Source organism: Neoaquamicrobium sediminum, assembly GCF_040970315.1.
GTDB lineage: Bacteria > Pseudomonadota > Alphaproteobacteria > Rhizobiales > Rhizobiaceae > Aerobium > Aerobium sediminum.
Genome location: NZ_JAZHFV010000007.1, coordinates 1 through 57,272 on the forward strand (window position 1 = coordinate 1; position 57,272 = coordinate 57,272).

Annotated in this window: 52 protein-coding genes and 1 pseudogene (1 of these 53 running past the window's edge); 25 read left to right on the forward strand and 28 right to left on the reverse strand. The window is 63.6% G+C overall.

What is annotated here, in order from left to right:
- Positions 1–195 precede the first annotated feature (195 nt).
- Genes V1479_RS20460 through V1479_RS20515 form a run of 12 tightly spaced genes read right to left on the reverse strand, consistent with a single transcriptional unit; the run spans position 196 to position 14,532 of the window.
- The gene (locus V1479_RS20460) at positions 196–1,581 is read right to left on the reverse strand and encodes an MmgE/PrpD family protein (RefSeq protein WP_368804589.1); all 1,386 of its coding nucleotides are present in this window, start codon (positions 1,579–1,581) and stop codon (positions 196–198) included.
- A gap of 37 nt (positions 1,582–1,618) precedes the next feature.
- Entirely contained in the window at positions 1,619–2,458 is an 840-nt protein-coding gene (locus tag V1479_RS20465) for an HTD2 family dehydratase (protein WP_173194976.1), read from the reverse strand.
- Positions 2,459–2,502: 44 nt separating this feature from the next.
- Positions 2,503–3,666, reverse strand: a complete 1,164-nt coding sequence (locus V1479_RS20470) for an acyl-CoA dehydrogenase family protein (RefSeq protein ID WP_368804590.1) — start codon at positions 3,664–3,666, stop codon at positions 2,503–2,505.
- 3 nt (positions 3,667–3,669) lie between these two features.
- Positions 3,670–4,473, reverse strand: coding sequence for a citryl-CoA lyase (locus V1479_RS20475; protein WP_173194974.1), 804 nt, complete (start codon positions 4,471–4,473; stop codon positions 3,670–3,672).
- Entirely contained in the window at positions 4,473–5,387 is a 915-nt protein-coding gene (locus V1479_RS20480) for an SDR family NAD(P)-dependent oxidoreductase (RefSeq protein ID WP_173194973.1), read from the reverse strand. The genes V1479_RS20475 and V1479_RS20480 overlap by 1 nt, the downstream gene beginning before the upstream one ends.
- A 10-nt stretch (positions 5,388–5,397) precedes the next feature.
- Positions 5,398–6,357 (reverse strand): hydroxymethylglutaryl-CoA lyase, encoded by a 960-nt coding sequence (locus V1479_RS20485; protein WP_173194972.1) that lies wholly within the window; start codon positions 6,355–6,357, stop codon positions 5,398–5,400.
- Positions 6,354–8,369, reverse strand: coding sequence for an acetyl/propionyl/methylcrotonyl-CoA carboxylase subunit alpha (locus tag V1479_RS20490; RefSeq protein ID WP_368804591.1), 2,016 nt, complete (start codon positions 8,367–8,369; stop codon positions 6,354–6,356). Before V1479_RS20490 ends, V1479_RS20485 begins: the two co-directional genes overlap by 4 nt.
- 10 nt (positions 8,370–8,379) lie before the next feature.
- A complete protein-coding gene (locus tag V1479_RS20495) occupies positions 8,380–9,987 on the reverse strand; it encodes an acyl-CoA carboxylase subunit beta (RefSeq protein ID WP_173194971.1) in 1,608 nt (535 codons plus the stop codon).
- Complete coding sequence (locus V1479_RS20500) at positions 9,984–11,375, reverse strand: phenylacetate--CoA ligase family protein (protein WP_173194970.1); 1,392 nt, start codon at positions 11,373–11,375, stop codon at positions 9,984–9,986. Before V1479_RS20500 ends, V1479_RS20495 begins: the two co-directional genes overlap by 4 nt.
- Positions 11,376–11,399: 24 nt before the next feature.
- A complete protein-coding gene (locus V1479_RS20505) occupies positions 11,400–12,560 on the reverse strand; it encodes an acyl-CoA dehydrogenase family protein (RefSeq protein WP_173194969.1) in 1,161 nt (386 codons plus the stop codon).
- A 14-nt stretch (positions 12,561–12,574) separates the two neighbouring features.
- Entirely contained in the window at positions 12,575–13,354 is a 780-nt protein-coding gene (locus V1479_RS20510) for an enoyl-CoA hydratase/isomerase family protein (protein ID WP_368804592.1), read from the reverse strand.
- Positions 13,351–14,532: an acyl-CoA dehydrogenase family protein gene (locus V1479_RS20515; protein ID WP_173194968.1), complete on the reverse strand. Its 1,182-nt coding sequence runs from the start codon at positions 14,530–14,532 to the stop codon at positions 13,351–13,353. The genes V1479_RS20510 and V1479_RS20515 overlap by 4 nt, the downstream gene beginning before the upstream one ends.
- Positions 14,533–14,625: 93 nt before the next feature.
- On the opposite strand from V1479_RS20515, the gene V1479_RS20520 reads away from it, so the two are divergent.
- The 9 genes from V1479_RS20520 (at position 14,626) to V1479_RS20560 (ending at position 26,264) form a co-directional block, all read left to right on the forward strand.
- Positions 14,626–16,650: an FAD-dependent oxidoreductase gene (locus V1479_RS20520; RefSeq protein WP_368804593.1), complete on the forward strand. Its 2,025-nt coding sequence runs from the start codon at positions 14,626–14,628 to the stop codon at positions 16,648–16,650.
- 32 nt (positions 16,651–16,682) lie between these two features.
- On the forward strand, positions 16,683–18,212 hold the full coding sequence (locus V1479_RS20525) for a class I adenylate-forming enzyme family protein (protein ID WP_368804594.1): 1,530 nt from the start codon (positions 16,683–16,685) through the stop codon (positions 18,210–18,212).
- Between the two features lie 381 nt (positions 18,213–18,593).
- Positions 18,594–19,376, forward strand: coding sequence for an ABC transporter ATP-binding protein (locus tag V1479_RS20530; RefSeq protein ID WP_338532407.1), 783 nt, complete (start codon positions 18,594–18,596; stop codon positions 19,374–19,376).
- A gap of 46 nt (positions 19,377–19,422) precedes the next feature.
- A complete protein-coding gene (locus V1479_RS20535) occupies positions 19,423–21,378 on the forward strand; it encodes an AMP-dependent synthetase/ligase (RefSeq protein ID WP_368804595.1) in 1,956 nt (651 codons plus the stop codon).
- Positions 21,379–21,394: 16 nt separating this feature from the next.
- Complete coding sequence (locus V1479_RS20540; RefSeq protein WP_173194967.1) at positions 21,395–22,279, forward strand: branched-chain amino acid ABC transporter permease; 885 nt, start codon at positions 21,395–21,397, stop codon at positions 22,277–22,279.
- Between the two features lie 3 nt (positions 22,280–22,282).
- Entirely contained in the window at positions 22,283–23,335 is a 1,053-nt protein-coding gene (locus V1479_RS20545; protein ID WP_173194966.1) for a branched-chain amino acid ABC transporter permease, read from the forward strand.
- An 82-nt stretch (positions 23,336–23,417) separates the two neighbouring features.
- The gene (locus tag V1479_RS20550) at positions 23,418–24,605 is read left to right on the forward strand and encodes an ABC transporter substrate-binding protein (protein ID WP_173195037.1); all 1,188 of its coding nucleotides are present in this window, start codon (positions 23,418–23,420) and stop codon (positions 24,603–24,605) included.
- Positions 24,606–24,668: 63 nt separating this feature from the next.
- A complete protein-coding gene (locus V1479_RS20555) occupies positions 24,669–25,460 on the forward strand; it encodes an ABC transporter ATP-binding protein (RefSeq protein WP_173194965.1) in 792 nt (263 codons plus the stop codon).
- 15 nt (positions 25,461–25,475) lie between these two features.
- Positions 25,476–26,264: an SDR family NAD(P)-dependent oxidoreductase gene (locus V1479_RS20560; RefSeq protein WP_368804596.1), complete on the forward strand. Its 789-nt coding sequence runs from the start codon at positions 25,476–25,478 to the stop codon at positions 26,262–26,264.
- An 18-nt stretch (positions 26,265–26,282) separates the two neighbouring features.
- On the opposite strand, the gene V1479_RS20565 is transcribed toward V1479_RS20560, so the two are convergent.
- Positions 26,283–27,386, reverse strand: coding sequence for a CaiB/BaiF CoA transferase family protein (locus tag V1479_RS20565; protein ID WP_368804597.1), 1,104 nt, complete (start codon positions 27,384–27,386; stop codon positions 26,283–26,285).
- Between the two features lie 134 nt (positions 27,387–27,520).
- Between V1479_RS20565 and V1479_RS20570 the strand changes: the two genes are divergently transcribed.
- The 4 genes from V1479_RS20570 to V1479_RS20585 all read left to right on the forward strand — a co-directional run bounded on the left by V1479_RS20570 (position 27,521) and on the right by V1479_RS20585 (position 31,226).
- Positions 27,521–28,288: an enoyl-CoA hydratase/isomerase family protein gene (locus V1479_RS20570; RefSeq protein WP_368804598.1), complete on the forward strand. Its 768-nt coding sequence runs from the start codon at positions 27,521–27,523 to the stop codon at positions 28,286–28,288.
- A 17-nt stretch (positions 28,289–28,305) separates the two neighbouring features.
- The gene (locus V1479_RS20575; protein ID WP_173194963.1) at positions 28,306–29,544 is read left to right on the forward strand and encodes a thiolase family protein; all 1,239 of its coding nucleotides are present in this window, start codon (positions 28,306–28,308) and stop codon (positions 29,542–29,544) included.
- A 15-nt stretch (positions 29,545–29,559) separates the two neighbouring features.
- The gene (locus V1479_RS20580; protein WP_173194962.1) at positions 29,560–30,726 is read left to right on the forward strand and encodes an acyl-CoA dehydrogenase family protein; all 1,167 of its coding nucleotides are present in this window, start codon (positions 29,560–29,562) and stop codon (positions 30,724–30,726) included.
- Positions 30,727–31,076: 350 nt separating this feature from the next.
- Complete coding sequence (locus V1479_RS20585; protein ID WP_206680634.1) at positions 31,077–31,226, forward strand: AMP-binding enzyme; 150 nt, start codon at positions 31,077–31,079, stop codon at positions 31,224–31,226.
- A 175-nt stretch (positions 31,227–31,401) separates the two neighbouring features.
- Here the strand turns inward: V1479_RS20585 and V1479_RS20590 are convergent, their stop codons facing one another.
- The 5 genes from V1479_RS20590 to V1479_RS20610 all read right to left on the reverse strand — a co-directional run bounded on the left by V1479_RS20590 (position 31,402) and on the right by V1479_RS20610 (position 36,246).
- A complete protein-coding gene (locus V1479_RS20590) occupies positions 31,402–31,857 on the reverse strand; it encodes a PaaI family thioesterase (protein WP_173194961.1) in 456 nt (151 codons plus the stop codon).
- 17 nt (positions 31,858–31,874) lie between these two features.
- On the reverse strand, positions 31,875–32,615 hold the full coding sequence (locus V1479_RS20595) for a helix-turn-helix domain-containing protein (RefSeq protein WP_173194960.1): 741 nt from the start codon (positions 32,613–32,615) through the stop codon (positions 31,875–31,877).
- Positions 32,599–33,453, reverse strand: coding sequence for an SDR family oxidoreductase (locus V1479_RS20600; RefSeq protein WP_173194959.1), 855 nt, complete (start codon positions 33,451–33,453; stop codon positions 32,599–32,601). The genes V1479_RS20595 and V1479_RS20600 overlap by 17 nt, the downstream gene beginning before the upstream one ends.
- The gene (locus tag V1479_RS20605) at positions 33,450–35,387 is read right to left on the reverse strand and encodes an AMP-binding protein (RefSeq protein ID WP_173194958.1); all 1,938 of its coding nucleotides are present in this window, start codon (positions 35,385–35,387) and stop codon (positions 33,450–33,452) included. The genes V1479_RS20600 and V1479_RS20605 overlap by 4 nt, the downstream gene beginning before the upstream one ends.
- Positions 35,388–35,484: 97 nt before the next feature.
- Complete coding sequence (locus V1479_RS20610) at positions 35,485–36,246, reverse strand: glucose 1-dehydrogenase (RefSeq protein ID WP_173194957.1); 762 nt, start codon at positions 36,244–36,246, stop codon at positions 35,485–35,487.
- Positions 36,247–36,359: 113 nt separating this feature from the next.
- Between V1479_RS20610 and V1479_RS20615 the strand changes: the two genes are divergently transcribed.
- Positions 36,360–37,667 carry a TetR/AcrR family transcriptional regulator gene (locus tag V1479_RS20615; RefSeq protein ID WP_173194956.1) on the forward strand — a complete coding sequence of 436 codons (1,308 nt, stop codon included), beginning with the start codon at positions 36,360–36,362 and terminating at the stop codon, positions 37,665–37,667.
- A gap of 24 nt (positions 37,668–37,691) precedes the next feature.
- Here the strand turns inward: V1479_RS20615 and V1479_RS20620 are convergent, their stop codons facing one another.
- From V1479_RS20620 to V1479_RS20645, 6 genes are read right to left on the reverse strand one after another with little or no spacing between them, the layout of a single operon-like run.
- Positions 37,692–38,093 carry a PaaI family thioesterase gene (locus V1479_RS20620; RefSeq protein ID WP_173194955.1) on the reverse strand — a complete coding sequence of 134 codons (402 nt, stop codon included), beginning with the start codon at positions 38,091–38,093 and terminating at the stop codon, positions 37,692–37,694.
- Positions 38,090–38,575, reverse strand: a complete 486-nt coding sequence (locus V1479_RS20625) for a PaaI family thioesterase (protein ID WP_206680633.1) — start codon at positions 38,573–38,575, stop codon at positions 38,090–38,092. The genes V1479_RS20620 and V1479_RS20625 overlap by 4 nt, the downstream gene beginning before the upstream one ends.
- A 16-nt stretch (positions 38,576–38,591) precedes the next feature.
- Positions 38,592–39,395 (reverse strand): enoyl-CoA hydratase-related protein, encoded by an 804-nt coding sequence (locus tag V1479_RS20630; protein ID WP_173195034.1) that lies wholly within the window; start codon positions 39,393–39,395, stop codon positions 38,592–38,594.
- On the reverse strand, positions 39,388–40,245 hold the full coding sequence (locus V1479_RS20635; protein ID WP_308206265.1) for an SDR family NAD(P)-dependent oxidoreductase: 858 nt from the start codon (positions 40,243–40,245) through the stop codon (positions 39,388–39,390). The genes V1479_RS20630 and V1479_RS20635 overlap by 8 nt, the downstream gene beginning before the upstream one ends.
- A 10-nt stretch (positions 40,246–40,255) precedes the next feature.
- Entirely contained in the window at positions 40,256–41,455 is a 1,200-nt protein-coding gene (locus V1479_RS20640) for an acyl-CoA dehydrogenase family protein (protein WP_368804599.1), read from the reverse strand.
- 15 nt (positions 41,456–41,470) lie between these two features.
- Positions 41,471–42,823 (reverse strand): acyl-CoA dehydrogenase family protein, encoded by a 1,353-nt coding sequence (locus V1479_RS20645; protein ID WP_206680627.1) that lies wholly within the window; start codon positions 42,821–42,823, stop codon positions 41,471–41,473.
- A gap of 40 nt (positions 42,824–42,863) precedes the next feature.
- Between V1479_RS20645 and V1479_RS20650 the strand changes: the two genes are divergently transcribed.
- From V1479_RS20650 to V1479_RS20670, 5 genes and pseudogenes are all read left to right on the forward strand, one after another.
- Entirely contained in the window at positions 42,864–44,663 is a 1,800-nt protein-coding gene (locus V1479_RS20650; protein ID WP_173194954.1) for an acyclic terpene utilization AtuA family protein, read from the forward strand.
- A 12-nt stretch (positions 44,664–44,675) separates the two neighbouring features.
- On the forward strand, positions 44,676–46,145 hold the full coding sequence (locus V1479_RS20655; RefSeq protein WP_173194953.1) for an acetyl-CoA carboxylase biotin carboxylase subunit: 1,470 nt from the start codon (positions 44,676–44,678) through the stop codon (positions 46,143–46,145).
- On the forward strand, positions 46,133–46,648 hold the full coding sequence (locus tag V1479_RS20660; protein ID WP_368804600.1) for an acyl-CoA carboxylase biotin carboxyl carrier protein subunit: 516 nt from the start codon (positions 46,133–46,135) through the stop codon (positions 46,646–46,648). The genes V1479_RS20655 and V1479_RS20660 overlap by 13 nt, the downstream gene beginning before the upstream one ends.
- A gap of 2 nt (positions 46,649–46,650) precedes the next feature.
- Positions 46,651–48,258 (forward strand): acyl-CoA carboxylase subunit beta, encoded by a 1,608-nt coding sequence (locus V1479_RS20665; protein WP_252913168.1) that lies wholly within the window; start codon positions 46,651–46,653, stop codon positions 48,256–48,258.
- Between the two features lie 280 nt (positions 48,259–48,538).
- Positions 48,539–48,822 (forward strand): annotated as a pseudogene (locus V1479_RS20670) (transposase); the annotation flags it as partial.
- 346 nt (positions 48,823–49,168) lie between these two features.
- Here the strand turns inward: V1479_RS20670 and V1479_RS20675 are convergent.
- The 4 genes from V1479_RS20675 to V1479_RS20690 all read right to left on the reverse strand — a co-directional run bounded on the left by V1479_RS20675 (position 49,169) and on the right by V1479_RS20690 (position 51,782).
- Positions 49,169–49,657 carry a luciferase domain-containing protein gene (locus V1479_RS20675; RefSeq protein WP_173194952.1) on the reverse strand — a complete coding sequence of 163 codons (489 nt, stop codon included), beginning with the start codon at positions 49,655–49,657 and terminating at the stop codon, positions 49,169–49,171.
- A gap of 23 nt (positions 49,658–49,680) precedes the next feature.
- The gene (locus tag V1479_RS20680) at positions 49,681–50,544 is read right to left on the reverse strand and encodes an SDR family oxidoreductase (protein WP_368804601.1); all 864 of its coding nucleotides are present in this window, start codon (positions 50,542–50,544) and stop codon (positions 49,681–49,683) included.
- 56 nt (positions 50,545–50,600) lie between these two features.
- The gene (locus tag V1479_RS20685) at positions 50,601–51,413 is read right to left on the reverse strand and encodes a DODA-type extradiol aromatic ring-opening family dioxygenase (protein ID WP_252913169.1); all 813 of its coding nucleotides are present in this window, start codon (positions 51,411–51,413) and stop codon (positions 50,601–50,603) included.
- A 72-nt stretch (positions 51,414–51,485) separates the two neighbouring features.
- Positions 51,486–51,782, reverse strand: coding sequence for a hypothetical protein (locus V1479_RS20690; RefSeq protein ID WP_173194950.1), 297 nt, complete (start codon positions 51,780–51,782; stop codon positions 51,486–51,488).
- 233 nt (positions 51,783–52,015) lie between these two features.
- Between V1479_RS20690 and V1479_RS20695 the strand changes: the two genes are divergently transcribed.
- The 6 genes from V1479_RS20695 to V1479_RS20720 form a co-directional block, all read left to right on the forward strand.
- Positions 52,016–52,417 carry a winged helix-turn-helix transcriptional regulator gene (locus V1479_RS20695; protein WP_206680626.1) on the forward strand — a complete coding sequence of 134 codons (402 nt, stop codon included), beginning with the start codon at positions 52,016–52,018 and terminating at the stop codon, positions 52,415–52,417.
- 201 nt (positions 52,418–52,618) lie between these two features.
- Positions 52,619–53,803 (forward strand): lipid-transfer protein, encoded by a 1,185-nt coding sequence (locus V1479_RS20700; protein ID WP_173194949.1) that lies wholly within the window; start codon positions 52,619–52,621, stop codon positions 53,801–53,803.
- A 24-nt stretch (positions 53,804–53,827) separates the two neighbouring features.
- Positions 53,828–54,658 (forward strand): SDR family NAD(P)-dependent oxidoreductase, encoded by an 831-nt coding sequence (locus V1479_RS20705; protein ID WP_173194948.1) that lies wholly within the window; start codon positions 53,828–53,830, stop codon positions 54,656–54,658.
- A gap of 184 nt (positions 54,659–54,842) precedes the next feature.
- On the forward strand, positions 54,843–55,475 hold the full coding sequence (locus tag V1479_RS20710; RefSeq protein WP_206680625.1) for a TetR/AcrR family transcriptional regulator: 633 nt from the start codon (positions 54,843–54,845) through the stop codon (positions 55,473–55,475).
- A gap of 2 nt (positions 55,476–55,477) precedes the next feature.
- Positions 55,478–57,076, forward strand: coding sequence for an acyl-CoA carboxylase subunit beta (locus V1479_RS20715; RefSeq protein ID WP_173194947.1), 1,599 nt, complete (start codon positions 55,478–55,480; stop codon positions 57,074–57,076).
- 9 nt (positions 57,077–57,085) lie between these two features.
- Positions 57,086–57,272: the start of a crotonase/enoyl-CoA hydratase family protein gene (locus V1479_RS20720; RefSeq protein ID WP_252913172.1), read on the forward strand. Its footprint extends 611 nt past the window's final position; the window shows 187 of its 798 coding nt (coding positions 1–187); its start codon is at positions 57,086–57,088; the stop codon falls past the right edge of the window.

A 57,272-nucleotide genomic window follows, 5' to 3' on the forward strand; every position in this document is an offset into this window, starting at 1 on the left:
CCGCCTCAAGACACTCAAGCGCGCAATGTACGGCAGGGCAGGTCCTGAACTGCTGAGGGCACGAATGCTGCCACCGCTCCACACAAAGTGAGGAAGAACCTAATTAAGTGCCACGCGACACCAGACCTTCAACACAGTCTGATTGGGTTCGACATTCGTATCCAGTGGTGCCGAAGTAAGAAGAACAGCAGTCAATCAGCGAAGCAGCGATCCGATCACCTCGAGTGAAGCAACCGACCAAAGTTTGCGGGAGACGCGAGTCCACCCATCGCCATCGAGGGCGCCACCATACTGTGCTAGAGTACGCGCTTTTTTTTCGATCTCGTCGCGCGTCAAGGTGTTACCGGGGTCTCCTTTCGGCTCGTCGACACGGGCTGTCAAAACCGTCCCGCCTCGTATCGTTACCGATACTTTCCCCATCCAGGTGGCCGGGTAGTTCTGCTCCACTTCCGGGTCGAAGATCATGTCGACCCTTCGCATGAGCTCTCGGACCGCTTCATCCTCCAGGACCGTATCGAATTCGTCCAACCCGGCGCGCCGATGCACGGCAATGAGCCCCAGCGTAGCAGGCATCGAGAATTTCGCCTGATGCACAGTGGCGGGCCGCACGACCGACCCCAGCACGTCGATTGCCGCCTGGTGAACGTGAGCGGTGACATGCTGAATATCATCGGCGCGCAGATCGTGCTCATGCAGAATTTTTAGCAAAGCGTCGGCGGCAGGGTGCGTGTGGCGGCATGACGCATGAAACTTAAAGGAGGTCTCGGCGAGCGCCCATCTCACACCAAGACCAGCTGTGATTTTTGCGGGGTCGCAGTTTCGTGACATTCCTGCGCCCATGCCTTGTTCCCCCTCCAAGATGCGACGTGCGCCGGTAAACCCCCGTGCTGCGAGACTTGCTGCAGTCATCCCGTTGGCTGCAGCCTTCCCGGTGTGGAGCTGCTTGGAGTCGGCGGCGTCTCTGAGAAACTCCCATACACCCGCGGCCTGGGTTCCGGCCGAGCCGAAAGCATTGAGCATCTGCTCAGAGCCCAACCCAAGCAGCCGGCCAGCAGCAGCGGCCGCAGCGAGAGTGCCCGCGGTTCCCGTGGTGTGAAAGATCTTGTAGTGCGGAAGGCCCAGATATTCGCCGGCGCGAATGCCTGTCTCATAGCCGGCGACGCATGCCGTCAGGAAGTCGCGGCCACTTGCGCCGATATTCTGGGCCACGGCCAGTGCGGCGGGAAACACCACCGCCCCCGGATGGAACACTGAACCATTGTGCACATCGTCCTGCTCAGAGACGTGCGAAGCGGCAGCGTTAACCATCGCGGCGAATAGCGGTGAGGTCATGCGGCCCGAGATGAGCACTTCTGACCGGCCATGGTTGGGGCCCATTTCCTTGGCGAAATCGTCAACCGCAAGGATCGCCCGATGGCGTGCGCCTGAAAGCGCCGATCCGGCCCAATCGACAAAGAGGTCTACGCACCGTTCGACGGCATGTTCGGGAATATCCCGTATGGACAGCGCTGACGCGAATTCAGCCAGTTCGGCAGTGCCATGTTCGCCAGAACGCTTCCGGCTCGTCTCCGTTCCGCTCAACATCTTCTCCCGTGAATTCGATCGTTCGTTAAAGCGATCAGGACTGATATGTGCCTTGCATTGTTCTCAGTCCGTCGGCTGTCTCGCACCACACCGTGCCTTCGGTCGGCGTCCCCTGTTGGCACAGCATCAACATCTTGCCGCTATAGCATGGCGCCAAGCCCCGATAGCTGAAAACTGCCGGTATGCGGCCACATGCCTTCGCGGCCAGATTGATGAGTAATGTAGCCTGCAGCGGCCCATGAACAACCAGGTCTGGATAGCCCTCGATTTCGCAGGCATAGGGACGGTCGTAGTGGATACGATGGCCGTTGAACGTCATTGCTGAATAGCGGAACAGCAAAACGGGATCGGGCGTCAGGACCTCCTGCACGCGCTTCGCCGCCTCGGGCGGAACAGCGGGCGCGGGCCCGGGCACCGTGCTTGCCCGATAAACAATGTTCTGGGTCTCGACAACCGCGGTTTCGCCGTCAGCGACATATTTGTGCTTGACCGCAACCAACACCAGCGGGCCACTGCGCCCGTGTTTCAGCGTCACATCGGCGATGACCGACCGGCGCTTGACGGTTCCCAGCGCAGGCAGCGGCCTCAGATGCCGCAACTCGCCGCCGGCCCACATGCGCGAAGGCAGAGGCACAGGAGGCATAAAGCCGCCCCGGGCCGGGTGTCCGTCCGCTCCAAGCGTCTCGAGATCGGCCGGAGGCAGTGTGAGGCACCAGTGGAGGCCCACTGGTGCGTGCCCTGCCTCGGCGGGCGCGAGCCACCGGCCCAAGGTCGCGCGGTACCGTGCCAGCAGTACGTCGCTAATGGTTTCCGAAGCGCTCTCCTCAGTGCCGATCCAGCCTCGCAGATGATCGATGTCGACTTCGGTTGTCATCCGCGCTCTTCCCGTTCCAGATTGCCGCGCCAGCACGAGGCGCCTCAAAACGACCTTGGCATGCCGAGGATGTGTTCCGCGACATAGGACAGGATCAGGTTGGTCGATATCGGCGCCACCTGGTACAGACGGGTTTCGCGAAACTTGCGTTCCACATCGTACTCCCGGGCGAACCCGAACCCGCCATGGGTCTGGATGCATGCATTAGCCGCCTCCCAGGACGCATCGGCGGCAAGCAGCTTGGCCATATTGGCCTGCGCCCCGCAATCGCCGCCGGAATCGAAGCGGCGGCAGGCTTCGAAACGCATCAGATTGGCTGCCTCGAGGTTGACGAAAGCCTTGGCAATTGGGAACTGCACTCCCTGGTTCTGGCCGATGGGCCGGTCGAACACGATCCGCTCCCCCGCATAGGCGCGGGCTTTATTAATGAACCAGTAGCCGTCGCCGATACATTCCGCAGCGATCAGGGCGCGCTCAGCATTCAAGCCATCCAGGATATGATAAAAGCCGCGCCCTTCCTCACCGATCAGGTTCTCTTCTGGGATCTCGAGCTCATCGAAGAAAACCTCGTAGGTTTCGTGCCCCGGCATGTTCGCGATCGGGCTTACTCTCATGCCATTGCCAATCGCCTTTTTCAGATCGACCATGAAGATCGACAGGCCCTGCGCCTTGCGCTTGACCTCATTGATCGGCGTCGTGCGCGCCAGCAGGATCATTAGGTCGGAATGCCGGATTCGGCTGATCCAGACCTTCTGACCGTTGACCACATAGCGGTCGCCCGTCTTGACCGCGGTGGTCTTGAGCTTGGTAGTATCGGTGCCGGTGGTGGGTTCGGTCACGGCCATTGATTGCAGCCGCAGTTCGCCGCTGGCGATGCCGGGCAGGTATTTCCGCTTCTGCTCCTCCGATCCGTGCCGCAGGAGCGTGCCCATGTTGTACATCTGCCCGTGGCAATGGCCGGCATTGCCGCCCGAGCGGTTGATCTCCTCCATGATGATCGAGGCCTCGGTTAGCCCTAGCCCCGAGCCGCCATATTCCTCGGGGATCATCGCGGCAAGCCAGCCCGCGCGGGTCAGCGCCTCAACGAACTCTTCGGGGTAGGTCTCATCCGCACCATGCTGGCGGTGGTATTCGGGTGGGAATTGCGCGCAGAGCGCGCGCAGTGCCGCGCGCAGATCGTCATGGGCTTCGGGGGCAGAGGTCTGCATCCGTCACCTCGCCCTGTGCGCGCCAGGGCCGCTGGTCTCGAGGATCTCCTCTTCGGCGCGCTGCCATATTTCGTAGGAAATCGGATTTTCGCTCTCCTCGAGGATATGGCCCACCAGCCCGATCGCGCGCGCCATCACCCCGAAGCCACGCACGATCTTCCATGGGAAGCCGAACTCGCAGCAGATAGCGCCGATTGCGCCGGTGGCGTTGATCGGCAGCATCTTGCCTGATTTATCTTCGGCCACGGCCTGAATTTTCTGGATCAGCGCGACATACTCGCCGGACTTGCCGTTCTCGGCCGCAATCTGGAAAAGCCGCGGCGCGCGGGGATCGACCGGCTTGTGCACCGGATGGCCCAGCCCAGGAACGATCGCCCTGCGGGCGCGGAATTTTTCAACCGTTTCAGCGGCGACAGCATCCAGATCTGCGCCGGTGCCCAGCTTGTCCTGCGGCAGCGCCTCGTACAGCATCTTTGAGGCGCCTTCCATCGAGCCGACGAACACCGTGCCCAACCCGCAGAGCCCCGCCGCGACTGCGGCCTGAAGCGATTCCGGCGCGCCCATATAGGTCATGCGCGCGGCCAGGGCGGACGGCGTGATACCATGTTCGACCAGCGTGATGACGATGGCGTTGAACACGCGGCTTTCCTCGGGCATGGCCTTGCGGCCCGTCAACTGCAGAAACGCCAGATCGCCGAGGTTCATGTGGCCCAGGATCTCGTTCGGCAGGTCGAGACCGCGCACGCAAATCTTGTCGGGTGTGCTCCAGGCGATATTCGAAGCAATCTTCTGCTTGCGCTTGCTCATCAAACCGGATCCCAGGAAAAGACGTCCGCTGAAACTTCGAGCGGCGTGAAATGCGACTTGAGCGCGGGAATGGCATGCTCGGCGATCGTTTCGGCGGTCCAGCCGTCGCCGGAATGCACCGAACGCACCGGTCGCGGCTGGCTCATCAGGAAGATCTCGTTCATCCGAACGGCAAAGATCTGGCCCGAGATATCTGCGGCCTGATCGCTCATCAGATAGCAGGCCATCGGCGCGACCTTGGCGGGCGTCATCTTCTTGATCTTCTCGACCCGCGCCTCCTGTTCCGGCGTGTCGGTCTTGATCGAGGAAATCATCCGGCTCCAGGCGAAGGGCGCGATGCAGTTGGACCGCACGTTCCAGCGTTTGAGGTCGAGCGCGACGGATCTCGAAAAGGCCGCAATGCCCAGTTTGGCCGCCGAATAGTTCACCTGGGCGTAATTGCCAATCAGGCCCGAGGTCGAGGTCATGTGCACCAGCGCGCCGCCTTCCTGCTCGCGGAAATAATCAGTCGCGGCGCGCGAGGTATTGAAGGCGCCGTAGAGGTGTACTTTCACCACCGCATCGAAGTCCTCGTGGCTCATCTTGTGAAAGAAGCCGTCGCGCAGGATTCCGGCATTGTTCACGACTGCGTCGATGCGGCCGAATTCCTTCACGGCGGCCTCGACCATGGCCCGGGCCGCGTCCGGGTCGGTTACGCTGCCGCCATCGGCGATGGCGTCGCCACCGGCGGCCTTGATCTCGTCCACCACCGTTTGCGCAGCAGTGAGAGTGTGGCCAGTACCCTTCAGTGACGCGCCCAAATCGTTGACTACGACCGCCGCTCCCTCGGCTGCCGCCATCAGCGCGATCTCGCGGCCGATCCCGCCGCCCGCGCCAGTGACCAGCACGACCTTTCCGTCCAGCGTTTTTCCCATATCAATCTCCTCATTTCGCCTTGCGAAACTTGTCGAGTCCGCCGGAATGCATCACCCGGCCCATCAGGGGCGCGCCGATGATCTCTTCGGCCTTGACCGCGGCGGCGATCAGCTTGTCCAGGTCGATGCCCGTCTCGATGCCCAGCTCGTGGCACAGAAAAACCGCGTCCTCGGTGCAGACATTGCCCGCGGCGCGGGCGTTGCCGTGGCCGGCGAAGGGGCAGCCGCCAAGGCCGGCGACCGAGCTTTCGAACATGTCCACCCCCATTGACAACGCCGCATGGATGTTGGCGATGCCCAGCCCGCGCGTGTCGTGAAGATGCATTCCGATGCGCGCCCCGGGCGCAAGCTCGCGCAGGGCGCCGACCATGCGCTTGACCGCCTCGGGGTTGCCCCAGCCCATCGTGTCGGCGATCACGAGAATCGGTACGGGGATCTGCTCTTCCTCGCAAAGGCGTAGGACGAAACGGAAGTCCTCCAGCACCCGCTCCTGCGGGATGGGACCTTCGAGATTGCAGCCGAACGCGGTCATCACATAGGCCGCATCGACGGTGTAGCCCGCTTCCTTGTAGAGCCGCACCCACTCGCGTTGCCGCTCGCGCATCTCCGCTGAGGAGCAGTTGTTGTTTGCCTGTGCGAAAGCCTCAGACGGATAGAACAAAAGACGCGGGTCGATATCGACTTCATGCGCGGTCAACGCCTTGCGGAACCCCTTCTCGTTCAGCCAAAGCGAGGTGTATTTCACACCGGGCTTGCGCTTGATGTGCTGAAACAGCTCGCCCGTGTCGGCCATCTGCGGCACGTATCTGGGGCTGACGAAGCTACCCACCTGGATGCGCTTCAGCCCGGTATCGCTGAGCATGTCGATCAGCTCGATCCGCTGTTCGATCGGGTAGGTCTTGCTTTCGATCTGAAAGCCCTCGCGCGGGCCTTCTTCACGAAACTCTACGAACTTGGGAAAGTCGGTCATGCCTGTTCCTTTTCGGGTGGTATGATCTCGGCGATCGTCTGGCCGCGATCCACCATCATGCCTTTGGAGGCCGCAATATTCGCGGCGATGCCGGAGGCAGATGCCTTGATGGAGATCTCGAGCTTCATTGACTCCAGGACCGCTACGACATCGCCTTCCGCTACCGCATCGCCCTCGGACACTTTGACGTCGACGATCATTCCGGTTAGCGGCGAGGCAACGGTCCGTTCGGCAGCGCTTTCGCCAGCGGCCGAGGCCAAGGGTGGTGCCGGGCGGAAGACAAGCCGGCCCGGCCCGGCGTCGATCTCGATCACCCCGGCATGAAGGCGCGCGGTTGCCACGTCTACCGTCTCGCCCTGCGCCACGCGCCACCGGCCCGGCGCGATCTCACGGCAGGAGAAAGTGAGGGCGGCACCATCACTGCCATAGACCGTGTAGGTGTCGCCGGAGCGTACCGGGCCCACGCAGAGCTCCTCGACGCTTCCCGCTGCGTCGGTCAGCATCACGCGCTGGCCCGCCTCCATCGCGTCGCCGCCAAGGCCGAGCCGCCAGTTGGTGAAGAGGTCGCGGTTCGACCACGGTTCGGCGGCGTCGTCTGATCGCCCGCGGGTGACGAAGAGTACGGCTGCCATGGCCTTCCAGAGCCGGATGCCCGGCACTTTCGCCGCCGCAGTCAGATCGTCCAGCCGCTCGTCGATCCAGCGGGTATGGACGTTCATTTTCTCGAATTCGGCGTCGCGGGCGAGCGCGGCGAGGAAGGCGCGATTGGTCTCGACGCCTTCGACCGCGACATGATCCAGCGCCAGCGCGAGCCGCGCCAGCGCCGTCTCGCGGTCGGGCGCGTGGATGATCAGCTTGGCGATCATCGGATCGTAATAGGGGGTCACGGCATCGCCTGCCTCGACGCCGCTGTCGATGCGGAGACCATCGGGCAGGCTCAGCGTGGTCAGCGTGCCGGTGGAAGGAGCGAACTGCATCGCCGGGTCCTCGGCATAGAGCCGTGCCTCGATGGCGTGACCGTCAATCGTCAGATCGCCTTGCTTCAAGCCAAGCCCCGCACCCTCGGCAATACGCAGTTGCAGTGCCACGAGGTCGAGCCCGGTGATCGCCTCGGTCACGGGATGTTCCACCTGGATGCGCGGGTTCACCTCGAGGAAAAAGTATTCCTCGCCCGAGACCAGGAACTCCACCGTGCCGAGCCCGCGGTAGTCGAGCGTCTCCCCCAGCCGCACGGAGTCCTGGGCGATCCGTTCGAGCAGGTCGCGGGGCAGGCCCCAGGCGGGAGCTTCCTCGATCACCTTTTGGTGACGGCGCTGCAGCGTGCAGTCGCGCTCGAAAAGATGCACGACGAGACCCTTGCCATCGCCGGCGATCTGCACCTCCACATGGCGGGCCTCGGGCAGGAACCGTTCCAGCAGGAGACCTTCCGAGCCGAAGGTGGACTTCGCTTCGCGCAGCGCGCCCTCGATGTCGGCCATCAGGGTCTTTTCGTCTGCCACCAGCCGCTGTCCACGTCCGCCGCCGCCGCCCACAGCCTTGAGCAGCACGGGCAGGCCCATCCGGCGCACTTCGGCGGCGATTTGATCGGGATCGGACAGGGCGCCCGCGGCGCCCGAGATCACCGGCAGGCCGGCCGCGATGGCGGCATCCTTGGCGCTGGCCTTGTCGCCGAACCGTTCCAGGGTTTCCGGCGTCGGTCCCATGAAGATCAGACCGGCGGCCTCGACCGCGCGGGCGAATTCGGGGTTCTCGGCGAGGAAACCGTAGCCGGGATGGACGGCGTCGGCCCCGGCGGCCTTCGCCGCGGCCAGCACGGCATCGATGCGCAGATAGCTTTCCGAGGCCGGCCCGCCGCCGATGCAGATCGAGTGGCCGATCTCGCGCACGTGGAGCGCGTTGACGTCGGCTTCGGAATGTACGGCGACAGGCCGGACGCCCCGTGTCCGCGCCGTGCGGGCGATCCGGCAGGCGATTTCGCCGCGGTTGGCGATGAGAACCGTCTTGATCTTCACTGTGGCCGCCTCACATCCTGAACACGCCGAAATGGGTTTCGACCTTTGGTCGCCGTGAGGTGATGTCGAGCAGCAGCGCCATGACGTCACGGGTCTCGCAGGGCTCGATCACACTGTCGACCCAGAGGTTCGAGGCGAAGTTGTAGGCGCCCTGGAAATCCTCGTATTCCTTGCGGATAGGCGCCTTGAAGGCCTCTTCCTCCTCTTTCGTCCAGGTCTTGCCCTCGCGCCCGTTGATCTGGGCGCGCACCTGGGCCAGCACGCTCGCGGCCTGTTCCGGCCCCATGATGGCCGCGCGGCCGGTTGGCCAGGCAAACATCGCGTCGGGCTGGAAGGGGCGGCCCAGCATGGCCAGATATCCGGCTCCGTACGAACCACCGGTGATGATGGTGAACTTCGGCACCCGCGCCGAGGACATGGCGGTGATCATCTTGGCGCCCGCCTTGGCGATTCCCATCTGCTCGACCTCGCGCCCCACCATAAAGCCGTTGACATCGGCCAGGAACAGCAGCGGGATGTCGCGCTGCACGCAGAGATTGATGAAATGCGTGGCCTTCAGCGCCGCTTCGACGAACAGCACGCCGGTATTGGCGAGGATCCCCACCTCGTGCCCGTGAATGCGGCCCCAGCCGGTCATCAAGGTGTCGCCGTAGAGCGGCTTGAACTCGTGGAAATCGCTGCCGTCGACCAGCCGAGCGACGATCTCGCGGTTCTCGGTGGGTACTTTTGGGTCCCGGCTGACGATGCCGTAGATCTCTTCTACCGCGTAGGCCGGGGCGCGCGGCGGCGCCGGTGTCTTGCGCGGGGAGGGCCTCTCGCCCAGGTGCTTGACGATCTCTCGCGTGATGGCGAGCGCGTGGGCGTCGTCCTCGGCGAGATGGTCGGTCACGCCCGAGACCGAGCAGTGCATCTTGCCGCCGCCGAGGGTCTCGTTGTCGACCTTCTCGCCAGTGGCGGCGAAGGTGAGTTCCGGCCCGCCGAGATACATGAAGCCCTGGCCGCGCACGATGACCACCTCGTCGCAAAGCGCCGGGATATAGGCGCCGCCGGCGGTGCAGGGGCCCATGACCACGGCGATCTGCGGCACGCCGTCGCCCGACATCCCGACCTGCTGGTGGAAGATCGAGCCGAACTGGCCTTCGTCGGGAAAGATGTTCTCCTGGTCAGGCAGAAACGCGCCGCCGGAATCGACCAGTGTGACGACCGGCAGGCGATTGGCCCAGGCGATCCGCTGGGCGCGCACGTGCTTACGGCAGGTCATGCCGAAATAGGTGCCGCCCTTAACAGTGGCGTCGTTGGCGATGATCATGCAGTGGCGGCCCTCAATCACGCCGATGCCAGTGATGATGCCCGCGCCGGGCGGCACGCCGTCGTACTTGTCGAGCCCGGCGAGTTCGCCAAGTTCGAGGAACGGCGTGCCCGGGTCGATCAGCCGCTCGACGCGCTCGCGCGGCAGGATCTTGCCCTTCTTCACGTGGCGCGCCCGTGCGCTTTCCGGCCCGCCGACACGCTGGCTGCGCCGCAGCGCGTGCAGCTCGGCCACCTTGGCGCGGTAATGCGCGGTGTTGGCCCGGAAATCTTCCGACCCGGTGTCGAGCAGGGATTTCAGCTTTGTCATGGCAGGTCGGGGTACTTTCTCAACACGAAGGCCACCTTGGCCGCGCCCGGCTTTTCGAAGGTGTCGGCATCGACGATCCGGACATCGGCCCTGAACACCAGGGCGTCGCGCAGGCGCTGCTCGATCTTCTTCTTCAGGTCCGCGTCACCGTCTCGGTCGCGGTCGGGGCCGCGTTCGACGATGATCTTCAGTGCTTCCTGCGTGGTGTGGCCCTCGAAATCGGCCACCACACGCATGACGCCGTTCGTTTGCGGCACCATCTCGTTGACGATGCTGTTGATCGCCGAGGGAAACACGTTGGCCCCGCGCACGATCAGCATGTCGTCGGTGCGCCCTGTGCAGCGGATCTTGGGACCCGTCCGGCCGCAGGCGCAGGTCGTGTCCAGGACCTCGATGAAATCGCCCGAGCGGAAGCGCACCAGCGGGCTCGCCCGGCGGCCGAGGGCGGTGTAGATCATCTCGCCACTGGCGCCCTCCGCCCAAGGGATGATCTTGCCGGTCTCGGGGTCGAGCAGTTCGGTCAAAACGTAGTCCATGTTGACCATGTGCATGCCCGACTGCTGGTCACACTCGGCCCAGTAGGTCACGCCCAGGTCGGTACCGCCTAGCATCTCGGTGCACTTGGCGCCCCACAGTTTTTCGATCTTGGCGCGGATCGCCGGAATGCCGCCGCCCGGCTCCCCGCCGACGACGACTCGTTCCACGCCCAGTCTGCTCACTGGTGCGCCCAGCACCTCTTCGGCCTTTTCGGCCAGGTGGATCACGAAATTCGGCGCCCCGACGACGCAGCGCGGGCGCGTGTCGGCGCAGGCGCGCAGGAGCCGGTCGGCGCCGCCGTCGGCTCCCACCGGCACGTCGATGGCGCCCATATATTGCAGGCCCTGCATCACCGGGATGCCGCCCACGAAGCCCTTGGCGAGCGAGAAGGCGTGCAGCACCATGTCGCCGGGCCGCACGCCGTTGGCGAAGAAGCAGCGCGCCGTCATCTCGTGCCACATCTCGGCATCGGATTCTGTCAACGCCACGTAGGAGGGGCTGCCGGTCGTCCCCGAGGACGCCTGCATCTGGATGATGTCTTCCATCGGCGCGGCGCGGTGGCGGCCGAAAGGCGGCTCGGCCGACAGGCTTTCGCGTATCTCGGTCTTGTAGGTGAAGGGCAGCCTCTGCAGATCCTCAATGGTGCGGATCTCATCGAAATCGACGCCGGCCGCAGCGAACTTGTCTTGGTAGAAGGGCGAGTTGGCCTTGAGATAGGCCATTTGCTCGACCAGCCGCTCCTCCTGGATGCGGCGCACCTCGTCGAGCGGCATGCCCTCGATCTCGTGCCAGAACCGGTCGTTGGCCTTCGCGCCGGCATCGGCCCGCCGGAAGCGCATTCCGTGTTGCATGCTTTCCTCCCTGGGCTTTCGCGATCAATACGACCGCGGCAGACCCATTACCTTCTCGCCAATAAAGCTGAGGCACAGTTCACGGTTCACCGGCGCGGTGCGTAGCAGGCGCACCAACGGATAAAGCTCGTACAGCCCGGTATCTTCCGTGAAACCCGACCCGCCATGGGCCTGAAGGGCGGCGTCCACGGCTTCGATCCCGGCCTCGGCGGCGGCATATTTCGCCATGTTCGACGAGGCACCGGCCGAAAGCTTGTTGTCGAATTCCCAGGCCGCACGGCGGGTCATCAGGCTCGCCATCTCCACGGCCGTGTGGGCCTTGGCCAGCGGATGCTGCACGCCCTGGTGCGCGCCGATCGGCTGACCAAAGACGTTGCGCTCGCAAGCATAGACCACTGCCTTCCGTAAGGCGAACCGGCCGATCCCGCAGCAAAGCGCCGCCAGGATGATGCGTTCGGGATTGAGCGAATCGAACAGGATCGAAAAGCCATCGTCCACCTCGCCCACGATATCCTCGGGACCGAGATCCACCTCGTCGAAGAACAGCGTCCATTGTTCTTCCGGCAGTGGGATCGAGACCTTCACCCGCTGCATTTCTACGCCCTTCTTCTTCAGGTCCACGGCGAACAGCGTGAAGCCGTCGGTCTTGCGGGAGACCTCGGTGTGAGGCTTGGTGCGCGCCACCACAAGGCAGTAGTCGGAGACGTCAGCGCCGGTGATGAAGGTCTTTTCCCCTGTTAGCGCAAAACGGTTGCCCTTGCTCCTGGCGAGCGTCGTGGCCTTGATCGTGTTGGACCCGGCGCCCGGCTCGGTGATCGCGAAGCAGAACTGGATCTCGCCCCGGCAGGCGGCCGGCAAGAGCTCTCTGCGGTGGAACTCGGTCCCGTGGCTGGCGATATGTGCCAGCGACATGGTCGGTCCGACCACCATCATCAGGAGCGGGATGCCGTGGTTCGCCGTGCCCTCCATGAACAGCGCCATCTCGGTCATACCGAGACCGGCGCCGCCATATTCCTCGGGCACCATGATGCCGAGAAAGCCGTCCTCGGCGATCTGCTGGAACATCTCTTTGGGAAAGGTGTGCCGGCGGGCGTGATCCAGCCAGTAGGCGTTGTCGAATTTCTGCGCGAGCTGGGCGCCGTAATCGTAGATCTGGCGCTGCTCATCGTTGAGCGTGAAGTCCATTCCCGCACCTCTTGTCAGGCTTTGAAGGCCGGCATGCGCCGGCTTTCGAATGCGTCCAGCCCTTCGGCCACGTCCTCGCTTCGTAGCGCACGCACGGCAGCGTCGCGCTCCAGCCGCATCTGCTGGTCGAGGCCCATATCGGCGCCTTCACGTGCCAGGCGCTTCATCTCGGCAATGCCGGGGCGTGAGCGGGTGCCGATGGTCACGCAGTAGTTCAACGCCGCCTGGCGCAGCTCTTCGTCCGGCACGACGTAGTTCACCAGTCCGGCCTCCTTCGCCTCGTCCGCCTTCAGCCAGCGGGCCGAGAACATCAGATCGAGCGCCTGGCGCAGGCCCATCAGCCGGGTCAGCCGCTGGCTGCCGCCCCAGCCGGGGATCAGCCCGAACTGCGCATGCTGGTCGCCGAACTGAGCGCTTTCCGCGGCGAAACAGACATCGCAGGACAGCATCAGCTCAAGCCCGCCGGCCAGGCAAAGGCCCTGCACCGCGACGACCACGGGGAGACGGCTCTGTTCCAGCCTGCGAAGCCCTTCCATGCCAAAGGCGATGAAGTGGTCCAGCGTCTGCGAGTCCATTATCTTTGTTTTCACCTCGGTCAGGTCGGCGCCGGTGCAGAAGTGCTTTCCCTGTGCGCAGATCAGGATCGAGCGGATGTCGCGATCCGCCTCAAAACTTTCGCGGGCCCTGGAGATACACTCGTGGACCTCCAGCGACAGGCAGTTGAACTTGTCGGGGCGGGCGAGCTCGATAATGCCGACGCTGCCCTCGGCGCTGACATTGACGGGAACGCTCATTTCGCGCCTCCCTTGGCCTTCTTGTCGTATTGCAGCGCCATGCGGCCGACCTTCTCGCGCGCGATGACGAGCTTCTGGATTTGCGCGGTACCGTCGCCGATCTGCAGGCCCAGAACATCGTTGTAGCGCTGATGGTGAGGCAGGTCGGTGGTGTAGCCGTAGTGGCCATGCAGGATCAGGCACTGATGGATGATCTCGCACGCGGTTTTCGGCACGTACCACTTGCACATCGCCGCCTCCTTGGTGTGCGGCAGGCCACGGTCGCGCAGATCGAGCGTGTAGTAGCAAAGCTGTCGCATCATGGTAAGCTGCGTTTCGGCCTCGACCAGCGGGAAGCTGACCCCCTGATACTGCGCCAGCGGCGCACCGAAGGCTTCGCGTTCCTGCACATAGGTCCAGGTCTCGTCTACCGAGGCCCGCGCCGCGCCCAGACATTCCAGCCCGATCAGCGCTCGGGAATAGTCGAAGCCAGCCATGATCGTGCCGAAGGCACGGTCCTGCTCGGCCATCAGGCATTGGGAGGGGACGAAGACGTCGTCAAAGAAGACCGAACCGCGCCCCACGGGCTTGGTCCCGATGTCGTCGAAATGCGTGCGGTTGATGCCCTTTTCATTCAGGTCCACGAGGAACGCACTGACGCCCCGCGATCCGCCCTCGGGATCGCCGGTACGGGCAAAGACCACCGCCGCGTCGGCCTGCGCGGCAAAGCTCATCGACGTCTTCTCGCCGTTCAGCCGCCAGCCGTTGCCGGATTTGGCGGCCCTGAGTTGCAGGTTCGCCGCGTCCGATCCGCCGCGCGGCTCGGTCAATCCCAACCCTATCACCGCCTCACCCGCCGTGACGCGGGGCACCCATTCCTTGGCGATGTCGGGCAAGGCGTGTTTCGCGACCATGCCGCCCATCAGCGACCCCAGAAGCTGGATGTAGCTGACATTGAAATCGGCGCGCGCGATTTCCTCGACGATCAATCCGGCCGTGACGGAGCTCTCGCCCAACCCGCCGAACTCCTCGGGCAGATCGGCGCCGATCAGCCCAAGCGCCCCCATCTCCTTGATGAGCCCGCGATCCATCACGTGCTCGGTTGCCCGCTTCTGATAGCTCTCGGCCAGCTTTTCACGTGCGAAACGCTGTGCTGTCTCTCGAAAGGCCTGCTGGTCATCTGTCGGTTGAAACTGCACGTGATAGCCCTCCCGAGCCTGTGAATCTCACTTCCCAAAAAACCTAACAAACGTTAGAATGCTTGGCAAGATGCAATGGGAGGGAACGTGGATATGTCCGACAGGCGCTTCGAGAAATTGCTGTCCCCGATCCGGGCAGGCGTCCACGATCTGCGAAACCGGGTCATTATGGGCTCGATGCACACGCGGCTTGAAACCGAAACCAACGGTATCGAAAGACAGGTCGCGTTCTATCGTGAACGCGCGCACGGCGAAGCGGCAGTCATCGTGACTGGCGGTTTTGCGCCCAACGCCGAAGGCATGTTCGATCCGGAAGGTCCGCGGCTCGACGATCCGCAGCAGGCGCTGAGCCTCAAGCCGATTTGCGATGCAGTCCATCAGGAAGGCAGTCTGATTTGCGCGCAGATCTGCCACGCGGGGCGTTATGCCAAGTTTGAAGGTTGCGTGGCACCTTCGCCGATTCGGACGCCGATAAACCGCTATTCCCCGCGCGAGATGAGCGAGCAGGATATTCTGCACACCATTGAAGATTTCGCCCAGGCAGCGCTCAACGCGCAATCTGCCGGTTTCGATGGCGTCGAAATAATGGGCTCCGAAGGCTATCTCATTAATGAATTCACCGTGACCCACACCAACAAACGCGAGGACGAGTGGGGTGGCAGCGCCGACAACCGGCACCGCTTCGCGGTCGAAATCGTGCGCGCGGTGCGCGACCGCTGCGGACCGGATTTGCTGGTCATCTACCGTATTTCGGCGGCCGATCTTGTCGAGGGCGGCGCGCCCGCCGAAGAGATCGCCGCGCTCGCCCGCAAGATCGAGGCCGCCGGCGCCGACATTCTGAACACCGGAATCGGCTGGCACGAGGCGCGCGTGCCAACGATCGCCTATCCGGTGCCGCGTGGCGCCTGGCGGAAGGCGGCGGCCAACGTGAAGGCGGCGGTGTCGATCCCGGTGGTGGCCTCGAACCGAATCAATACCCCCGAGGTCGCCGAGGACATCCTGGCCTCGGGAGATGCCGACATGGTCTCGATGGCGCGGCCCTTCCTCGCCGACCCTCATTTCGTGAAGAAGGTGCGCGAGGGTCGGGCCCATGAGATCAACACCTGCATCGCCTGCAATCAGGCATGTCTGGATTTCATCTTCTCGGACCGTCCGGCAAGCTGCCTTGTCAATCCGCGCGCCGGCCGCGAGATGGAATTCCGTGACACGCCGAGCGAGACCCCGAAGAAGGTGGCGATCGTCGGCGGCGGGGCGGCGGGTATGGCCACGGCGGCCGAGGCCGCGCGGCTTGGGCACGCGGTCACTCTTTTCGAGGCAGAGAACCGGCTGGGCGGGCAGCTCAACCTGGCACGTGCGGCCCCGGGCAAGCACGAGTTCGACGAAACGCTGCGCTATTACACTGCTCAGATGGACAGGCACGGCGTCACCCTGCGGCTGGGCTGTCGCGCCACTGCCGACGATCTTGCCGGGTTCGACCATGTGGTGATCGCCTCAGGAGTGACCCCTCGCATTCCGGACATTCCGGGCATAGATCATCCCAAGGTCGCCACCTATGCCGAGATCCTCTGCGGCGCACGGGAGGCGGGACAGACCGTGGCCATCATGGGCGCCGGCGGGATCGGCCATGACGTGGCCGAATTCCTTGTCACCCATCCGGCTGAGGCCAACGAGAACGCGGCCTTTTTCGACACGTGGGGTGTGGACGGACAATTCAGGAACGCCGGCGCGCTGGCGGGCGATCCACTGGCCGTGGTGCCTGCAAAGCGCAAAGTGGTGATGCTGCAGCGCAAGACGAGCAAGGTGGGACAGGGGCTTGGCATTTCGACCGGCTGGATCCTGCGCAACGCGTTACGCAAACACGGAGTCGAGACCTTAGCGGGCGTGGTCTACCAGCGTATCGACGATGGGGGGCTCCACGTCCTTTCGAACGGCGAGACAAAAGTTATCGCCGCCGATACGATCGTTCTCTGTACGGGACAGGAACCCGTACGGACGCTGGTCGAGGCGCTTGCGGCCCGCGGCATTTCCGCCACGATGATCGGCGGTGCGGCCGAGGCGGCTGAACTCGATGCGCTGCGTGCGATCGATGAAGGAGTGCGCCTCGCCCAGTCTTTGTGAACAACCAGGAACGATTGCCAGGGAGGAGCATCATGCTGCCGGAGGTGGCCCGCGCCGGGCGGGCAGATGTCTATTCGATGTTTCGCACGAGAGCGCGCGAGCAACAAGATGCGCTTGCGCTCGAGAACGGAGAGATAAGACACAGCTACGGCACCCTTCTGGGCCGTGTGGACCGTCTCGCTGCGGTGCTTCTGGCGCGGGGGGTAAAGACCGGGGACCGGCTGGTGATCCTGTCGCACAATCGCGCCGAGTACCTTGAACTGCAACTGGCCGCCGCCGGGATCGGGGCGATCGTCGCCTGTTTGAACTGGAGGCTGGCCGCGCCGGAGCTCAAGCACTGTATCGACCTGGTTGAACCGGTTCTGGCCGTGGTCGAGCCAGAGTTGCGCGCGGCCTTGGACGCGGTCTCGCACCTGCCGGTTCTGGAAATCGGCCCCGACTGGGAGGCCGCACTGGCTGGTACAGAGCCCGATCCGCGCATCGACGCGCTGGTGAATGACGTGGAGGCGGGGCTGACCATCCTCTACACCTCCGGCACCACGGGGCTGCCCAAGGGCGCACTCGTCAGTCATCGCGCCCATATCGCACGTTCCATGGTTTTTGCGGCGCAGCTCGCGCTCCAGCCTGATGACGCCTTCATCGCCTGGGCGCCGATGTTCCATATGGCGTCGACCGACCATGCGCTCGCCACGATCTTGCGCGGTGGCCCCGTGGTGATGGTCGATGGGCTGCAGCCGGCGGTCATCAATGAGGCGCTGAGCCGCCATAAGGTCGGCTGGTTCATAATGATGCCCGGTGCGATCGAGGCCTTCATCGCAGAACGTCGCGCCAATCCTCTGCCGATCAGGGGCGTCAGGATCTGCGGCGCCATGGCCGATCTGGTGCCGCCGCATCAGATTGCAGAACTCACGTCGCTGATCGGCGCGCCCTATCTCAACTCCTTCGGCGCGACCGAAACGGGGCTGCCGCCGGCCACGGCCGAGCTGATCCCGGTGGGCGTCGCGCCGAAACGTCTGTCGAAGCGCGCCAGCGCCTTCTGCGAGGTGCGGCTGGTCGATCCGGAGGGGCGCGAGGTGGCGGACGGAACGCCCGGAGAAATGGCCGTGCGCGGCCCCACGCTGTTTTCCGGGTACTGGAATGCCGACGAGACCAACGCCCGCGACTTTCGCGGTGGCTTTTTTCATATGGGCGATGTCTTCCGCCGCAATGCGGACGGCACCATCGACTTCGTGGACCGCGCCAAGTATCTCATCAAGTCGGGTGGGGAAAACGTCTATCCAGCCGAGATCGAGCGGGTGCTGCTGGCGCATCCGCAGGTGATCGATGCCGCCGTCGTAAAGGCCGGGGACCTGCGCTGGGGCGAACGCCCGGTGGCCTTCGTGGCACGGCACGTCGACGGCCCCGATGCCGACGAGCTGATGCGGCTTTGCGGCGATCAACTGGCCGGCTATAAGCGGCCGCGCGAGATCCGCTTCATCGCTTCCGAAGACTTCCCGCGCTCGACCAGCGGCAAGATCCAGCGCCACGTCCTGGAGACCTGGATCGAGCGCGAGGCCAACTGAGGCCTGCCTCGACTGCGCCTATCCGCTGACACCCGTCCGTCCGAACAGCGCCATCAGCGTACCGGTCATCGTGGCAGCCAGCTTATCGGTCCTGCGCTTCAGCGCATATGCGTATCCTCCGGATGCCGTCTTTGCCCCAGCCGCTCACCTATCCAAGCGCAAAGAAGGCAAGTCCACAGGTCGGACGACAGTAAAGAGAGGGCAGTTGAATCGAATTCTAACGTCTGTTAGATTGTTCAATGGGGTTTGCTGAAGCCCTGCACAAACGACAGGGTCGACGGGAGGAAGATCGTTGATCGGTAGCGAACGGACCTGTGGCCGGTGTGATGACTCACGTTCCCTGCGCCCGCCGCCGGGAATGCGTGACGGCATCGCGTGCTCATGACCGCCGCGCGAAAAGAGCGACAGGCACCGCCGCTTGCCGTCCGCAGCGCCACCCTTCGGTTCGGCGGAGTGACGGCGCTGGATGACGTCTCTATCGAGGTGCGCGAGGACGAGCTTCTGGCGATCATCGGCCCCAATGGTGCAGGAAAGACATCGTTTCTGAACGTCACTGCCGGTTTTTACCGCCCCCAGCAGGGGTGCGTCGAACTCATCGGGCAGGATGTGACCGGCCTCCGCGTGGACCAGATCGCCCGCAGAGGCTTGGCACGCACCTTTCAGGGAACGCACCTCTTCGGGGGGTTGACCGTGGTCGAGAACATCCTGATTGGCCGCCACACCCTTATGCGTTCGAATGTAGTCCAGGCCTTCTTCCACTACGGGCCGGTGATGCGCGAGGAAACCGAACATCGCGAGGCTGTTGAGGAAATCGTGGACTTTCTTGAGATCGAGGCGATCCGAAACCGGCAGGTGGGCACGCTGGGCTACGGGTTGCGCAAGCGCGTCGATCTGGGCCGCGCCTTGGCGCAAGAGCCCTCCATCCTGCTTTTGGACGAGCCGATGGCCGGAATGAACTCCGAGGAGAAAGAAGATCTCGCGCGCTTCATCCTCGACGTGCGCGAGGCACGGAAGATCCCGGTGGTGCTTGTGGAACACGACATGGGCGTCGTGATGGACCTGGCCGACCGGATCGTAGTGCTGGACTTCGGCCGGGTGATCGCTGAAGGGACGCCGGCTGAAATCCAGAGGGATCCGGCCGTGATCAAAGCCTATCTGGGGTAGAACAGTGGAGCGCACAAGAGCAGCGAAGGTCTTCAGCGATCCTGCGGTGACGCAAAGCCAAACGCTGCCGCAGGTGTTGCTGGCGCGAGCCAAGGCCACGCCGGCTGCCTTGGCCCAGCGGCACAAGCGCCTCGGCATCTGGCGCGAGTTCACCTGGGCCGACGTGCTCCAGCGGGTCCGCGCTTTGGCGCTTGGCCTTGACGATCTGGGATTCGGCTCGGGCGACTCAATGATGGTAATCGGCGAGAACGAACCCGAACATTTCTGGGCCGAGTACGCCGCCCAATCGTTGGGCGGGAAGGTGATCTCGGTCTACCCCGATCAATCCTCCGCCGAGATTCACTATCTGGCGCGGGATTCGGAGACGCGGATTTTCCTCGTGCAGGACCAGGAGCAGGTGGACAAGTGCCTCGAGATCGCCGGGGACCTCGAAGGCATCATCGCCATTGTCTACTGGGACGATGCCGGGCTGTGGACCTACGCACACCCGCTCTTGCGCTCGTATCAGGCGGTGAGCGATGCCGGAGCCCGCCGTCACGACCAGGATCCGAAGTTATTCGAGGCTCGTGTCGCGCGCGGTAGACCCGGCGACATCGCGGTTCTGTCCTATACCTCGGGCACGACCAGCAAGCCGAAAGGCGTTATGATCTCGCAGCGCTATCTTTTCGACAACTCCGCCCGGGTGATGGGCGCGGTCGAAATCGCGCCGGGCACCGAGTACCTCACCTATATTTCCCCGGCTTGGGTTACCGAGCAGATCTTCGGGCTGTCGATCGGGCTGCTTGCACCGATGGTGGTGAACTTCCCCGAGGGGCCGGAAGAGATACTCGACAACATCCGTGAGCTGGCCGTCAATGCGCTGGTCTTCAGCCCGCGTCAGTGGGAGAACCTTGCCTCGATTGTGCAGGCGCGGATGCTTAGCGCGGGGCCAATTCGGCGGGCGTTCTACAACTGGGCCATGAGGGTGGGCCGCGACGTCTATGTCGAGCGGCTTGAAGGGCGTCGGCCTTCGCTTGCAGCGCGCCTGCAGCTGCCGCTGGCCGAGGTTCTGGTGCTTTGGCACCTGCGCGACAACCTAGGCCTGAGAAAGGCCAGGAACGCCATGTCTGGGGGGGCGCTCATGGCGCCTGACGTCTTCCGCATGTTCCACGCCATGGGCGTGAAGCTGCGCAACGTATACGGGGCAACAGAAGTCGGACTTCTCACAGCGCATATGGGCGAAAGCTATAAGCTGGAGACCAGCGGGCGCTGGATGCAGGTCAATCCTGTCTATGGCGATCCGCTCGAATTTCGCATCGCCGAGGACGGCGAGCTCCATGTGCGGGGCGGCTCGGGGTTCGGCGGCTATTTCCGCAAGCCTGACAAGACCGCTGAGGCCCAGACCAGGGACGGCTGGTACGCGACCGGCGACGCCGTCTCAATGACCGATGATGGAGAGCTCGTGTTCTTCGACCGCGTAAAGGACATGCGGCATCTCTGCAACGGTCACAGCTATCCGCCGCAGTTCATCGAAACCCGTCTGCGCTACAGCCCCTTCATCAAGGACCTGATGATCCTTGGAGACCAGACGCGCCCCTTCGTGGCGGCGTTGATCAATATCGATATGGAGGTACTGAGCCGCTGGGTCGAGGAGAACCAGCTTAGCTTCTCGACCTATACCGACCTGTCGCAGAAACCCGAGATCCTCGAACTGATCAGAGCGGAGGTGGAGCGCATCAACATGCTTCTGCCGGAAGGCTCGCGGGTCCGGCGTTTCGCGAACTTCCCCAAGGAGCTCGATCCCGACGAGGGCGAGCTGACCCGCAGCCGCAAGCTGCGCCGAGCCTTTCTGGAAGAGCGCTACGCCGATCTAGTGGAGGCGATCTACGGCGGGGACCACAGTGTCGATCTCGAAATCGCTGTCACCTATCAAGACGGCCGCCGGGGCGTTCTAAGAGTCCACGTCGCCGTTACCGATGTAGAGGGCGCTCCGCGCACCGCCCGGAAGCAACACGCCGCGTGAAGGAGTTCACGAAACGATGATCTACGTTATCAACGACATCATCACTGGCGCCCTGATCGGGCTGCTCTATGCTCTGGTCGCGATGGGGTTCGTGGTGATCTATCGCGCCAGCAAAGTGTTCAACTTCGCCCAGGGCGAACTGGTGATCCTGGGCGGCTTCATCGTGTGGTACACGACCTTCGAGCTGGGTCTCGACCTCTGGCTGGCGATCCCGCTCTCGCTGCTGCTTTCGGCGCTGGCAGGCTACCTGATCGAGCGGATCTTCCTGACCAAACTGATCGGAGAAAGTGTATTCTCCATGGTCATGGTCACCGTGGGGCTGTTGATATTGCTGCGCGGGATTGTGCTGCTGCTTTTCGGACCCGCGGTGCGGCCCTTCCCGGTGATCTTCCCTCTGAAGCCGCTGTTCCTGGGAGAGATGCTGATTCCGATGAACCTCCTGATCGGCGGTCTCATCACCGTGGTCGCGGCGGTCGGGCTCTCCTGGTTCTTCAATCGGACCCGCGCCGGGCTGCGCATGACGGCGGTGGCCGAGGATCATGTGGTGGCTTCGTCTATGGGGATCTCGGTCAAGGGCTCGATCGCCTTCGCCTGGGTCCTGGGCGCGGTTCTCTCCACGGTGGGTGCGATGATCTTCCTGAGCGGCAAGTCGCTCACTTTCCTTGCCTCCGAGATCGGCTTCGCCGCGCTTCCTGTTGCGCTGTTTGCCGGGCTCGAATCCATCGGCGGACTAATCCTTGCCGGCGTAATCGTGGGCGTGGCACAAAGCTTGGCCACCAACTATCTCGATCCGCTGGTGGGCGGTGCGCTCGGTACTGTCGTGCCCTACCTCATCATGCTGGGCATCCTGCTGATCCGGCCAACCGGACTGTTCGGCTGGCGCACCATCGAGAGGGTCTGAGCGATGGATCCTTCCGGCATCTTCGCCACCAGCTACCGCGCCGACCGGCGGCTGGTCCGCACCCGCTGGCAAGCGCTTTCGCTCATCCTATTCATCGCGGTGCTGCTGGCGGCGCCCTATCTGGTAGGGCCGCGGATCGTCGCCATCCTCAACATCATGTACATCAGCGCCGTGGTCGCCGTGGGGCTTCAGATCTGCACCGGCTATGCCGGTCAGATCAACCTCGGTCAGGCGGCATTCATGGGAGTTGGCGCCTATACGGCTGCGATCCTGGCCGAGAAGACCGGGCTAACCTTCCTTCTGACAATCCCCATCGCCGGTTTCGCAGCGGCTGTCTTCGGCTTCCTCTTCGGGCTGACGGCGGCGCGGATCAAGGGCTTCTACTTGGCGCTCACCACCATCGCTGCACAATTCATCTTCCACTTCGCGGTACTCAATCTGCCCTCGTCCTGGCTTGGGGGATCGAACGGGGTGACCGTGCCGCCGGCCACGCTTTTCGGATTGCGGATCGTGAGCGAAGGCGCGCAGTACTACCTTATGCTGTTCGTTGCCGCGATCATGGTGGCCGGCGCCTTCGGAATCGTCCGCTCGCGCTTCGGGCGTGCCTTCGTGGCGGTCCGCGACGACGACGTGGCCGCCGGCATCATGGGCATCAATGTCGCCGCCACCAAGGCCAACGCCTTCCTGATCGGCGCATTCTACGCCGGGGTGGGCGGCGGGCTCTGGGCCTACCTGATCCGCTTCGTCGGCGTGGATCAGTTCACCCTGTTCAACTCGGTGTTCTTCATAGCGATGATTATTGTTGGCGGCATGGGCTCTGTCGTCGGTGCGCTCATCGGGGTCTTCGTGATCCGCGTGATTCAGGAGATCATCGCAACCGTTGGGCCGAACATTGCCGACAGCGTCACCTTCCTCGGCGGCGACATCGTCTTCGCGGGAATGAACGTGATCCTGGGCGGGGTCATTGCCCTCTTCATGATCCTCGAGCCCAAGGGACTGATGCATCGCTGGACCATCCTGAAGTCGTCTTACCGCATCTGGCCGTTCCCCTATTGACCAGGGCCGGCCCTCAACTGGGAGAAAGAAAATGACAACGTCGTTGAAATCGAGGTGCCGCACTCTTCTTGCGGCGGGCGCAATGGCACTGGCCTGGGCACTGCCGCTGAAGGCGCAGGAGGAAACCCGCTACAACGTGGCGCTCCTGTCGGACTTCTCGGGGCCTTATGCCGACATCATGCCGATCCTCGCGGCGGGGCGCGAGAAGGTGATCGACTGGTGGAACGCCACCCGCGGCGCACAACTGGGTGTGACGCTGAACTACAAGAACTACGAGACCCGCTATGACGCCGCCCAGGTGGCAAGTCTGTGGCCCGGCATCAAGTCCGAACTCGAGCCCATCGCGGTAATCGGCCTCGGCGGCCCCGACGTCGCAGCACTGTCCGAGCGCCTGCCCGAGGACAAGATCCCGATGTTCATGGCCACCGCCGCGTACGGCTATGCGTGGAAACCGGACTCCTGGATTTTCAATCCCCGTCCCACCTACTCACACGAGAGCGCGGGCTTCCTGTACTGGCTGCGCCAGAAGCGGGGCGGTGATGGCCCCATCAAGGCAGCGATTATGGCCTCGGAGGCCTCGCCGGCCTATGTGGACATGGTCAAGGGCCTGGAGAAATACGCCGAAGAGCACCCCGACGAGATCGAACTGGTTGAGGTGATCTATACGGAAGTGCAGCCGACCGATCTGACGGCGCAGATGCGCCGCGTAGCACGCTCGGGCGCCGACGCCTTGATCATCCAGACCAACACTTCGATCGTAGTTGCCGCAAAGCGCGGCCTGCAGGCCAATGGCGCCGATGTGCCGATCATGATGAGTTCGCACAATGGCCTTCCCGCCTCGGGCAAGGCCCTGGGCGGCCTCGAACAGCTTGAAGGCGACTACGAAGCCTACGGCATGGCCATCGCGGCCGACGAGGATACGCCGCCCCGCCAGTTCTACCAGACCCTGTCCGACAGTTACGGCCTGAAGGCACCTTGGAACGTAGTGACTGCCATGGGCATCTCCCAAGGGCTTTTTGCCGTTACGGTGATCGAACATGCGATAGAAGCCAACGGTCCCGAGGGCCTGACCGGCGAGAAGGTGCGCGAGGCGCTTTTCGCAGAACCGATCACTACAGAAGAAACCCACGGTTTCCTTCCCACGCTGTCCTTCACGCCTGAGGCGCCCTTCCCCCTGAAGGGACTTCAGGTCAACGTCGGCAGCGTGCGCGACGGCAAAATCGTGGTCGAGGCCACCGGGGCCGCCATCCCCAACGTCGAGAAGTGGTGAGACCTGCCGGGCACCGCCCGCTCGTGGTGCCCGGCCCTATCCTAAGAACGGGGCAAGCGGCCGATGCTGGAACTTCACAATGTAGAGGTTACCTATTCCGATGTCATCCTTGCGCTGAAGGGCGTTTCTCTCAGCCTTCGGGAAGGGCAGTGCGTCGCGCTCCTTGGCGGCAACGGCGCCGGCAAGAGCACGATCCTCAAGGCAATCTCGGGCACGCTGAAATCCGAAGACGGAAAGGTGTCGGCCGGAGCGATCACCCTCGAGGGCACTCCGATCCATAACCTGGAAGCTTCGGAGGTTGTGCGGCGCGGCCTCATCCACGTGATGGAAGGCCGCCGCGTGCTGCGCCACATGACAGCGGAGCAGAACCTGATTGTCGGGGGACACATGGTGCCTGACCGGGCCGAGCTGAAGCGACGGCTCGATCACGTCTACACGCTGATGCCGCGCCTCGCTAACCTGAAGTCCCGCACGGCGGGCTTCATGTCGGGCGGCGAACAGCAGCTCCTTCTGATCGGCCGCGCGATGATGGCCCGGCCTAAGATCATCGCCATCGATGAGCCTTCGCTCGGCCTCGCTCCGCTGATGATCCACGACGTCTACGAGGTGCTGAGCCGGCTGAAGGAGGAGGGCACGACCTTCTTTTTGGTTGAGCAGAACAGCGCCGCGGGGCTGGGACTGGCCGATTACGCCTATGTGCTGGAGAACGGCCGGGTGGTTCTCGACGGGCGCGCCGACAAGCTGGCCCAGAACGAGGACGTGAAGGAATTCTACCTCGGCGTGACCGCCTCAGGCGAACGCAAGAGTTATCGCCAGGTCAAGCACTACCGCCGGCGCAAGCGCTGGCTCGGATGACGAACAGGGGGAGGCATGAAACACATTCTCGACCTCAAGGGACGGACAGCGCTGGTGACCGGCGGTGGACAAGGCGTGGGGCGCCAGGTCGCCCTCTATCTGGCGCAGTACGGCGCCGGCGCCGTTGTGATCAACGATTTCCACGCCGACCGCGCCGAAGCGGTGGCATCCGAGGTAGCGGCGCTCGGTGCGAAGGCGCTGCCCCTGGCCTTCGACGTCTCCGATTTCGAGGCCGTCGGCGGCGCGTTCGCCAGGGCGCGTGAGGCGCTGGGCGGGGTCGACATCCTGGTGAACAACGCCGGCAATGCAGGCCCGACCTCGCGCCTCGACGATTTGGTTTCTTTCTGGGAATCCGGTCCCGACGAGTGGCGACGCTGGTTGGCCACCAACTTAGACGGCGTGCTCAACTGCACCCGCCACGCCATGCCCGGCATGATCAAGGGCGGTTACGGTCGGATTGTCACCGTGATCTCGGACGCCGGCCGCGTCGGCGAGCCGCACCTGGCTGTCTATTCCGGTGCCAAGGCCGGCGCTGCAGGCTTCATGCGCGCAATCGCCAAAGCCGGCGGCCGCTTCGGGATCACCGCCAACTGCGTTGCCCTCGGCGGCACACGGACCCCCGCGGTGACCGATCTGATCCCCGACGAGGCCGCTGAGAAAAAGGTCCTTTCGCAATACCTGATCCGTCGCCTCGGTGAACCGGAGGATCCGGCGGGCCTGATCCTCTTCCTCTGCTCGGACGCGGCGAGCTGGATCACCGGCCAGACCTATCCGGTCAACGGGGGATACTCGTTTGCGGTCTGACCTAGGGAAGGCGGGCCACTATCCGCGGCCCCGCCCCAGAACGCCGTCGGTATCGGCCCCAAGCTCCGGAGCCGGGCTACTCGGGCTGCTCTCGAACCCGTCGAACTTCAGAGGCTGAACCAGATGTGTCTCGCTCCCCCCGTCCGGCAGCGCCAGGGTCCGCAGCAGTCCGCGGGCGCGAACATGCGGATCGGCGAGGGTCTCGGTCAGGCTGTTGACCGGGCCCCAGGGCACGCCGGCCTTGTCGAACAGGAGGCCCCACGCGTCGCGCGCCCGGGTGACGATCACTGCGGCGATATCCTCGCGCAGCGCGTCTTTTCGTGCTGCGCGGTCGCGGCCCTTCAGGCCGGCGAGCTTCGGCCTGCCGATCACCTCGCAGAAGGGGCGCCAGAACCAATCCTCATGCGCGATCGAAAGCGTTATGAGCTTGCCGTCGCCGCAGGTGAAGACGCCATAGGCCGGCTCGGCGATGAAGTTGCCCAGGGGAGTGCCGTTGGCCTCGGGTACCAGGAAGGCGGTGAGCATCGAAACCACGGCATCCGACATCGAAACGTCCACGTAGCGCCCCCGCCCCGTCCGCCGGGCCGAGATCGTGGCCGAGAGGACCGCGATGGCCGCGAACAGTGCCGCGCCTATATCGGCCAGGGGAACTCGCGGCACTTCGCTTGGCAGGCCCGCGTTGGCCTGCCCGGCCAGAAGCCCGCCCACGCCCTCGTAGCTCAGATCGTGGCCGGCCCGGTCGCGATAGGGCCCGTCCTGCCCGTATCCCGAGATCGACACGTAGACGAGGCGCGGATTGACCTTGCGCACCTCCTCGAACCCTGCCCCGAGAGCGGCGAGCTTGCCGGGGCGAAACCCCTCAACGATAACGTCCATCTCCGCGGCCAATTCGCGGAACCGCGCCAGCTCTTGGGGTACCTTAAGGTCCAGGGCCACGCTCTTCTTGCCCCGGTTCAGCGCCTTGAACAGCGGCGCGAACTGCCGCGCCGGGTCGCCCATGCCCGGCCGCTCCACCATGATCACCTCGGCGCCCATGTCCGACAGCAGCATCGTGGCATAGGGCCCCGGAAACTGCTCGGCCAGACTCAGGATCCTCAGCCCTTCGAGCGGTGCGTTGCTCATCGCCGCCTCCCATCCTTGTTCCGCCCGCGTGCGGGCCCCTCATTCCACCGCGCGCGGCGCCGGAGATCAACCCCAAAAATCACCATTTTTTGCAATGTCTTCAGGAGGTTATGTTGACTGAAGATCGAAAGACCGTGTCGGTCAAACGCGTTGGGCAAACCCAGTGGATCACCTTTCGGCGCAGCGAGCAGATGAACGCGATGTCGATGCAGATGCTCGACGAGATGGCCGGGGCGCTTGTCCAGGCGATGACCGACGACGAGGTGCGCGCGGTGGCGCTCACCGGTTCGGGCCGCGCCTTCTGCGCCGGAGCCGATCTCAAGGAGGTGAGCGAGGCCGAGTTGAAGCCGGGCGAGCCGGATCTGCTCGATCGCGTGGATCACGCTTTCGGACTCATCCGCAGCGGCCCCAAGCCGGTGATCGCCGCGGTTAACGGCCTGACCCTGGCGGGCGGCCTGGAAATGGTGATGGCCTGCGATCTGGTGTTCGCAGCCGAAAGCGCGAAACTCGGCGACGCCCATTCCAACTTCGGCGTCTTCCCCGGAGCCGGCGGCGCCGCCATTCTGCCGCGCCGGATCGGGCTCAACCGCGCCAAGTACCTCTTGTTCTCGGGCGAACACGTCTCGGCCCGCGAGATGATGGACTGGGGGCTTGTGAACAAGGTCGTGCCCGATGACGAGCTACGCGACACGGTGCAGGCCTTCACTGACAAACTTGCCGAGAAGAGCCCCGCCGTGCTGCGGCGGATGAAGGCCGTGGCGAACCGGGCGATGAACGTGGACGAGCCCGCCGCCCTGGCCGAGGAAATGCTGAACCTGCGTGCGCACATGCGCTCGTGGGACATCCGGGAAGGGCTCGCGGCCTTTGCCGAGAAACGCAAACCGCAATTCAGGGGCTACTGAGCCCGGAGGGAAGTACGATGCAGGATATTTACGTGGTTGGCGTCGGGATGACGCCGTTCGGAAAGTTCCGCGACAAGTCGGTCAAGGACATGACGTGCGAAGCCGTCAATGCGGCGCTCGAAGATGCCGGGCTCGCGGCCAACCGGATCGAGGGCGCCTTCTTCTCCAACGCCGTCCAAGGCCACATGGAACGCCAGCACATGATCCGCGGCGAGATCGCGCTACGCGAGATGGGTATCCAGGGTATCCCGGTCGTCAACGTCGAGAATGCCTGTGCCAGCGCCTCGACCGCGTTCAAGCTGGCGATCGACTTCCTCAAGGCGGCCAATGGCGATTGCTGCCTCGCGGTCGGCGCCGAGAAGATGTATTCCGACGACCGGGCGCTGATGTTCTCGGCCTTCGACAGCGGCTGGGATGTTAGCAACGGCGAAGAGGTCGCGCAGCGCCTGGCCGATCTGGGCGCTGGGGTCGAGGAACCCGAAGGCTCGAAATCGCCCAAGCCTTACAGCGTGTTCATGGATGTCTATGCCGGCTTCGCGCGGCTGCACATGAAGACCTTCGGCACAACGCAGGAACAATTCGCCGCCGTCGCCGCAAAGAACCATGCGCATTCCGCGCATAACCCGCTGGCCCAGTACCGTGATTCAATGAGCATTGAACAGGTTCTGGCCGCGCCGCCCATTTCCTACCCGCTGACCCTGCCGATGTGCGCCCCGATCTCCGATGGCGCGGCGGCAGCCCTGCTGTGCACCGGCGAGGGACTCAAGCGGCTGGGTCTCGATCCAGCGCGTGCGATCAAGGTCAAGGCGGCGATCCTGCGGTCCGGCACCGACCGTCCGCCCGAGGACTTCAAGAACCACCTGACCCGCCTTGCCGCGCTTCAGGCCTATGAACAGGCCGGACTTGGCCCGGAGGACATGTCCGTTGCCGAGGTGCATGACGCAACCGCCGTGGGCGAAGTTATCCAGATCGAGAACCTCGGGTTTGTCGAATTCGGAGAGGGTGGCCCGGCCAGCCTGCGCGGCGAGACGAAGATCGGCGGGCGCATCCCGGTGAACCCCTCGGGCGGGCTCGAATCCAAGGGCCACCCGGTCGGGGCCACCGGGATCGGGCAGATTTTCGAACTGGTCACGCAGCTGCGCGGGGAGGCCGGCGCGCGTCAGGTCGAGGGCGCGCAGAACGCAATCGCCGAAAACGGTGGCGGATTGCACGGAGTCGAGGAAGCCACCGCCTGCGTCACCATTTTGGGCCGCTAACACAGGTAGACAACAATGGAAAACGTGATCGCCGCCGCTCAGGCAATCTATACCGACGACCAGCGCATGTTGCTGGAGAACTTCCGCAAGATGGCCGAGGCCGAATTCGCCCCGCTGACGGAGAAATACGAAGCTCTGGGCCATCCGCCGGACGCGGACACGCTGAAAGGCTTGTTCGCCAAGGTCGAGGAGTTCGGACTGATCAGCGGCTTGATCCCCGAGGAAGATGGCGGCGCAGGCATGGACCGGATGAGCTACGGTATTCTGTATGAGGAACTGGCGCGCATCTGGCCCGACCTGGCGATCGCCGTTCTGATCCAGGGCCATGCCGCCTTCGCCCTCAGCCTTCTGGGCAGCCCCGAGCAGAAGGAGATTTATCTAAAGCCGCTTCTGCGCAGCGAGCGCATCGCCTGCACCTGCATCTCCGAGCCAGAGGTGGGCTCAAACGTACGCGAGGTGAAGTGTCGGGGCACGCGCGAGGGCGAAAAAATCTTCATCAGTGGTCAAAAGTTGTGGATCTCGAACGGTGCACAGTCGGATTTCGCCATCGTGGTCTGCAATCTGGACGGCGGTATATCGATGGTGATCGTTGACCGCGACGCCGGCAAGTACGAAAGCCGCGAACTGCGCAAGCTGGGCCTGGTGGGCGCCTCGACTTGCGAACTCTTCTTCGACCGCGCCGAAACCACTTCGGACCACGTGCTGGGCCAGCCGGGCAGTGGGCTCTTCCAAACACTGAAGTTGTTCGAGAGCGCGCGAGTCTTCGTAGGCCTCACCAGCATCGGGATCGGCCAGGCGGCTCTGGAATGCGCGGTGACCTATGCGAAGGACCGCCACCAGCACGGCAAGCCGATCGCCGGGCATCAGTTGATCCAGGGCTACCTGGCCGACATGGCCACCCAGCTCGACGCTGCTCGGCTTCTCTGCCAGCGCGGGTTGAAGCTTCTTGATCTTGGCGTCCGCTGCGACACTCAGACCTCGATGGCAAAGTGGTACGCCACAGAGATGTCTGTTGAGATCACCGGGAAGGCGGTGCAAATCCACGGCGGTAATGGGATCACCAAGGAATTCCCGGTAGAACGGCACTTCCGCAATGCCAAGGTGATGCCGATCCCCGATGGCACCACGGAAATCCAGAAGCTGGTGATCGGACGCAACCTCACCGGCGTCGGTGCGTTCTGATCCGGTGCCTGACAGGGGGCTGCAGCTGCCCCTCAAGCGTCATCCCAGCGGCGGTCATGAGACCGGCAAATCTCTGGGGTCAGGCGGGCGCTCGGATTGATTATCGGAGCCGACGGTCGGTTTACGCTGCCGAAAAAATGCGGTGCCGTAGCGGATTGCGAAGTCCGCATCGATGTTCGCCTCTCGGCGAGACTGTTGGCGGCCCGGAGCCCAGCCGAATAGCGCTTTCGGGTATCGACTATCGCACTGCGGTTTGAGCGGATAAAATCCGGGGGTTTCAATCCGAGGCTATGTAGCCGTAAGTCGAGAACTCGGCCACTCCAGGCGGGTCCTCATAAGAGCCTCTCGCCGTGGACGGCGAGAACGTCTATCCGGCCGAGATCGAGCGGGTGCTGCTGGCGAATCCGCAGGTGATCGATGCCGCCGTCGTAAAGGCCGGGGACCTGCGCTGGGGCGAACGCCCGGTGGCCTCCGTGGCACGGGCACGTCGGCAGCCCTGACGCCGACGAGCTGAAGCGGCTTTGCCGCGATCAACTGGCCGGCTAAAAACGGCCGCGCGAGATCCGCTTCATCGCTTGCGAAGACTTCCCGCGCTCGACCAGCGGCAAGATCCAGCGCCACGTCCTGGAGACCTGGATCGAGCGCGAGGCCAGCTGAGGCCTGCCTCGACTGCGCCTATCCGCTGACACCCGTCCGTCCGAACAGCGCCATCACCGTACCGGTCATCGTGGCGACCAGCTTCTCCGCCCCGCCCTTCAGCGCATGGGCGCGCGCCTCGCAGATGGTGAGGGTGCGACCCGGTTTGACCACCTCGGCCTGGAAGCGGAAGCACTCGCCGTCGGCTGGGTTGAGGAGGTTGATTTTGAACTCCACGGTCAGCACCGCCGCTTCGGCCGGCATCAGCGAGAAGGCGGCGTAGCCGCAAGCGCTGTCGAGCGCTGTCGAGACGATGCCGGCGTGAACGAAGCCGTGCTGCTGGGTCAGCGCGTCGTTGTGCGCCATCTCCAGAACGATGCGTCCGGGCGACAGGTCGGCAATGGTGATGCCCAGCGTGTGCATCACCTTCTGGCGTCCGAAACTGTCGCGCACGCGTGCGTCGAATTCGGGGTTCTTCGGCTCGAAACCGGGCATGGCCTGTCTGCTCCTCGTCAGGGATCGATGAGCAGTCTTAGGCGGGTTTCGAGTCCCTGATCTTGGAAGAAACGGCCAGAGGGCCGCGCGCGGGCAAGGCGGCGGAGCACGCCCGGTGGGGCGTCGGCGAAGGCGCGGCAGACGGCCGACATGTGCGACTGGTCGTAGTACCCTGCATCGAGCGCCAGTTCGCTTAACGCCTGATCGCGCGCCGCAAGCCCGTCCAGCAGGGTCCGGAAACGCCGGGTGGCAGCGAGCCGCCGCCGCGACATGCCGGTGGCCGCGCGGACGCGACGCCGTTCACTTCGCGCGCTGGCGGGGGCGGAGTGGCAGCCGGAGAAGGTCAGGTCGCAGGCGAGCTGGTCGAGTGCCGCAACAAGCGGCGCCCAGGCCTCACCGTTCCCCGCCACTGCCAGAAGAGCAAGGGTCAGCGCGTCCAGATTCCCTTCGGAGGGGAGAAGGTGGGGCGCGGCGTCGAGGCGCATTCCGGCGATCGCGCCCTCGAAGGGCGCGCGGCGCGGGCTGAAGGCGGGGCGGGGCGGTTCGAGGTCGAGGCGCGGGCGGGGGCCGCGATCGGCTCCGCCGCGCAGCGTCAGGGAAAGCGTAAAGAGATCGGTGGCGAAGCGGCCGGTGCCGGGACCCGACAAGAGGCCGCAATCGCAGTAGACGAAGAAATGGTCGATCTGGGCGGGGGCCCCGGCCGGCGGCGCGAGCTCGAGATAAAGCGGCGCGGGCGCCGCCTTATCCGACGTAGGCATGCCTGTTCCCGGCCACAAAGTCGCGGAAGCGGCGCGCCGGGCGGCCGAGCACCTCGCTGACCGTGGTCTCAATGCCGGCGAGATAGCCCTTGGCTGCGAGCGAGGCCAACTCCACCATGGCGGCGGCGACGTCGGGGTGCATGCCGTTCGCAATCATCTGCGCCTTGGCCTGATTCGGCGGCAAGGAGGCGCATGTCACCGCGCGGCCTGTCGCCTCGCTGAGGAGAGAGGCGATCTCCTCGCCGGTCAACGCCTCCGCGCCCGTCAGGCCATAGGCCTTGCCAGCATGGCCCGCGCCAAGCAGCGCCTCGACCGCCACATCGGCGATGTCACGGGCGTCGACCCACGCCACCGGCCCACCCAGATCGTCATAATAGACGCCATCGGAGACGATGTTTTCAGCCTGCCACAGAAGGTTTTGCATGAAATAGGTGGGCTGAACCAAGGTCCAGTCCATGCCGCTGTCCTTCAGCAGTTCCTGGCTTTCGGAATGCCACATCCCGAAGGTCAGCCGCGCCCTGGGCGAAGCACCGAGTCCGGTGGACATGACCACATGGCGCACGCCCGCCGCCTTGGCCGCGACGATGGCATTGGCCTTCCAGCGGCGCATGTCCTGATGCGGCGGCGTCACGAGATAGGCCTTCTCCGCTCCTTGGCAGGCGCGTTCCAAAGCGTCGCGGTCGCCGAAATCCGCCACGGCGGCATCGCAACCCTTCGCCACCAGCGCCGTGGCCTTCGCAGGCTGGCCGGTGACGGCACGCAGCCTCGCGCCCCTGGTGAGAAGCGCTTCCACCAGTGGCGCGCCGGTGGTGCCCGTGGCTCCGAAGACCGTGATCATGGCTTGTCCTTTCTCAGGGCCGCGATGGCCTCCATCGTTTCGGGATTGCTGATCGAGGAGAGGTCGCCCGGATCCTCGTCCAGGAAGGCGGCGCGCACGATCCGGCGCATCGTCTTCATGCTGCGGGTCTTGGGCAGCGCCTCGACGAAATGGATCTCGCTCGGGCGGAAGGGCCTCGAAACCACCTCGCCGACGCGGTCCTTGAGCTGCTCGACGAGCCTGTCATCGGGCGTCACACCGGGCGCCGTGACGCAGATGCAAATCACCGTTGTACCCTTTATGGGGTCGGGGACGGGTATCGCCGCTGCATCTACAACTTTCCCCGTTTCGGTCAGCGCCGCCTCGATCTCCGGTGGCCCGATGCGCTTGCCGGCAATGTTCAGCGTGTCATCGGAACGGCCGAGGATAAACCAGGTGCCGTCCGGATCGCGCCGCGCCCAGTCGCCATGGCGCCAGATGCCGGGAAACGTGGACCAGTAGGTGTCGAGATAGCGCTTTTTGTCGCCCCAGATCGTCGGCGTCAGCCCCATCGGCGGCCGGGTGACGACCAATTCGCCGACCTCGCCCGGCGCAGCCTCGCTGCCGTCCACGCGCAGCACCTTGGCACCGACGCCCAGCGCCTGACCCGAAAAGCCACCCGGCTTCACCTCGTGCAGTACGGTCGAGGAAAGAATTGCGCCGAAGAGCTCGGTTCCACCCGAAATGTTGAGCGGTACCGCGTGGTGCCGGCAGATATGCTCCAGGTGCCAAAGCCAGGCATCTTCGGTCCAGGGCTCTCCGGTCGAGGCGACGATACGCAGTGCGGAAAGATCGTACCCCCGCAGCGGCGCGGGATCCTGCGTCATGAATTGCCGCACCAGCGTTGGGGCAACGCCCATATGAGTAACTTTGTTCTCGGCGGCCAGCCGCAGTAGGCGGAAGGGATCGCCCGGCATCGAGGGCGCTCCTTCGGCGAGCACCAACGTGGCGCCCGCAAGCAGCACCGAAATCAGCGTGAGGGGCCCCATCACCCAACCCATGTCCGTCATCCAAAGATGCCGATCATCGGGCTTTAGATCGAGACACAGCAGAAAATCGGCCGTGGCCTTGGCCTGTACGCCCAAATGCGTGTGAACCACCCCCTTGGGCTTGCCGGTGGTGCCCGAGGTGTAGGCGATGAGCAGCGGTGCGTCGGTCTCCACCGGATGCGCCGGCCGCGTCGCGTCGGCCTTAGCGACGGTTTCCTGCCAGTCGAGATCGCGGGCCGGATCGGCCACTGGGCCGCCGAAGCGCCGCAGGCTGAACACGGTATGCACCGAGGGCACCTCCGCCAGTGCCTCGGCCAGGGTGGCTTCCATCCAGACCGGCTTGCCCCGCCGGGGCGTCGCATCCGCAGTCAGCACGGCAACGGCACGGGCGTCGTTCAGGCGGGTGACGATGGCATGCGGCGCAAACCCCGAAAATAGCGGGACCGCTACGGCGCCCAGCCGCGCGATGCCCAGAAGCGCGGCCTCGATTTCGGGGATCATCGGCATGTAGATGCCGACGCCCTGGCTGGGCCTCACTCCACGCGCCGAGAGGGCGGAGGCAACGCGCGCGGCTTCCTCGGCAAGCCGGGAATAGCTCCATTGCTGGCGGCTGCCGTCTTCGCCCACCCAGTCGATCGCTGTCTTATCGCCGAGCCCCTTCTCGATGTGCGCGTCGAGACAGGTTTCGGTGAGATTCAGTGCGCCGCCGATTCCCCAGCGGATGTTCTCCGGTCCGTCGCCGATCTCGCGCAGACGGTCGTACGGGCGGGCGAATCGAATGCGGGTGAGGTCGAGAATCTGCGTCCAGAACCAATCCGGGTCACTGTCTGCGCGTTCGACCAATTCCTCGTAGTTCGCAACGCCACAACGGTCCATGAATGCCGCGAGCGTACTTGTTTCCTTGATGGTTTGGTCGGCCTCGAACATTACGGATCTTCTGACCTAAAAAAGGGGCCGCACTGAATGCGGCCAGGTGGGGAGGAAACCTTGACATCGTTTGGAACCGGAAAGCACCGCCGGGCTGTCAACCGTGCATTGACAGCCCGCCCGATACGGAAATGACCTGTCCGGTTATGAATCCGGCATCGTCCGAGGCGAGGAAACACACAATCCCGGGATAGTCCGTCGGCTGGGCGAGACGTCTCATGGGGATCGCCCGTTTAAGGCCTTCCGCAATCTTCTCTCCGGCTTCGCCCTTGGCGACTTCTGCGAATAGCGGGGTGTCTGTCGGACCGGGCGCGACCGCGTTGAGCTGAATGCCCTTGCGGGCCAATTCCCGCGCGACAGTCTTGGTAAAGGAAATGATGCCACCTTTGCAGGCCGAATAGACCGCCTCGCCCGAGGAGCCGACGCGGCCCGCATCCGAACTGATGTTCACGACGCGGCCGGACCCATTCCTTACCATGCCCGGAAGAACAGCATGATGCATATGAAGAGGGCCGTAGAGGTTGATGTCTATGATCTTCTTCCACAGATCAAGATCGGTCTCGAGGAACGGCTTGATCTCATCCCATCCGGCATTGTTAACGAGAACGTCGATCGGCCCGCCGGCCTCGAACTCGGCCACTGCGGCGTCCACTGCCTTGCGGTCGGTGATGTCGACGGTGTAAGCACGAGCCTTGCCGCCTGCATCTTCGATCGTTCCGACGGTTTGCCGGGCACCTTCTTCATTGAGGTCGAAAACCGCAACCTCGGCTCCTTCCTCGGCGAAGCGGGTGCAGATCGCCCGCCCGATTCCGCTTCCGCCACCCGTGACGATTACTCTCTTGCCTTTCAGTCCGCGCATTCCCGTTTCTCCTTTTGCCGGTGTCGCAGGCACCGTGGAATGACCGCGCATTCTAACGCTTGTTCGAATTACCTCAACTGATAAACTGATGTCCAGCGTCGAAAGAGAGATCCATGGAAGAAATCCTCCCCCATAGCCCCGGCGACGAGCCATACGGGAAATCGGTGCAGACGCGTCGCGCGATCCTCCTGGCGGCGGCGAAGCTATTTAGCAAAGAGGGATACAACGCGACCACCATGCGGCGGATCGCCGAGGCGGCGAACCTGGAAGCCGGTAGCATCTACTATCATTTCGGCTCGAAGGATCAGATCCTGGACGAGGTCCTCGATATTGGGGTTAGACAACTCTACGAGCAAATTCGGGGGATCGTCGAACGGTCGGCGGCGGAAGGTGACCCATTCCGGAAAACGTTCGCGCAGCTTGTCGACACTCACCTTTGTTTCCTTTTGAAAGAAAGTGATTTCACTTCGGCGAATATCAGGAACTTCCCTATGCTGTCGGACAAGCGCCGCAGAGCGCATCGTCCCTTGCGAGAGGCCTATGCGCAGCTCTGGCGATCATTTTTGCAGCACCATCAGGACGATCTGCGTGGTGACATCTCGGTCACCCTGGTCAGCCAGTTCATCCTCGGAGCTATGAACTGGACAGCGGAATGGTACGACAGCGAACGTTATCCGGTCAGTCTGCTATCGGAACGCTTGTCGAAACTGCTGCTCGACGGCATGTGCACCAAACGTGGCGGAACGGTCAGAAAATCGGTCGAATCTCTTGACCTAACAGATGGACTCGAACCAGCGGGGAAGGCCGAACGAACCCGCCATCAAATCCTTCGCACGGCCGCGCGAATCTTGCGAGAGAGCGGCTACAAGGCCGCTACAATACGACGTGTCGCATCGGAAGCGGGCCTTGAGGCAGGCAGCGTCTACTACCATTTCGGCTCGAAGGAGGAAATTCTCGATGAGGTGCTCGACCTGGGCCTGCGTGATCTCTTGAACGGCGTCAGCCATGCCGCCGCCATATGGCCGAACAAGGAAGATCATAGAAACCGGATCGCGACGGCAATCGCGACGCACATGGCATATTTGTTCCGTGTCAGCGAGTTTACCTCCGCCAACATCCGCATCTATGGGATGCTGCCGGAAGGGATCCGCTCGCGCCATCGGCCTGTTCGACACCAATACGCGAAGGTCTGGGATCGGCTGTTGCGCGAGGCGCAGACGGCCGGAGCCTTGCGCTCCGACATCAAGGTGGTTCCGCTACGGCAGGCCATGCTGGGCGCGCTGAATTGGACGGTCGAATGGTTCGATCCCGGCAAGGGCGACCAACGCGGATACTATACGCTTTCAGCTTTCACGGATCTGCTCATCAAAATGCTGCTGGACGGTATTTCGCCCAACGGCTCAGCCCCGAAGATCACATAATCGGGGCGCGAAGAATAGCATGCCTCAGACCAATAGAAAATGATACAACCCTTCGGCCACCGGCCGGGAGGCGTCATCCTGCCAACAGGCCGTCCGCACGCTTGCCATGCGCTTGCCCTTCCGCGTCACTGTGGCTTCGGCCATCAGGGCCCCTTTGACCGCCGGGCGCAAGTAGTCAACCGTCAGATTGATCGGCTTGGGTGGCTGCAGATCGGGACCATGGCTTACGCTGATCGCGGCGACCGCCTCCATGAAGCTCGCGATGATTCCGCCATGGTAGTATTCCATGATCGGATTTCCGATCAGTCGTTCGGCGAACGGCATCGTCGCGGCCGCATGCGTTTCAGCAAGCTCGGTGATCATGAAGTCGAGAAACTGGAAGAACGGTACTTTCCTGAGCTGCTGAGTTGCGAGATCCGGCGTCATTTGGAGGACCTGCTTTGCGTCATTGCATCGAAAATGCTGACCTCGCCCCGTGTGAGCGCAAAACTGGCGGCGCCACGGGCCACTTCGGCCTGATCCGGCTCATCGAACCAGATCCTGCCCGAATTGAACGCGATATGCCGGGTCTGCCGAATGCATTCTGCGCGCACCATGACGTCGGCCCGCGATTTCGCCGGGCGCAGATAGTCGACGCGGAGGTCGAGTGTCGCCATGCTGCTGATCCCGTCGATCGCCACGAAATTCGCTAGTCCGAACACGCTGTCCAGAAGGGCCGTTAACACCCCGCCATGCAGCAGGGTTTTGACCTCGTCGGCGCAGAAAGAGGGGTTGAACGGCATCCTAACCAGAACGCCATCAATCGCCACCTTTTCAATCTTCAGGTTCATCTCGGTAATCAGACCACGTCCGCGATGGTTCCACATCCTGGCGATCTGATCTAGTTTCTTCTGGTCCGGATGGGTCAACTGTAAGGCCGATCTGTCAGTCGCCAAAGAATGCAGGTTTTCGTTTCTCGAGGAACGCGGCAAGAGCTTCGTGGTGGTCCTTGGTCTGGTGCATCAGTGCCTGGTACGCGGCGGCGGTATTCAGGAAATCCGGCAGGTCCATGCGTTCGGCATTGCGCATCAGCCGCTTGGCGACGCGCAGTGCGCGGGGCGGCTTGGCCGCAATTACGGCCGCTCGCTCCCGCGCCCGCGCCATGAGATCGCCATGCGGCACCACCTCAAGCACCATTCCTAGCTCCACCGCCTCCTCGGCCCCGACCATCCGTCCAGTGAATGTCAGTTCGGCCGCTTTCTGGTGACCGAGCCGCCGCAGTAGGAACCAGGTACCTGCGTCGCCAGGAATGATTCCGAGGTTCAAGAACACCTCGCCGAATTTTGCCTTCTCCGATGCGATGCGCATGTCGCACATCATCGTCAGGTCGCAGCCCGCGCCCACGGCCGGGCCGTTGACAGCCGCGATCGTAGGTATGTCGAGATTGTAGAGCGCGAGCGGTATCCGCTGAATGCCGGTGATGTAGCTGTCCGCCGCGGCCAGCGGATTCTTGCGGAACACGCTTTCGGGGTCCGACATTTCCTTGATATCGCCGCCGGCGCAGAAGGCCGGGTCTGCGCCGGTCAGGATCATGACACTCACCCCGGGATCGCGCTGCGCCTGGTCGAACGCGTCGAGCAGCCCCGCGATCATCTCATTGCCGGTGACGGGATTGCGCCTGTCGGGGTCGTTGAGCGTCACCGTTGCGATGCGATCGGCAATCTCGAGCAGGACGACGGATTCACTCATTCTTTCCGTCCCCCCGCTGACGCTCCTGGAACATGTCACGATGGATCATGTCGCGGGCGTCGTGGCCCATGTGCAGGGTTTCTCCCCCGTCCACATACACATCCTCGCCGGTAATGAAGGAACCGAGCCTGGAGGCAAGAAAAATGATCGTCCCCGCGACGTCTTCCGCCGCCCCCATGCGGTTAAGAACTGACCGGTTTAGCTCGTGCCATTTTTCCGGCGATATCGGGTAGCGGCCGAGCGCCTCTGTCTTGATCGTACCGGGAGCTACGCAGTTCAGGCGGATGCGGTATTCACCCCATTCGGCGGCAAGCGTCTTCATCAAGCCTGTGACGCCTGCGCGCGCGGCAACGGTATGGGCGAAGCCCGTCAGTGCGGTGCGGGTCGAGATCGCGGTTACGAATACGATCGAGCCGCCGTTCTCGAACATGAAGTGGTCGGCGGCGGCGCGCGTCATCTGCCACGAGCCGATCAGATTGTTGCGGATAACCGCCTCGAACCCTTTGTTGGTGATGTCGCGGGCGGCGGCGATATACTGGCCGCCGGCATTGTTCACAAGCACGTCGAGCCGACCGTAGTGATCTTTGATCTTCAGCATTGCCGACTCGACGCTCTTCTCGTCGCGAGTGTCGCCCGGCACGACGAAGGCTTCGCCCCCCATCGCGCGGATCATCTCGGCGGTTTCCCGAAGCGGCTCCTCGCGACGGGCGAATAGCGCCAGTCTGGCCCCGCAGGAAGCCATTTCGAGCGCTGTGGCGCGGCCCATGCCGGAGCCCGAGCCGGTCACGAGAGCCACCTGACCTGCCATGAGGTCGGGGGCGTAACGGCTCTGCACTTGTTTTTCTGCCATGTACCAGGCCTCAGTTCTTCAGAAGTTCGCCGGAGATGATGAGTTTGCGCACCTCCTGCGTACCCGCACCCACCTCGAGTACCCGGCCCGTCCGATAGAGGCGGTTGACCTCGGTGTCGCGCATGTAGCCCGATCCGCCGTGAATCTGCACCGCGCGATCCAGCACGAAGGAGGTCGCCGCCGCGGCCTTGAAAATAGCCGCGGCCGTCAGCTTGTGGATCTCGCCGCGCCCCCCTTCGCCTTCTTCCAGACCCTCGCACATGGCGGCGGTGCGCAGCGACAGGCTTCGCGCGGCCTCGATCGCGGTATACATCTCGGCCAGCATGGCCTGCACCATCTGGAAATTGGCGATCGGCTTGCCGAACTGCTGGCGCGTCTTGGCATAGTCGATCGATATCTCCAATGCCCGGCGCGCGATGCCCACCGCATTGAAGCAGACGATGGCGCGTTCAAGATCGAGCCCCGACATGGTCACTGCCACACCGCCGTCCAGCTTGCCCACCATGTTTGCCGCCGGCACCCGGCAATCCTCGAACACCAACTCGCCTGTGGGCGAGCCGCGGAACCCCATCTTGTTGAGCTTCTGCGCCACCTTGAAGCCCGGTGTGTCGGTCTCGACGATGAAGGCGGAAATTCCCTTGGCGCCCTTCTCGGGCGAGGTCTTGGCATAGACCAGCACGATATCGGCGATCGGGCCGTTGGTGATATAGATCTTGGAGCCGTTGAGCACGTAGTGGTCGCCGTCCTTCCGGGCGGTCGTCCGCATCGAACCGAGCGCATCCGATCCCGCGCCCGGCTCCGTCAGGCCCAGCGCGCCGATCAGCGAGCCGTCGCAGAGGCCCGGCAGATACTTCCGCCGCAGATCGTCATTGGCGTTACGGTAGATGTTGTTGACGCAAAGATTGTCATGGGCCGCGTGGCTCAGCCCGATCGCCGCCGAGGCGCGCGACAATTCCTCGGTGATGATGCAGGCCGAGGTGAAATCGAGCCCCGCACCGCCGAATTCAGGCGCCACGTTGAGGCCCAGATAGCCCATCTCGCCCAGCTTGGGAAAGATGGAGGGCGACAGGTCGTCGGTGTCGTCCATTTCGGCGTTCAGGTGATGAAACTCGGAAAAGAAGAACTTGCTGGCCTGATCGGCCAGCGCCTGCTGCTCTTCTGTCAGGTAATGGGTCGGCAGGTCGGGGACGTTACGCAATCGCTCGTTCATAGCTGGTGTCCTCGCTCAGGCGCGCAGCAGTTCTTCGGCAATGATAATTTTTCGCACCTCGCTGGTGCCTGCACCGATTTCCAGCAGCTTGTTGGCGCGGTAGAGCCGGTTGATCTCGGTATCCTGCATGTAGCCCGAGCCGCCATGGATATGGCACGCTTCGGTCACGGCCTTGTTGAAAGCTTCGCCAGCGTAAAGGCAGGCGGCGGCGGTGAGCTTATGGATTTCGCCGCGTCCACCGGCGCCCTTGGGCAGGCCGACGCAAGCCGCGAGCGCGCGATAGCCGAAGGCGCGTGCGGTTTCGACCTCGACATAGATTTCCGCGAGCTTCGACTGCACCATCTGAAAGCTGGCGATCGGCTTGCCGAACTGTTCGCGGATCCTGGCGTAGTCGAGCGCCAGCTCCAGAGCCCTTTCGGCCATCCCCACGCAAACCGAAGCGACCATCGCCCGCTCCAGGTCGAGCCCGCTCATCACCACCGAAACGCCGCTGTTCTCGGCCCCGATCATGGCCGAGGCGGGCACGCGGCAGTCCTCGAACACCAGTTCGCCCGTGGGCGAGCCACGGAAGCCCATCTTGTCGAGCTTCTGCGCCACCTTGAAGCCCGGATTGTCGGTCTCCACGATGAAAGCCGAGATGCCCTTGGCGCCCTTCGCCTTATCGGTTTTTGTGTAAACCAGGATGACATCCGCGATCGGGCCGTTGGTAATGTAGATCTTGGAGCCGTTGATCACATAATCATTGCCATCGCGCACGGCGCTGGTGGCCATCGAGCCCAGCGCGTCCGAGCCCGCGCCGGGCTCGGTCAGCCCAAGTGCGCCGACCAGCTCGCCCGAGCACAGGCCGGGAACGTATTTCCGCACCTGCTCATCCGAGCCGTTCCTGAGGATGTTGTTGAGGCACAGATTGTCGTGCGCGCCGTGCGAAAGGCCGACTGCCGGGTTCCATTTCGAGATGGTCTCTGAGACCAGGGCCTGGGTAAATTCGTTCTGGCCGCTGCCGCCCAGCTCCTCGGGCGCGGTAATGCCCAGCAGCCCGAGCTCGCCCATCTGCCGAAACAAATCCTCGGGCCACCATTCTTCCGCATCCATCTTCTCTTGCAATGGATGAAGAATCTCGCGCGCAACCCGATCCACGTGATCCACGATCTGCCGTTGTTCGGGCGTCAGCGAATAGTTGGCCTTTATGGCCGCGAGCGCGGCCATGCCTGGCCCGGCCTGGACGTTCATCTTTGATCCTCCCGATGGCTGCGCAACTTGCCTATTGATCAAAATCAAACATATGTTAGAAAACGTTTCAAGTGGTGTCGAGCTGCGTGTGTCTTTTTTTTGGGCATGCGCTTGGGAGGAAAGACGGAAGCTTGCCATCGGCGTCCACCCGAATGGACCGGGCGACAGGGAGGTTGCGATGACTGGGCGAACTGTGCGCATCGGCTGCGCCTCGGGGTTCTGGGGCGACACGCCCGAGGCGGTTGGCCAACTGGTGACGAAGGGCGACATCGATTATCTGGTCTTCGACTATCTTGCCGAGATCACGATGTCGCTGCTTGCGCGGGCGCGGACGAAGTCGCCGGAAGCGGGTTATGCGCCGGACTTTGTCCAGGCAGTTGCGCCTTTATTGCCAGAGCTCAAGCGCAAGGGGATCAAGGTTGTCGCGAATGCCGGCGGGGTCAATCCGCGCGGCTGCCGCGAGGCGCTGGCCAAGGCGGCGGCGGCGGCGGGCATCGACATTTCGATCGGCGTCGTGCTGGGTGATGATCTGCTGGGCCGCGCGGACGAGATCCGCGCCCGCGACGTGACCGAGATGTTTTCGGGCGCGCCTTTCCCGGCCAAGCCGATGAGCATGAACGCCTATCTCGGCGCGCGGCCGATTGCGGCCGCCCTCGATGCGGGTGCCGAGATCGTGGTGACCGGCCGCTGCGCTGACAGTGCTGTGGCGCTTGGGCCGCTGATGCATGAGTTCGGCTGGAAAGACGACGATTGGGACAAGCTCAGCCAAGGCTCGCTGGCCGGCCACCTGATCGAATGCGGCCCGCAGGGCACGGGCGGCAATTTCACCGATTGGCGGGAGGTGCCGGGCTGGGACGATATGGGCATGCCGATTGTCGAAGTGTCGGAAGACGGCAGCTTCATCATGACCAAGACGCCGGATACCGGCGGGCTGGTGGTGCCGGCCTCGGTCGGCGAGCAGATGCTCTACGAGATCGGCGATCCGCAGCGCTACGTCCTGCCCGATGTGATCTGCGACTGGTCGCAGGTGACACTGGAGCAGGTGGGGCCCGACCGGGTGACGGTGAAGGGCGCGCGGGGGCTGGGACGCACCGACAGCTACAAGGTGTCGGCCACCCATGCCGACGGCTGGCGGGCGATCACCACGCTGACGCTGGCCGCGATCGACGCGCCTGCCAAGGCCGAACGTGTTGCCGAGGCCATTCTGACCCGCTGCCGCCGCATTTTCCGCGACCGCAACCTCGGTGATTTCCGGCAGGTCAGCGTGGAGGTGCTGGGCGCCGAGGCCGCCTATGGCGCCAACGCCCGCGCCCGCACGCGCGAGGTGGTGCTGAAGATCGGCGTGACCCATGATGACCGCGATGCGTTGAACATCTTCGCCGGAGAGATCGCGCCGATGGCGGTCTCCTCTGCGCAGGGGCTGACCGGTTTCTTCGCCGGTCGGCCAAAGGTGCAGCCGGTGGTCCGTCTCTTCTCCTTCTTGCAGGACAAGGCCGACACCCCGATCGCGGTCGAGGTCGACGGCAAAGACGTGCCCGTCACCATTGCAGCCGAGGCGGTGCGACTTGATGCTTCCTCCGCGGCGGCGGTGGAAGGCCGCGAGGCCGGTCCCCGCGCGGTGATGGTGCGCCTGGTCGAACTCGCCTGGGGCCGCTCAGGCGACAAGGGCAACATCGCCAATATCGGCGTGATCGCGCGCAAGCCGGGGTATTTGCCCTATATCCGCTCGGCGCTGACCGAAGAGACCGTGAAGGACTACTTTGCGCATCTCTGCAACGGACCGGTCGAGCGGTTCGAACTGCCCGGCATTCATGCACTGAACTTCCTGCTGCACGACTCGCTGGGCGGCGGCGGCATCGCATCGGTCAGGATCGACCCGCAGGGCAAGGGCTTCGCACAGATGCTCCTCGATATCCAAATACCTGTGCCGGCCGATCTGGCCGCGCGCGACGGGCTGAACGCCTCGAACCCCAGCTGAGATAACAAGCCCATGACCATTTCAAAACTTCTGGTCGCCAATCGCGGCGAGATCGCGGCGCGCGTCCTGCGCACCGCCAAGGCACGCGGCCTCGAGACCGCCGTGCTGCGCCATGCATCCGAGCAGGAGGGGCCAGCCCATGTCATCGCGGATGAGGTTGTGACCATCGATGGGCCCACGCCCGTGGCCGCCTATCTCGACATCCCGCAGATTGTCGAGGTTGCAAAACGGATCGGCGCGGACGCGGTGCATCCCGGCTACGGTTTTCTGTCGGAAAACGCGGGCTTCGTGGCCGCGCTGGAAAAAGCGGGAGTGACCTTCGTCGGCCCGACCTCCGATGTCATCGACCTGATGGGCGACAAGGTACGCGCACGGGCCTTTGTGGAAGAGCGCGGATTTCCCGTCGCCCCGTCGGCCATTGAGGATGACGGCCCCGCGACCTTTATCGAACGCGCCCGTGCCGTGGGCTATCCACTGCTGATCAAGCCTTCGGCAGGCGGCGGCGGAAAAGGAATGCGCGTGGTGCGCGCGGATGCCGCGCTGGAGGCGGAGATCGAGGCCGCACGGCGCGAGGGCAAGCGCTATTTCGGAGATGGCCGGCTGTTTGTCGAACGGTATATCGAACGCCCGCGCCATATCGAGGTTCAGGTGATGGGGGACGGGAAGGGCAATGTGGTCCACTTCTGGGAGCGCGAATGCTCGATCCAGCGCCGATTCCAGAAGATCATAGAGGAAACGCCGTCTCCGGCGCTTTCGCCCGAACAACGCCTGGACATCTGCGAAACCGCCGCCGGGATTGCCCGCGCCGTCAACTACCGCGGTGCCGGGACGGTCGAGTTCATCTGCGCTCAGGACGGTACCTTCTATTTCCTGGAAATGAACACCCGCCTTCAGGTCGAACATCCCGTGACCGAGATGGTGACGGGCTTCGACCTGGTGGCCGAGCAGCTACGCATTGCGACGGGAGAGGGGCTGAGCGCCGCCCAAGCCGACATTCCGCAGACGGGCCACTCGATCGAGCTGCGCATCTGCGCCGAGGATGCAACGGCCGATTTCCGCCCCTCGATCGGGAATATCCTGCTGCTGGACGAACCACGGGGCGAGGGGGTTCGTGTGGACAGCGGCATCCTGGACGGCGGTAAGGTGACGACCGATTTCGACCCGATGCTGTCCAAGCTGATCGTGCATGGATCGGATCGTGCGCAGGCCATCGCCCGTGCGCGTCACGCGGTGCAAAACTACGTGATCCTCGGTGTAACGACCAACACCGGCTATCTGGATGCGATCCTGGCCCATCCCGATTTCGCGTCGGGCGACGTCTCGACCGGTTTCCTGGCCGAGCAGGCGGATGCATTGACCGCGCCGGGCGAGAATGTGGACGACCTGCTGATGGCGGTTGCCGCCCTGTCGGACGAAAGGCTGGTGGCCGAAGTGATGCAGATATCAGATATGCACCGCAAGATGGGTGGTTGGAGAAACTGATGCGGAGGATATTTCAGATCGGCGGCGAAGAGACCGAATGCTGGCTCGCCCATGACGGCAGCCGGTTTGTACTGAATACCCCCGAGGGCGTGCTGCCCTGCCGATTGGACCCGACGACTTCGCCGGGCGGTTTTGTCTTGCGGGCGAGGGGCCTTGTCCGCGACGTCCGTCTAGCCGCTGGCCCCGAGTCGACATTTGTGCACATGGACGGTCGTACCTACGAAGTCGGGCGTGCCGATCCCGCCGAGCGTCTTGCCGGAAGCGATGGCGGCGCGAGCGACGATCGGATTGTGGCGCCGATGCCGGGGGTCGTCGTCTCGGTGGCGGTCAAACCGGGAGACATCGTTGCCGCGGGCCAGCCGCTTCTGGTCATCGAAAGCATGAAGCTTGAAACCACCCTTGCCGCCCCGCGCGACGGTGTGGTTGCCGAAATCCCGTTTGCCGCGGGCGACAGTTTCGGGCTGAAGGACGTCCTTGCCCAGTTGGCTCCGGAGGAGGACTGACCATGCGCCGGATCGAAAGCCAGATCGACACGAACGCCCCCGACTACAAGGCAAACTTCGCCGCCATGTCCGCACGGCTGAAGGAGTTTCACACCCGCCAGCACGCGGCGCGTTTCGAGCGGCCCCAACGGGACAACGACCGCCTGGCACGCCAGAACAAACTGGGCGTGCGTGAGCGGCTGAAGCTGCTGCTGGACCCCGGCACGCCGTTCCTGGAGTTTTCCACCCTCGCCGCATGTCGCGAATATGACGGGGCGGTGCCCGGTGCCGCCGTGGTGACGGGCATCGGTATCGTACAAGGGCGCGAAGTCGCCATTCATGCCAACGATGCCAGCGTCAAGGGCGGGGCCTGGTATCCGCTGACCGTGAAGAAGATCGTGCGGCTTCTGGATGTCGCGCTGGAGAACCGCCTGCCGGTCATCCACATCTGCGACAGCGCCGGCGGCTTCCTGCCGCTCCAACACGGCGTGTTCCCGGACAGGTATCTGGGCGGTCGGGTGTTTCGCAACCAGGTCAAGCTGAGCCAGGCCAACATCCCCCAGATCGCAGTGGTCGGGGGGCATTGCACCGCAGGCGGCGCCTATGTGCCAACGCTGAGCGATTACAACATCATCATCGAGGGCACAGGCGCCATCTTTCTGGGCGGTCCGCCGCTGGTCAAGGCAGCCACCGGCGAAGTAGTCGGCGTTCAGGAACTTGGCGGGGCAGTCATGCACACCTCGGTCTCGGGCACGGGCGATTATCGCGCTGCAACCGAACAGCACGCCTTTTCTCTGGCACGCGAGATTGTCAGCCAGTGGAAGCGGATGCCCAAGACGATCATCGAGACCGCGCCTTGCGAAGAGCCGTACTACGATCCGAAGGAGCTCTATGGGATCATCCCCAAGGATCGGAAAACCCAGTTCGACATGCGCGAGGTGCTGGCGCGGATCGTGGACGGCTCACGCTTTCACGAATACCAGCCCGATTACGGCACCACGCTTGTCTGCGGCTTTGCCCATATCTGGGGCTACAAGGTGGGAATCCTGGCCAACAACGGGGTGTTGTTCAACGACAGCTCGCTTAAGGCTGCGCATTTCATGCAACTTTGCAACCAGAACCGCACGCCGCTGGTCTTCTTCCAGAACATCACCGGCTACATGGTGGGCCGCGAGTACGAAGAGCGCGGTATCGCCAAGGACGGCGCCAAGATGCTCATGGCGCAGGGCGGCTCGGTCGTGCCGAAATTCACAGTGATCGCCAATGCCTCGTACGGGGCGGGTAATTACGGCATGTGCGGGCGGGCCTGGGATGCGCGTACGCTGTTCATGTGGCCGCAGGCCGAAATCGGCGTGATGGGTGCCGACCAGGCCGCCAACACTATGGCCGACGTCAAGATCCGGCAGCTTCAACGCGAAGGCAAAGAACTGACCGACGAGGAGATCGCCGCGATCCGAGAACCGGTGCTGGAGCGCTACAAGCGCGACGTGGAGGCCTATACCTCGACCTCCGAGATTTGGGATGACGGCATCCTCGATCCCGTCGACACCAGAAATGCTTTGGCGATGTCGATCTCTGCCGCACTTAATGCTCCGATTGACGATCCGCACTACGGGATATTCCGCCTGTGACACGATAGCCGGTGCGATGAAAACCCATCTCGCTCAAATATGCACGCCTGTGGGATGGAACAGCCACCTTCATAAGCGGCCACGCACGAAAATAATCCGATCGGACAGCTGGTTTGTTCCGCCGCTTCAGGATCTGCCAGTACCGCTGCACATTGATTGGTGTCGGGTTGGGAACATCAGCGTAAGATTGATACATCCTCGGGTTCGACGAGCATCTCGATCCTGCGCGCGACGCCGGCGTCCGCCGAATGAGCCGCATCAAAGGATGCCAGCTCGACCCTTAGGGGCCAACCAACTGCGCCTCTCGCTTGCCTCCTTTACCCATGTCCTGATCTGTGCCCTACGCCGCCTCGGCCTTGCCCAGACGCCGCTGGCCCGGGCCACCGAACCATCCTCCTGGAACTCCTAAAGACCGGCGCACAGGTTCGCGTCTCGGAGCCCGCATCAAGGTGGCGATGGCGTCAGCTTGCCCCCTATGCCGACGTATTTGCCCTGGCGCATGCCCGAATACGCACCGCGCCCCCACTGACGTCTCCGGACTCCGGACCTGAACCTTTCCCGTAACCAGAACAGGAGACGTCGCCGAACAGACACCGCCGCTCAACGCGGCGCCGATGGCGCTTGTGCCCGAATGAGGCCAACCCTCCCTCGTCGTCCTGATAAAAACTATAAGGTGCCTGAACTCTCGACGCAGTGAGAGGATCGCGCTAGTGGGTCGAACTCAGCCAAGGCGAGCGCAGCGTGCGAACACACAGCCTTCCTCAGCGGCGGCAAGCATTCGGTCCGTCCGCACAAGCGGCGCAGATCCTACTGGCTACCAACACTGGCGCCGGCGACAAGGAGATCGAAAGGACCGTCGGCGCAAGCGGATCGACGATCTATCTTAGCAAGCGCCGCTCGGTTCTTTCCGTCAAAGAACGACGCTGTCGACCCGCCCGAGCTTGCCACAGGCAAAGTCATAAGACAGGCGCAGGAGTTCGAGAACCGTTTCGATCTCCACCTCGTTTCGGGGGCCGTAGACCATAACTGCGGTTGACGGGATCATGCCGGCCGCCGCCATCGGATGCGGCTCCGCCCAGCCCAGATCGACGATCTGCGGCACGGCCTCCTCCGGCAGCATCATGTGCAGGCTGCCGTCCTCCGGCGGATGGACATGGGCGAACTCATTGCCGATCATGAACGCCTTGCGGCAACCGCGGCCGTGCCCGTGTTTGAGGCACAGCGCCTCGGCGCCCGGGACAGAGATCATCGAAGGCTGGCGCGTGACAAAAGGAAAATCGAAAGCCCTGTCCTTGAACGCCCGATGGAACCGTGCATCCGGGTTCTGGCTGATCTGCGTATGCGGGGCGCAAGGCGTGGTCTTGGGCCTTGGCCCCTCGCGTGGGGGTATCTTCAGCACGACAGAGCCTCCGTAAGTGTCGTTTATCCCTGACCGATCAGAACGGCCTTCTTGGCAAGCAGAAAATCCCGCACCGACTGCCCGCCTTGGCCGGTCAGGTCTTGCACGTCGTTCGAGGTGACGTCCAGGTATCCTTCGGCGATGGCGACGTCGAAGGACGAGAAGACATCCGCTACGGAGTCTGGCATGCCCTTCTCTGTCATGGCGGCGACCAAGGCGTCCCGCGTGATCGGGACATAGGGGATCTCTTTCCCGGTGGCCTCGGACAAGATCACCGCAATTTCGGCCTGGCTGACGGCCGCGGGCCCGGTGATATCGCGGACCGAGGAACCGGTCTCGGTCAATAGGGCCGCGGCAGCCGCGCGGGCGCAATCGGCACGGGTGACATAACCCGCCTTGCCGTCACCCGCCGCAGAATAAAGGGCGCCCGCGCCGACAGCTTGTTGGCCGTTCATCAGCAAGAGATCGGCGTAAAGGCAGTTCCGCAGGATCGTATGGGAGATTCCGGTATCCTTGATTGACGCCTCGGTCTCGCGGTGGTACCTCGCAAATCCGATCGGGTTGCCCTCGTCCGGATTGGTGAGCGAGGTGTAGACGATGTGCGAAACACCTGCCTCTTTGGCGGCGGCTACGGCATTGCTGTGCGCGGCGAAGCGTTTGCCCGGGGCAAGGTCGTCCGTCGAAATGATCAGCAGCCGTCCGCCGCCGGCGAAAGCCGGCCCAAGCGTGGCCGGGTCATTGAAGTCTCCCGCCCGGATCTCGACGCCGCGCGCCCCAAGCGCCTCGAGCTTCTCCGGCGAGCGCGTGACCGCGACAAGGGGTTCGGCCCCTTCCTCAAGAAGGGCTTCGATGACCTGGCTGCCGAGATGACCGGATGCGCCGGTCACGATGAAGGGGCCCTTGATGGTGTTGGACATTTCGTGGTGTTCCTTTCCTTTTCCTGTCAACCGAACCGAAAGGCGCTTTCGACGGCACCAAGAACGTGATCATCCAGGGTTTTCCGGCCGATATCGGCGCCCGCCGCGCCGGCGATGACATGCAGCGGGATTAGGTGCTCTTCTCTGGGATGTGCATCGCGGCCGCCCGGGGCTTTGGACCAGTACGTCAGCCTGCGGTTTCGTTCCCCGGCATCCGGGCAGGTCACCGCCTCGGTCAGCCAGGCGTCGAACGTGCCGCCGACAGTGTCCCCCCGTGGTCCGCCGCGCAGGCTGCGCATCATCACACCCATGTTGTGATAGGTGTTGCCGCTGCCGATGATCAGCACGCCCTCGTCGCGCAGGGGCGCCAAGGCTTGACCCAGCGCGATGTGGCGTCCGGGATCGAGATCGCTGGCAAGCGACAGTTGAACACAGGGGAAATCGGCATCGGGAAAGGCGACCTTGAGCGGCACGAACGCGCCGTGGTCAAAGCCGCGCGCGGCGTCTTTCGCCGCCGGTAGACCGGCGGCACGGATCAGATGATGAACACGGTCGGCCAGCACAGGATCACTGGGGGCGGGCCAACTCAGTTCATAGGTGTGAGGCGGGAAACCGCCATAGTCGAACAGAAGCGGCGGGGCGGGGTTGGTCTGAACGGTGAACGCACGCTCCTCCCAATGACCCGAGATCACCAAGAGCGCCTTCGGACGATCGGGCAACGTGCCGGGCAGGCTCTGCAGGAACTGGCGGTGCCGGTCCCATTCATCCGGCGGGTTCCAATCCATGAAAAAGCAGGGACCGCCTCCATGAGGGATGAACACCGTTGGCATGCGAGTCATATCTGATTGTCCCTCCCGGCCTGACGGAAATGCTGAAGTTCGAGGCGCAAGACTGTGCAGCCGGAGCGCCTGTCAGGCCTGTTGTCCTCTCATCACCTTGCCATGAGGCGATTTGACCGCGCGGACGCGGTTTTGTGTCAGGAAGGAAACCACAAGCGCGAACAGAGCCAAGAGAGCAGGGGGCCAGCCGGGATCGCCCGCGCTCACATGCGCCGATACCGCCAGAAGAAGGTGCCAGAACATCGTGCCATAAGCGAAGTCAGTCAGAAAAGCCGAGGGACGCCAGAGTATCACGATCGCGGCCACGATCTTCACAGCGGCAAGTGGCCAGATCAGGTAGGTCGGGTAGCCAAGCACGCTCTCGTACATCGTACATCCCCGTCACCATGTCGTTGGCCGTGACGTAGAAGATCGCCCCTCCCAGATAGACCAGGGCGACGAACCCTGTTGCAATCCAATAAGTGATACGCACCGTCCTGTCGCTCATGCCATCTTCCCGTTGCCTGCTTTGAATGTTGCCCGCTTGGTCGAGAATAGTTGAGTTACAGCGGAAATCAAAGTAAGAACGGAAAAGTAACTGCAGCAACAGGGAGTGGACACCGATGCCCAAGACGCCGCCACAGTGCCCGATGGACTCGATCCTGCGTCTGCTCATGGGGCCGTGGACGACCTACATCATCTGGGTTCTGAGTGACAAAGGGCCGCAACGATTCGGAGCGCTGAGACGCTCCGTGCCGGGGATATCGACGCGAATGCTGACCGAACGCCTGCGGATGCTCGAAGGCGCCGGGGTCATATGGCGGGAACAGGCGGAGACGATCCCGCCTGCGGTGACCTATGGCTTGACGCAGCGTGGTGACGACCTGCGAAGCGTTCTGGACTCGCTCGGAGAAATCGCGGATCGGTGGAAGGCTGAAGGGGTCTTTGAAGGGGCAATGGACCGGATGCCGCTTAAAATGGACAAATCCGGCAAGCGAGCCTTGTCTGCAAGCCCCGACGGGTGATGGGAAGCCGGGCAAGAGATCGTTCGTAAGTTAGCAATACCTCCGCTCGCTTGCCGCGATTGATCTCGGATGGGTGCCGGGGACGTCTCCCTCACCAGCGATGTTGACAGGCGTGCGTTCCAGTGTGTTAAAATCTAACAACTGGTAGAAAATGGTCCGGCGTCGGCGTTGGAACGTGGCCGATGGAAGCGGGAGAGAGACATGAACGGCAAAGCCTATGTCACCGGCGTTGGAATGGTGGCCTTTCAGAAACCGGGCAAGTCTGAAAGCTACGACGTGATGGCTGCGAAGGCGGCGCGCACGGCGCTGGAGGACGCCGGACTCGACTACGACAAGGTTCAGCAGGCCTATGCCGGCTATGTCTATGGCGACAGCACCTGCGGCCAGCGCGCGCTCTACCGGGTTGGGATGACCGGAATACCCGTCATCAACGTCAACAACAACTGCTCGACCGGCTCGACCGCGCTGTTCCTGGCGCGCCAGGCGGTCGAAAGCGGCGCGGTGGACTGTGCTCTGGCGCTGGGTTTCGAACAGATGCAACCCGGCGCCATCGGCGCGATGTTCAGCGATCGGGTCAGCCCTTTTGCAGCTTTTGACGAAGAAACCGACAACCTGGTGGGCAATGCCGGCATCCCGCTTGCGCTACGGTATTTCGGTGGTGCGGGCAAAGCGCATATGGAAGAGTTCGGCACCACACTGGAGACCTTCGCCAAGATCCGCGCCAAGGCCAGTCGGCATGCGGCCAAGAACCCGGTTGCCCTGTTCCGGCAGGAAGTGACGCCGGAAGACGTCATGGCGGCTCAGGTCGTCTGGCCCGGCGTGATGACCAAGCTGATGGCCTGCCCACCGACCTGTGGCGCGGCCGCGGCAATCATCTGTTCCAAGGAATTTGCAGATAAGCACGGTCTCGACAGCTCGGTCCGCATTGCAGCGCAGGCCATGACAACGGACGGCCGGGAAACCTTCAACGCCCATGACATGCGTGAGGTCGTCGGGTACTCGATGGCCAAGCGCGCTGCCGATCAAGTCTACGAGGCCGCCGGCATCGGCCCCGACGATGTGGACGTCGTCGAACTGCACGACTGCTTTGCCCATAACGAGCTGATCACCTACGAAGCGCTTGGCCTCTGCGGGCGCGGTGAGGCTGCGAAGTTTGTCGATGATGGCGACAACACCTATGGCGGCAAATACGTGACCAACCCGTCGGGCGGTCTGTTGTCCAAGGGCCATCCGCTTGGGGCGACCGGCCTTGCCCAATGCACCGAGCTTGTCCAGCAGTTGCGTGGTCAGGCCGAGGCGCGCCAGGTCGACGGCGCGCGCCTGGCGCTTCAGCACAATCTGGGCCTCGGCGGTGCCTGTGTGACAACACTTTATGAAAAGGCCTGAGGCGGGCGAACGGGAGGAGACGACATGGCGGGAAAACTCAGAGGCCGCGTGGCTTTGGTTTCGGGTTCGGGCCGTGGCATCGGACGCGAAATCGCGCTGAAGCTGGCATCAGAAGGCGCGCGCGTTGTGGTGAACGATCTCGACGTCGACCCGGCCAACGAAACCGCCGAGGCGGTCCGCGCCGCCGGGGGCGAGGCCGTGGTCTGCGCCGGAAGCGTGACAGAGGACGGCTTTGCAGAGCGATTCATCAAGACGGGCATGGACAGCTTTGGCGGGCTGGACATCATCGTGAACAACGCAGGCTACACCTGGGACAGCGTCGTTCAGAAGATGACGGATGAACAGTGGCAGGCGATCATCGACGTTCACCTGACCGCGCCCTTCAGGATCCTGCGCGCCGCCCAGCCGGTGATCAGCGCCAAGGCCAAGGAAGAGGCGGCCGCCGGGCAGGAGGTGTTCCGCAAGGTGGTGAACATCTCCTCGATCGCCGGCACTGGAGGCAATGCCGGCCAGATCAACTATTCCGCCGCCAAGGCCGGAATCCTGGGCATGACCCGGACAATGGCGAAGGAATGGGGGCGCTACAAAGTGAACGTCAACGCAGTGGCCTTTGGACCGATCCGCACCCGTCTGACCGAGGGCAGCGCCGACGGCGGCAACACGATCACGGTCGGGAACAGGGACATCAAGGTCGGCGTCAACCCGGACCTGCTCAGCCAAATGGAGCGGATGATCCCGCTGGGCCGGGTCGGCACGCCCGAAGAAGCGGCTGGTGCCGTCTATCTTTTCTGCTCGCCCGAATCGAACTTCATCTCGGGCCAGTATGTGATCTGCGGGGGCGGCTTCACCATCTGACCTATGCGGTCGCAAGCCCGCATGGCGGGGTCTGAACACCGCCGACATTGTGGCCGGGCGGTGCGCATATCGGCTATTTCCTTGAAAGGCTGATGCAAAATAAGCCCTTGAAGCACGGTTGACACTTCCTTGGAAATAACCTAACAAGTGTTAGTTATGCAGGGGGCTTGAGCTGGATCCTTCCGTGGCCGAACGCGCTTCAAGAACAGTTTCAGTTGCTTCCATTCGCAGCCCAGTCGGGCGCGACGGCATACTGGATGTCGCGGCGCGGCTTTTTCGCGAACAGGGCTATGGCCCGGTTTCGCTCAGAAAGATCGCCGAGGCGGCGGGCATCAAGGCGGGCAGCATCTATTATCACTTCGGCTCTAAGGACGAGATTGTCGTGGCCATTCTGGATCTGGGTATCAGGGCCGTCCACGAAAAGATGCGCCAAGCTGTTTTGAGGCATGCCGATGGCGCCGCTGCCGCCGCCATTCTGCGGGCCGCGATCAGGGCACATCTGCGCGCGTTGCTGGATGTCAGTGACTACTCTTCGGCCAATGTGCGGATTTTCGGGCAGGTGCCGCAATCCGTCCGCGATGCCAATCTGCCGACGCGCCGGGCCTACGAGGCCGAGTGGGATAATCTGTTGACCCGGCTCCAGAGGGACGGCGCCTTGCGGCGCAACGTCGATATCCGCCGGCTGCGCCTGATGCTTATCGGCGCGCTGAATGCAACGCTGGAGTGGTTCGACCCCGAACGCGGCAGCGTCGAGGCACTGGCCTCGACGTATGCCGACGTCTTTCTCAATGGAATACTGGAACAGCGGGAAGTCTGATTATGGCTGAACTCACGTCGGCCGTATTGGCCGGCTCGGAAACCTTCAGGGGCAATCACGCTGCACAGACAGCCCGCGTCGAGACATTGCGCGCGCGGATCGCCGCGGCAACCGCGGGTGGGCGCCCCGACATGGTCGAACGCCACCGCAGTCGCGGCAAGCTTCTGGTCCGCGAACGAATCGACCTGCTGGTGGATCCAGGCACCGCCTTCATAGAGCTTTCTTCGCTGGCGGCCCACGGACAATACGGCGGAGACGTGCCCGGCGCCGGGATCGTCACGGGCATTGGCATCGTGCACGGTCTGCCCTGCATGATCATCGCCAATGATGCCACGGTGAAAGGTGGATCATTTTACCACGAAACCGTCAAGAAGCACATCCGCGCGCAGGAGATCGCGGCAGAAAACCGCCTGCCCTGTCTTTACCTCGTCGATTGCGGCGGCGCCTATCTGCCCGAGCAGGACAGGGTCTTCCCCGATGCCCGTCATTTCGGCAATTCCTTTTACCGCCAGACCAATATGTCGGCCTCCGGCCTGCCGCAGATCTCGGCCGTCTTCGGCGGCTGCACGGCGGGAGGTGCCTACATTCCGGCGCTCTCAGACGAGGTCATCATGGTCCGCGGCAATGCGCGCATCCATCTTGGCGGCCCTTCCATCGTCAAGGTGGCGATCAATGAAGAGGTGGACGGCGAAACGCTGGGCGGGGCCGAGATGCATACCCGCATCTCGGGCGTCAACGACCATCTGGCCGAAGACGAATATCATGCGCTGGCGCTGATGCGCGACATCGTCGGCAATCTGGGCCTCACGCGACCGATGGCCCCGGATGCACCCGCCGCCGCGCCCCTGCACGATCCCGAAGAGCTGTTGGGGGTTATCAGCGCCGACCGCAAGCAGCCCTATGATGTACGAGAGCTTCTGCTGCGCATCATCGATGCGGGCGAGCTCCGCGAATTCAAGCCGAACTGGGGCGAGACGCTTGTCTGCGGCACCGCCCGCGTCCACGGCTACCGCGTCGGAATCCTCGGCAACAACGGCGCGCTGCTCTCCGACAGCTCGCTCAAGGGCGCGCAGTTCGTGTCGATGTGCGACCAGCGCAACATTCCGCTTCTGTTCCTGCACAACATTTCCGGCTTCATGGTCGGCACCGAGGCCGAGCGCGGCGGCATCGCCAAGGATAGCGCCAAGCTGGTCTACGCCATGTCGGTGGCCAAGGTGCCCCGGCTGTCGGTAATTGTGGGCGGATCCTACGGGGCCGGCAACTACGGTATGTGCGGCCGGGGGTTTGCGCCGCGCTTTCTCTTCGCCTGGCCCACAGCGGAGTTGGCCACCATGTCGGCCGACATCGCCTCGAATGTGATGCAGGAACTGCGCCGCGGGAAGGGCGGAGACCCGGCGAAGGTGCAGGCCGATCTGGAACGCATCGTGGCCGAGGTGCGCGCGCAATATGCCAAACAGTCCGACCCCTATTACGCCACATCGCGGCTCTGGGACGATGGCCTGATCGAGCCTGGCCAGACTCGCGACATCCTGGGCCTGTGCCTGGCCATAGTGACCTCGGTTCCGGACACGGGGCGTCACACGCCCGTCTTCAGAATGTAAGGATAGGCAATGGTTTACGATCGCTATGAAACGCTGCGGATCGAACTGGACGCGCGCGGCGTCGCCACCGTGATCCTCAATCGCCCCGACAAGCACAATGCGCTCAACGCGGCGCTGATCTCGGAACTCGCCGATGCGGCGGCGGCGCTTGCCGAGGACGGGGCGGTGCGCATCGTGGTGCTGACCGGGGAGGGCA

Bases quoted from the DNA above. Each gene is read 5' to 3' on its own strand.
- V1479_RS20485 (WP_173194972.1), bottom strand. From the start codon at position 6,357: ATGACCGACTTTCCCAAGTTCGTAGAGTTTCGTGAAGAAGGCCCGCGC.
- V1479_RS20600 (WP_173194959.1), bottom strand. From the start codon at position 33,453: ATGATCACGGTCTTCGGAGCCACGGGCACCACCGGCGCGCCACTGGTG.
- V1479_RS20545 (WP_173194966.1), top strand. From the start codon at position 22,283: ATGGATCCTTCCGGCATCTTCGCCACCAGCTACCGCGCCGACCGGCGG.
- V1479_RS20630 (WP_173195034.1), bottom strand. From the start codon at position 39,395: ATGAGTGAATCCGTCGTCCTGCTCGAGATTGCCGATCGCATCGCAACG.
- V1479_RS20615 (WP_173194956.1), top strand. From the start codon at position 36,360: ATGGAAGAAATCCTCCCCCATAGCCCCGGCGACGAGCCATACGGGAAA.
- V1479_RS20715 (WP_173194947.1), top strand. From the start codon at position 55,478: ATGGCTGAACTCACGTCGGCCGTATTGGCCGGCTCGGAAACCTTCAGG.
- V1479_RS20555 (WP_173194965.1), top strand. From the start codon at position 24,669: ATGCTGGAACTTCACAATGTAGAGGTTACCTATTCCGATGTCATCCTT.
- V1479_RS20620 (WP_173194955.1), bottom strand. From the start codon at position 38,093: ATGACGCCGGATCTCGCAACTCAGCAGCTCAGGAAAGTACCGTTCTTC.
- V1479_RS20605 (WP_173194958.1), bottom strand. From the start codon at position 35,387: ATGTTCGAGGCCGACCAAACCATCAAGGAAACAAGTACGCTCGCGGCA.
- V1479_RS20610 (WP_173194957.1), bottom strand. From the start codon at position 36,246: ATGCGCGGACTGAAAGGCAAGAGAGTAATCGTCACGGGTGGCGGAAGC.
- V1479_RS20595 (WP_173194960.1), bottom strand. From the start codon at position 32,615: ATGCCTACGTCGGATAAGGCGGCGCCCGCGCCGCTTTATCTCGAGCTC.
- V1479_RS20510 (WP_368804592.1), bottom strand. From the start codon at position 13,354: ATGAGCGTTCCCGTCAATGTCAGCGCCGAGGGCAGCGTCGGCATTATC.
- V1479_RS20560 (WP_368804596.1), top strand. From the start codon at position 25,476: ATGAAACACATTCTCGACCTCAAGGGACGGACAGCGCTGGTGACCGGC.
- V1479_RS20685 (WP_252913169.1), bottom strand. From the start codon at position 51,413: ATGACTCGCATGCCAACGGTGTTCATCCCTCATGGAGGCGGTCCCTGC.
- V1479_RS20695 (WP_206680626.1), top strand. From the start codon at position 52,016: ATGCCCAAGACGCCGCCACAGTGCCCGATGGACTCGATCCTGCGTCTG.
- V1479_RS20665 (WP_252913168.1), top strand. From the start codon at position 46,651: ATGCGCCGGATCGAAAGCCAGATCGACACGAACGCCCCCGACTACAAG.
- V1479_RS20650 (WP_173194954.1), top strand. From the start codon at position 42,864: ATGACTGGGCGAACTGTGCGCATCGGCTGCGCCTCGGGGTTCTGGGGC.
- V1479_RS20580 (WP_173194962.1), top strand. From the start codon at position 29,560: ATGGAAAACGTGATCGCCGCCGCTCAGGCAATCTATACCGACGACCAG.
- V1479_RS20495 (WP_173194971.1), bottom strand. From the start codon at position 9,987: ATGACAAAGCTGAAATCCCTGCTCGACACCGGGTCGGAAGATTTCCGG.
- V1479_RS20590 (WP_173194961.1), bottom strand. From the start codon at position 31,857: ATGCCCGGTTTCGAGCCGAAGAACCCCGAATTCGACGCACGCGTGCGC.
- V1479_RS20575 (WP_173194963.1), top strand. From the start codon at position 28,306: ATGCAGGATATTTACGTGGTTGGCGTCGGGATGACGCCGTTCGGAAAG.
- V1479_RS20705 (WP_173194948.1), top strand. From the start codon at position 53,828: ATGGCGGGAAAACTCAGAGGCCGCGTGGCTTTGGTTTCGGGTTCGGGC.
- V1479_RS20465 (WP_173194976.1), bottom strand. From the start codon at position 2,458: ATGACAACCGAAGTCGACATCGATCATCTGCGAGGCTGGATCGGCACT.
- V1479_RS20475 (WP_173194974.1), bottom strand. From the start codon at position 4,473: ATGAGCAAGCGCAAGCAGAAGATTGCTTCGAATATCGCCTGGAGCACA.
- V1479_RS20550 (WP_173195037.1), top strand. From the start codon at position 23,418: ATGGCACTGGCCTGGGCACTGCCGCTGAAGGCGCAGGAGGAAACCCGC.
- V1479_RS20540 (WP_173194967.1), top strand. From the start codon at position 21,395: ATGATCTACGTTATCAACGACATCATCACTGGCGCCCTGATCGGGCTG.
- V1479_RS20655 (WP_173194953.1), top strand. From the start codon at position 44,676: ATGACCATTTCAAAACTTCTGGTCGCCAATCGCGGCGAGATCGCGGCG.
- V1479_RS20530 (WP_338532407.1), top strand. From the start codon at position 18,594: ATGACCGCCGCGCGAAAAGAGCGACAGGCACCGCCGCTTGCCGTCCGC.
- V1479_RS20520 (WP_368804593.1), top strand. From the start codon at position 14,626: ATGTCCGACAGGCGCTTCGAGAAATTGCTGTCCCCGATCCGGGCAGGC.
- V1479_RS20700 (WP_173194949.1), top strand. From the start codon at position 52,619: ATGAACGGCAAAGCCTATGTCACCGGCGTTGGAATGGTGGCCTTTCAG.
- V1479_RS20645 (WP_206680627.1), bottom strand. From the start codon at position 42,823: ATGGCAAGCTTCCGTCTTTCCTCCCAAGCGCATGCCCAAAAAAAAGAC.
- V1479_RS20470 (WP_368804590.1), bottom strand. From the start codon at position 3,666: ATGCAGACCTCTGCCCCCGAAGCCCATGACGATCTGCGCGCGGCACTG.
- V1479_RS20690 (WP_173194950.1), bottom strand. From the start codon at position 51,782: ATGTACGAGAGCGTGCTTGGCTACCCGACCTACCTGATCTGGCCACTT.
- V1479_RS20505 (WP_173194969.1), bottom strand. From the start codon at position 12,560: ATGGACTTCACGCTCAACGATGAGCAGCGCCAGATCTACGATTACGGC.
- V1479_RS20480 (WP_173194973.1), bottom strand. From the start codon at position 5,387: ATGGGAAAAACGCTGGACGGAAAGGTCGTGCTGGTCACTGGCGCGGGC.
- V1479_RS20640 (WP_368804599.1), bottom strand. From the start codon at position 41,455: ATGAACGAGCGATTGCGTAACGTCCCCGACCTGCCGACCCATTACCTG.
- V1479_RS20500 (WP_173194970.1), bottom strand. From the start codon at position 11,375: ATGCAACACGGAATGCGCTTCCGGCGGGCCGATGCCGGCGCGAAGGCC.
- V1479_RS20525 (WP_368804594.1), top strand. From the start codon at position 16,683: ATGCTGCCGGAGGTGGCCCGCGCCGGGCGGGCAGATGTCTATTCGATG.
- V1479_RS20635 (WP_308206265.1), bottom strand. From the start codon at position 40,245: ATGGCAGAAAAACAAGTGCAGAGCCGTTACGCCCCCGACCTCATGGCA.
- V1479_RS20565 (WP_368804597.1), bottom strand. From the start codon at position 27,386: ATGAGCAACGCACCGCTCGAAGGGCTGAGGATCCTGAGTCTGGCCGAG.